Below are 48,796 nucleotides of genomic sequence, written 5' to 3' on the forward strand. Positions count from 1 at the left end.
CCAGCAACCTTCCCGATTTCCATCGGGACGCTCTAGCCAGCTGAGCTAAACCCCCGTTTCCTTCTCTTTTACAGGAGTGCAAATATAGAGCGCCGGGCCGTTCTGTCAAAATAAAAAACCAGACAGTAAACTGCCTGGTTGATACTTAAATAACCGCAATACATTTTTCTTCAATCACCCCAAATTTCTCCTTTCCCTTTCAACCAGTCTTTTACTAATGCAGTGGTAACAGATTTGGGGCGTTCTATCGGAAGACCCAAAGCCCTGTCCCAGCACAAATTGGCAAGCACGCCCAGGGAACGGCTTACCCCAAACAGCACGGTATAAAATTCGTATTCAACCAGCCCGTAGTGCACCAGCAGGGCGCCGCTGTGCGCGTCAACATTTGGCCAGGGGTTTTTTACTTTGCCCAGCGATTTTAATACGCCTGGTACCACTTCATATACCCGCCATACCGTATTAACCAGTGCATCGTTTGGCATATGTTTTTTGCCAAATTCCATTTGGGCCGAAAAGCGCGGATCCGTTTTACGCAATACGGCATGCCCGTAGCCGGGTACCACTTTCCCTTCTTTCAGCGTTTTCTTTACGTATTTTTCTATCTGGGCATTAGAAGGCAATTCAACACCCAGCTCTTCACGCATTTCATATATCCATTTAATCACTTCCTGGTTAGCCAGTCCGTGTAAGGGGCCGGCCAGCCCGTTCATACCTGCCGCCAGGCTCAGGTAGGGGTCGCTTAATGCCGAGCCTACCAGGTGCGTTGTGTGTGCCGATACATTACCTCCCTCATGATCGGCATGAATGGTCATGTATAAGCGCATCAGCTCTTTGAAGCTATCATCTTCAAAACCCAGCATATGAGCAAAGTTACCCGACCAGTCGAGCAACCCGTCGGGCTGTATGTGCTTTTCATCTTTATATTTACGCCGGTATATATATGCAGCTACCCTGGGCAAACGGGCGATCAGGTTCATGGCATCATCATAAACTGCATCCCAGTAATCCTTTTTGTTTAGTCCTTCACCATATTTACGTACAAAAGTGCTTTCGGTTTGAAGAGCCATAATAGCCACTACAAACTGCGTCATGGGGTGAGCCGATTTAGGCAGGGCCTCTATGGCATCAAAAACATGATTGGGCACATGTGAACGGCGCTGCCAGGCATTGGTAATGTCATTTACATCATTTTCTGTTGGCAACTCTCCCATCAGCATCAGGTAAAACAACCCCTCCGGAAGGGGTTCGTTGCCATTGGTTGCCTTGGGCAGCTTCTTTTGCAGCTCGGGAATAGTGAACCCCCTGAAACGGATACCTTCCTGCGCATCAAGCAACGACGTTTCACTTACCAGCCCGGTTATGCCCCGCATACCCTGGTAAATCTGCGAAAGCATTACTTCCCCTATTTTTTTATTGCCGTGTTCTTTAAGAATGTCTTTGATTTCCCCCGATAGCTCATCCGCTTTTGCTTTAAACCGTTCTTTTATTGTTGCCATATATAAAGTGTTTTGAATATTCCCCAATTACATAATAAGCAGGGCAGCAAGAGCGCTAAAGTTAGCTAAAACACGGTTATCACCCCACAAAAATCTGATGTTTCAAATAATTTATTTGACTTATTTGTACGGTATATTGCAAATTAAGACAGGATTATACCGGAAGCCTGCTGCATTTTTATTTGGGTGCTTTACGATAAAGATACCAGGTAAGTATTCCAAATAATACATTGGGGAGCCATGCCGCAATAAGGGGCGGAAGATTTCCTTTAACGCTGAAAATGGTAGAAAACCGGTCGAGCAGTATAAATAATGCGGCTATTGCAAAACCTGCGGCAAGGTGTATACCGCTGCCTCCCCTTATCCTGCGGGAAGCGAGTATAGCGCCTATTAAAGTAAGTATAATAACAGTTACAGGTGTAGCGTCTCTGCGGTACAGCTCCACTTCCAGGTCGTTAATGCCTTCTGATCCTCTTAATTTTTCCATATCTACCATATGCCGGAGCTCTTTGGTGGTAAGCCGGCTTTTTACATACTCATCACGCTTTAAATCGTCTGGCGTAAAATTAAAATCCATTCTTCGCACCGTATCCTGTTTAACATCTTCGCTCAGGTCGTTAATTTCTCTTTCTATTACGCCCGTCAGTTTCCATTTCTTCTGATCCGCGTCCCAGGCAATGGTGTTAGCCCTCAGGTTATATGCAACCTTTATTCCGTTTAACCTGTCCATAAAAAAACCGCTGCCGCTTTTCGCAGCAGTATCATAGTAACGGATACCACAATACGAAACCGAATCAATACGCATATATATGTTATTGCTGCTGCCGTATTGCCCGGGCGATTTAATATATTTTAATTCGAAGGCGGTGCGTATTTCGTTGGCTTTGGGAACAAGCGTACGGTTCCCAAACCAAAGCAGGGCCGCGAGTAAAATACCCCCCAGCATGTACGGTTTTAGCAAACGGTTAAAACTGGTACCGCTGGCCAAAATGGCTATAATTTCTGAACGATTAGCCAAACGGGAAGTAAAAAATATAACCGCAATAAAAGTAAAAAGCGGAAACAGGAAAGAAACGATGAACGGTACAAAACCTACGTAATAGTGTGTTGCCACGTATTTGGCGGAAAGGCTGGCTTTAGCGAAATCATCTGTTTTTTCGCTAATGTCTACCACTACCGAAATAGCCGTAAACAGCAGAATGCAATAAATGAAAGTGAAAATAAAATCTTTAAATATGTACCAGTCTATTTTTTTCATGCATGCGGCTCAGGTGAACGGTAAAACGTCTGTAATGAACAAAAGTAAACTAAAACTCTAACAAGAACTTTGTATCTTTCTGTTATGAAAAATATTCACAATAGTTTCAAACTTTTCCCTGTTTATTTACTGTTTATTAGCCTTCCCTGTTTAGTGAATGCTCAGGCGCCTGACCCTGATTTATTTGAACGGCAGCTTTTTTTACAGGGTAACGATACCCTGCCCTGCCGGATACTTTCCCCGCTTCATTTTTCCGCCGGAAAAAAATACCCCTTAATTGTTTTTTTACATGGCTCCGGCGAAAGAGGCAACGACAATGAAGCACAATTGAAATGGGGCGGCGACCTTTTTCTGGATTCAGCCAACAGGGAAAAATTTCCTGCAATAGTTGTTTTCCCGCAGTGTGCTGCCGATTCATCGTGGAGCGTGCGGGTAAGAAATAAATCCGCAGATTCAGCGGGCATATTCCAGTTTCCGATGCAGGTGCCTCCTACCCGGCCGCTGCAATTGGTTATGAGCTTTATTGATACCTTAATAAACAGCGGCATTGTTGATCCCAGGCGGGTTTATATTGGCGGACTTTCAATGGGGGCATTTGGAACATTTGAAATGCTATGGCGCAAACCCGGATTGTTCGCCGCTGCCATTCCTATTTGCGGAGGTGGTAACGCTGCCGGCGCAAAATTATATGGAAAGCATTTCCCCATATGGGTATTTCACGGCACAGATGATGATGTAGTGCCTGTAGCCAACTCAAGGAATATGGTTAACGCATTGAAAGAAGCAGGAGCTAAAGTAAAATACACCGAATACCCCGGCGTTAAACATGATAGCTGGATAAATGCTTTTGCCGAACCTACCCTGCTGCCCTGGCTGTTTGAGCAAAAGCGGAATTAATGGATGGGTTTATTCTGTCGGCGATCAGCAATACAAATCACAAGAACCAAATAGCAAGAACCAAATAATATACAGATGCTTCGTTCCTTATAATGACAGGCAAAATTCAAATCCAAAGCCGGAAACACTAAATCTGGGAGAAATACAAAGCACCACGAACCCAATAACAATAATAATAAAATAGAAATATTAAATTCGAAGGAAGAAACCCGAAATCCAAAGGAGAATGCAACAATAAACTACAAACCAAAAATCATAAATAAACTCCCACCGCTACGCCTTCCTTCTAAACCGTATGGTTCCGCTTGATTTTTCCGTTGAGGTAATATACACTTCATAGCGTTTGCCGCCCACCGTTACTATCATTAAGGCAGTATTAGGCGGAATGGCGCCAAGGTTATCGGCATACATCACCAGCTCATTTTCTTCACGGGTAGTATCAAGTTTTATTTTTAAAGAAAGCGGTTTATCTGTTAACCGCTGGCGCGATAACAGTAATTTATTATTATAAAAAACAGAGATCGTATCACCGTCAATTTCCCCGTTATCATAAAAATCTACCTTAAACTCTTCATCCGTTGGGATATCTATGACCTTCAGTATATTTTTACTTCTTTTGGCATACCCCGGAAGAACGGGCGTGCTGATGTCGGGTAAACCCGATCTGGTTGCGTCTTCTACCTTTTGCGGCTTATGGGGCACAGGTGTTACAGGTTGCGGCTTTGCAGGTTGTTTTTTAACAACCGGGGGATTTTTTTGAGGAGTCGTTTTTTGAGTTGAAGGAGAGCCGGTTTTAGGTTTTTGGGTAAGGCTTTGCTGCGGTACGGTTTTACTTTTTGTAGTTGGCGGAGTCGTTTTTTTTGCCGTTGGTGCTGAAGATTTTGGCGATGTGACCCTGGTCAGGGTCTTTCTTTCCAGTTCAGTACTGCCTGTGCCGCAGCCGCTCGGCCGGTATCCTCTCCACCTGCCTACTAATTTTTCGGTACTTCCCTGCTTTAAAAAGGTAAGAATATGGGTTTGTAAGCAGTCGCCCCAGGTAGGTGGCGTATTGCCTTTGATCCTTTCTTCTTCATTTACGATTACCGATTTACTGTCGGGGTCATAATTGCCTTCCAGCCTGCATATCACATAATAACGTTTCTCCGGGTAATTAAAATACGAATACGAATAGCCGGTAACCTTTTCTCCTTTAATATACAGTTCCAGTACATATTCCGTGTCTCCTTCCCCGGCAACAATATTGTTGTTGGCCGAATTGAATGTACCCCGCCATTGCCCGTTGAGATCCTGACCCATACCGTGATAGCCCATCAATACAAAAATCAGCAGAAACCACTCTTTCATTGCATATAAAACTTTATTGAGCAAAAATACCCCCAATACTAAGGAAATACCCCTACGAAATGAAATGATACGCCAATAGTTCGTTAAATTTGCACTCTTTTTCAGGAACAGGAGAATAAAATATGATAAAAATTACTTTTCCGGACGGCGCGGTACGTGAATATCAGCCAGGCACAACTGCTTTGGATATTGCAAAGTCTATCAGTGAGGGATTGGCAAAGAAAGTGCTGGCCGCCAGGGTTAACGGGCAGGTATGGGATGCCGTGCGCCCTATTTACACCGACAGTACCCTGCAATTGCTGACCTGGAATGATACGGAAGGCAAGTCTACTTTCTGGCATTCCTCCGCACACTTATTAGCCGAAGCCGTGGAATCACAATTTCCCGGTGTGAAGTTTTGGGTGGGTCCGCCGGTTGAAAATGGCTTTTATTATGATATGGATCTGGGCGACAGAAAAGTAAGTGAAGAGGATCTGGCTGCCATCGAAAAAAAGATGACGGAGCTGGCAAAGCAGGGCAATCCGTATATCCGTAAGGAAATTTCAAAAGCAGACGCTGTACAATATTTCGAAGATAAGGGTGATGAATACAAGCTCGACCTGCTGCAAAACCTTGAAGACGGCAACATCACTTTTTACAGCCAGGGCGTGTTTACCGATCTGTGCCGCGGGCCGCATATTCCTCAAACCGGTTTAATAAAAGCCATTAAGCTTACCAATATTGCCGGCGCATACTGGAAAGGCGATGAAAAAAACAAGCAGCTAACCCGCATATACGGCATCACTTTTCCCAATCAAAAAGACCTGGATGAATACCTGCACATGCTGGAAGAAGCAAAAAAGCGGGATCATCGCAAGCTGGGAAAAGAGTTAGGCATCTTTGCTTTCGATGATGATATCGGACCCGGGTTGCCGTTGTGGCTGCCCAATGGCGCTATTGTTATTGAGGCGCTTGAAAAGCTGGCTAAAGACACGGAGGAACGAGCAGGTTATAAAAGAGTGGTTACGCCGCATATTGCCAAAGAAAGCCTGTATCTTACGAGCGGACATTTACCCTATTACCAGGATAGCATGTATCCGCCTATGGAGCTGGACGGCACCAAATACTACCTGAAGGCGATGAATTGCCCGCATCATCATAAAATATTTTCAGCGGAACCTAAAAGTTATAAAGACCTTCCCTATCGTTTGGCAGAATATGGAACCTGCTACCGCTATGAGCAAAGCGGCGAATTGTTTGGATTGATGAGAGTACGCTGCCTGCATATGAATGATGCGCATATTTATTGCACCAAGGAGCAGTTTTACGATGAGTTTAAGGCGGTAAATGAAATGTACCTGAAATATTTTAAGATTTTTGGTATAGACAAATATGTCATGCGCCTCAGCCTGCACGATCCTTCCAAGCTGGGTAAAAAATATGTGGATGAAGCGGAACTATGGAAAGAAACAGAAGCTTTGGTAAGAGATGTGCTGGTGCGTACCAATACGCCCTTTGTGGAAGTGCAGGACGAAGCTGCTTTTTACGGCCCTAAAATTGATGTGCAGATATGGAGCACCATCGGCCGCGAATTTACTTTGGCAACCAACCAGGTAGATTTTGCACAGGGCAGGCGGTTCAAGCTTGAATTTACCAATAAGGATAATGCACCTGAAATACCCCTGATCATTCACCGGGCGCCGCTGGGTACCCATGAACGCTTTATCGGGTTTTTGCTGGAACATTATGCGGGCAAATTTCCGGTGTGGCTGGCGCCGTTACAGGTAAAGATTTTACCCATCAGCGACAAGTTCATGGAATATGCACAAAATGTTTTGGAATCATTGAAAAATGCAGATATTCGTGCGGAAATTGACGACAGGCCCGAAAAAATAGGGAGAAAAATTAGAGATACCGAACTGGCTAAAGTACCTTACATGCTGGTAGTGGGAGAAAAGGAAGTAAATGAAAAGAAAGTAGCGGTAAGAAGGCATGGCAAAGGCGATACGGGCACAAAGCCGGTGGAAGAATTTATCAAAGAAACTGTTATCGAAATAAAGAACAGGGTATCGGAATGAAAGATGTGAAAGGTGAGATATGAAAAGACGAAATAAGGGCACATCTGATATCAGTTAAACAGGTTATTTCAAATTTTAACAATAACAATTAAAACCTCCCTGAAAAGGAGTATCACTTTAAAAATCGTAAATGGCATTTCCACCACGACCGCAATTTACCAGGGGTAATTTCAACCCCCGTTTCAGAAAAGAACAACAGCAGGAACATCGCACTAACCACATGATCAGGGTGCCCCAGGTAAGGCTGGTGGGTGATAATGTGGAGGTAGGCGTGTTTTCCATCCAGGATGCTTTAAAGCTTGCCAATGAGCAGGGACTGGATCTTGTAGAAATTTCCCCCAATGCGGATCCTCCCGTATGCAGGATCATTGATTATAATAAGTTCCTCTACGAAAAGAAGAAAAAGGAGAAGGAGATGAAAGCCAACTCCAAAGTTTCTGAAGTAAAGGAAATCCGGTTTACGCCCAATACAGATGAGCACGACTTTAATTTTAAAGCCAAGCATGCCGAGGATTTTTTGAAAGATGGTAATAAAGTTAAAGCTTACGTGCAGTTTAAAGGCCGTGCTATTATGTTTAAGGAAAGAGGAGAGCTGCTGTTGCTGAAGTTTGCGGAAAGGCTTGCAGATACCGGAGCTCCGGAAGGATTGCCTAAATTAGAAGGTAAGCGCATGATGATCATTTTTGCTCCGAAAAGCCAGAAAAAGAAAAAATAATAAACCTTATTGTAAAGAGCAAAGTACGCCACGAAGACACGAATGGACACGAAGATATGTAGTGTAAATTCGTGTCTTCGTGGCTATCTCTTTCTAAGATGGTATGATAGTAATAATTTGTTGTACAGTATGCACCAACCAATAGATACCAAGGTACCAGTGCAAATTCGTGTCTTTATGGCTAACAGAACGCTGCGGTCTGCATTAACATTTTCTTCTGTACTGCGGAATAATTTTTGAATAGCTTCGTTATCATTTCTTATATATAATAATGATAAACCGAATAGCTATATTGTTCTGCATCTGCCTGTTTTGCAGCGCGTCTTTCGCCCAGCAGTACAATACCCAAAAAATAAATAAAAGAGCGGTTAACTTCTATAACCTTGCGCTCGACAAGGCACAGAATGGCGATTATAAGGAAGCCATACAATTTATAAACCGCGCACTCGAAACCGACAACCGGTTTGTGGATGCCTGGCTCACAAAAGCAGGCATATACGGAGAGATGAAATTGTACGACAGTTGTATCGCGTCTTACGAACAGGCCTTTGCAACGGATATGGAATATACAAAGGATTATAAATTACCCTATGCCATTAACCTCGCTGGAGCAGGACGTTTTGAAAATGCCCTTGATGCGGTTAACGAATTTATGACCATTCCCGATCTTAATGAATCCAGCCGCAGGGCGGGTGCCTACCGGAAGCGTTCATTTGAATTTGCTGTGCAATACGAAAAGGAGCACAATACTAAAAACTATGTTTTTGCTCCAAGTAATGTTGGCGACAGCATCAACAGCGCCGACCTCGAATATTACCCTTCTGTTACCATAGATGATAAAACCCTGGTATTTACCAGGCGGGTAAAGGGACGTAATGAAGATTTTTTCGTTAGCGACAGGAAAGGCGATGAGTGGTCAAAAGCTAAAGGAATTGACGGAGATATCAACAGCAACTTTAATGAAGGAGCACAAAATATTTCGCAGGATGGGGAGTGGCTGGTTTTTACAGGCTGTAATTTTCCTGAAGGTTTGGGAAGCTGCGACCTGTTTTTTTCATCACTTACCAAAAAAGGATGGAGTACCCCGGAAAATATAGGCGAACCGGTAAACACGGAGTTCTGGGAATCTTCACCCTGCCTGTCACCCGATAAACGGGAGCTGTATTTTTCCAGCAACCGGCCGGGTGGGTACGGCGGTAAAGATATTTACGTTTCCAAACGTATGCCCAACGGACGATGGGGTGAACCCCAGAATATGGGCTCCAAAATAAATACCGCAGGCGATGAAAGCTGCCCTTTTATTCATGCCGATAATCAAACCATGTATTTTACTTCTAACGGGTTAACGGGATATGGCGGCGATGATTTGTTTCTTGCACGAAAGCAAAGTGATGGTACCTGGAATAATATTGAAAACCTGGGTTACCCTATTAATACTACCGAAAATGAAGGCAGCCTGGTAGTGGCGGCAGATGGTAAAACAGCATATTATGCCAGCGACAGGGCGGATACCCGCGGAGGACTGGATATTTATACATTTGAAATGCGGGAAGATATACGCCCCAACAAAACATTATGGGTGCAGGGAAAAGTATTTGACAGTACAACCAAAGAAGGACTGCCTTCCGCGGTAGAATTAATTGATATCGGTTCAGGACAAACCTTGGTAAAAGTGCAAACCAATGAAAGCGGCGATTATCTTATTACCCTGCCATTGGGCAAAGATTACGCGTTCAATGTAAACCGGAAAGGCTATTTATTTTATTCTAAAAATTTTCCATTCAGCCAAAAAGCACCCGACGCTACCTATACAATTGATATTGGACTACAGCCTATAGAAGCGAATGCATCTGTTGTGCTCAACAATATCTTCTTTGATGTTAACCGGTTTGAGCTGGAGCAGCAATCTATTGCCGAGCTGGATCGTGTAGTGGAATTGCTCAATGATAATCCCGGCATTACCATACTGATCGGCGGGCATACCGATAATACGGGTAAAGCAGCCGATAATCTTACACTCTCCAATAACCGGGCAAAGGCGGTAGTAGATTACCTGATCAGCAAAAACATAGATGCTTCACGCCTGCAGTATAAAGGTTTCGGTGCTGCCAGGCCGGTAAGCGATAATGCTACGGAAGAAGGAAAAGCGGCAAACCGGAGAACGGAACTGACTATTTTGTCGAAGTAGGGGACGATTTGAAATTTGAGATCTAAAATTTGAGATGGCGGACAGGGTGCAGTTATCAGCAGTCAGAGCTATCGGTTGAGTATTACTAACGATAAGATGAATGTTCCTTCTCTATACTGTTCAAAGCTAATTGCTGACAGCCCTCCTTCTCCGTTTCGGATTTCCAACTTTTTGCTTCAGGTTTGAGATTTATTTGGTTCTTGTTATTTGGTTCTTGATGCTTTGTATTTCCCTTCGGATTTCAGATTTATTGCTTCGGATTTGAAATTTGAATTTTATCCGCCCCGGCGGACAGGTTTGGTTCTTGCTTTTTGGTTCTTGGTGCTTTGTATTCCATCGAATTTCGAGCTTTAGGCTTCGGATTTGGCTTTTATTTGGTTCTTTGTCTTAATTTGTCGCTCTATATGAAAATAGCATTCCACGGCGCCGCCCGTACCGTAACCGGCTCAAAGCACCTGATCACTTTAAAAAGCGGCAAAAAAATATTGCTGGATTGCGGGATGTTCCAGGGATTAGGTAAAGAAACCGATGTGTTAAACAGGGGCTGGGGTTTTAATCCGCCCGAAGTGGATTACTTGATATTGTCGCATGCGCACATTGATCATAGCGGGCTGATACCTAAATTAGTAAAGGATGGTTTTGTGGGGAAAATATTTTGCACGCCGGCTACCCGCGAGCTAACGGAAGTGCTGCTGGAGGATTCGGCCGGTATACAGGAAGATGAAGTGAAATATATCAATAAACGGAGAGCCGCTGCAGGACAGGGATATTTGCAACCCTTATACAATACGGAAGATGCAAAAAAGACTAATGGATTTTTCGCTACAGTTGAATATGGCAACTGGTTCACGATAGAAGAAGGAATTGAGCTGCTGTATACCGATGTGGGACATATCATTGGCAGCGCCGCGGTGCATTTAAAAATAACAGAGAACGGCAAGATCACACGCATCAGCTTTAGCGGCGATGTAGGACGCTACAGGGATGTTATTTTGCGTTCGCCCCAGATATTTCCACAGGCAGATTATATTTTACTGGAATCTACATACGGCAACAGCCTGCACGACCAGCATACTACCACTCCCGACCAGATACTGCAATGGATTGAAAAAGCCTGCCTGCAGAAAAAAGGAAAACTGGTGATACCTGCGTTTAGCGTAGGGCGAACGCAGGAAATTTTATTTGCGCTCAACCAGTTGGAATTAGAAAGGAGACTGCCCGACCTGGATTATTTTGTAGACAGCCCGCTGAGCGTAAAGTCTACGGAGATTGTAAAGAAATATCCTCAATACTTTAACAACACCATTCAGAAAATATTACAGTCAGACCAGGATCCTTTTGGATTTAAAGGTTTGAAATTCATTAAAACGGTTGAAGAATCAAAGCTGCTCAACTTTAGAAATGAGCCTTGTGTAATTATTTCCGCCAGTGGTATGGCCGAAGGCGGCCGGGTGAAGCACCATATCAGCAATACAATTGAAAACAGCCGCAATACCATTTTGTTTACCGGGTATTGCGAACCGCATTCTCTGGGCGGCAGGTTAATAGCAGGTGCAAAGGAGGTAACTATTTTTGGCGTATATCACCAGGTGAACGCCGAAATTGGCTCCATCCGCAGCATGAGCGCCCATGGTGATTATGAAGACCTTTCCCAGTTCCTTGCCTGTCAGAATCCGCGGGAAATAAAAACATTATTCCTTGTTCATGGCGAGTATGATGTTCAGCAGGATTTCAAAAACCGCCTGATAAAAAAAGGCTTTTTTGATGTGCAGATACCGGAAAGGCATTTTGAGCTCGGGTTAGGATAGGAATTTATAGTTTGGGAGTTTATGGTTTGGAAGTTGGAGCTACAGGTTACAGGTCACATGTTGCAAGGTGGAAAAGTCCTGTTAATGCACCTATGACCTGGAGCAGGCAGCAAGTTGTGAAGAATCGGGCTCAGATATCAGCAGGAAACCTGAGGTATTCAACTGGCAACCACAAACTATAAACTATAAACTTCTCAACCTTCTGTTAACAGGATCCAAATTTCTTCGCCTCTTTCTTAGTTTTCTTACCTTTGCTCTCCTTCTGCCAATATGACTGCCTGTAAAAGCAGCATTATATTTGTCAGGAAAAAAGGATAACTCGTGTTAAGTTAATCATATGCAATGTATTGTATCGTGAAAAGTGAGAAGAAAAAAGTGAAAGAAAAAGAAATGGAATGAATAAGCAATGCCCCCATCCGACTGGTATCGTCCGGGCGGGGCTGAACATCGTTCAGACAGAGGCAATAGTGAAAGGTGAATGAATCACTATTCACCATTCACCTCTCACAACAATCCGGCATATTACAATTAGCTCAGCATTATATCATAAATACATTTTATTAATACACGCTCAATATGTTGCAATTTATCTCTAAAATATTTGGGGGAAACAAGTCCGAGAAAGATATTAAGAATATTTCACATTATGTGGAAGAGATCAACGGGTATTTTACTTCCTATGCATCGCTTTCCAATGATGAGCTCAGAAACAAAACCAATGAATTTAAATCCCGGATCAAACAACATATCTCAACTGTTGAAAATGAAATAACCGAACTTAAGCAAAAGGCGGAAGAGCTGGCATTTTCCGAAATAATGCAAAAGGATGAAATATACCAGCAGATAGATAAGCTGGGCAAACAGCGCAATGAAAAAATTGAAGAAGTGCTTAATGAGATCCTGCCCGAAGCTTTTGCAGTGGTAAAGGAAACAGCACGCCGTTTTACAAATAATACGGAACTGGTGGCAACGGCTACAGAGCTCGACAGGGAGCTGAGTGTTAAAAAGGCGCATATTACCATTGACGGTGATAAGGTAACCTATAAAAATAGCTGGCTGGCAGGCGGTAATCTTGTTACCTGGAACATGGTACATTATGATGTGCAGCTGCTGGGCGGTGTGGTATTACACCAGGGAAAAATAGCAGAGATGGCTACCGGTGAGGGTAAAACGCTGGTATCTACCCTGCCTGCTTACCTCAACGCGCTTGCCGACCAGGGAGTGCATATTGTTACCGTAAACGATTATCTTGCCAAACGCGACTCGGAATGGAATGGCACTTTATATGAATTTCTTGGATTAACGGTGGATTGTATTGACCGGCATTACCCCAACAGCGCTGACCGGCGCAAGGCATACCAGGCCAGTATAACCTACGGTACCAATAACGAATTTGGTTTCGACTACCTGCGTGATAACATGGTGCATAACCCCGATGAAATGGTACAGCGTAAGCATCATTACGGTATGGTGGATGAAGTAGACAGCGTATTGATTGATGATGCCCGTACGCCGCTGATCATTTCAGGTCCTATATCAAAAGGCGGCGATGATCAGCAATATATTCATTTAAAACCCCGTGTGCACCAGCTGGTGGAAGCTCAGAAGCAGGTGGTGAATAAAGCGTTGATTGATGCCAAAAAATTAATAGCGGAAGGTAAAGATGATATTCGCGAGGGAGGGCTTGCGCTGCTGCGCGCTTACCGCGGGCTACCCAAGAATACAGCATTAATTAAATACCTGAGTGAACCCGGTATCCGTGTGAAACTACAGAAGGTGGAAAACTTTTACCTGGCCGACCAGGGAAAAAACATGCATGTTGTGGATGAGGAATTGTTTTTTCATATTGACGAAAAGAATAACCAGGTAGAGCTTACGGATAAAGGCTTGCAATACATTACAAAGGGAGGCGAAGATCCTAACTTTTTTGTGCTACCCGATCTGAGCACGCAATTGTCGGATATTGAAAAAGGAGTCGATGCCGTGGAAGCTAAACTGCAGCGCAAGGAAGAAGTGTTAAGTGAATATTCGCAAAAAGCTGAACGTATACATACGGTGCAGCAGTTGCTGAAAGCATATACTTTATTTGAAAAGGATATAGAATATATTGTAATAGAAGGGCAGGTAAAAATTGTTGATGAGCAAACCGGGCGTATCATGGAAGGTCGCCGCTATAGTGATGGCCTTCACCAGGCCATTGAGGCAAAGGAAAACGTGAAGGTAGAGGCCGCTACACAAACCTATGCTACCGTTACGTTGCAGAATTTCTTCCGCATGTATCATAAGCTCGCGGGTATGACAGGTACCGCGGAAACGGAAGCAGGCGAATTCTGGAGCATCTACAAATTAGATGTGGTTGCTGTTCCTACCAATATACCTGTTACGCGTAAAGATGAGCAGGACCTGGTGTATAAAACCAAACGCGAAAAATTTAAAGCGGTAATTGAAGAAATTGAAAAGTTACGTAACAGCGGGCGCCCTACATTGGTGGGTACCACTTCGGTTGAAGTAAGTGAGTTGCTGAGCAAAATGCTGCACGCCAGGAAAATACCGCATAATGTGCTGAATGCAAAACAACATGCCCGTGAAGCGCAGGTAGTATTGGAAGCGGGTTTGAGCGGAGCCGTTACCATAGCTACCAACATGGCCGGCCGCGGAACGGATATAAAATTAGGCCCCGGTGTTAAGGAAGCAGGCGGGCTGGCTATTATTGGTACCGAAAGACACGAATCGCGCCGTGTAGACAGACAGTTGCGCGGTCGTGCCGGACGCCAGGGCGATCCCGGTACTTCACAGTTTTATGTATCGCTGGAAGATGACCTGATGCGTATGTTTGGCAGTGAGCGTATAGCTTCTTTGATGGACAGGATGGGATACAAGGAAGGAGAAGTGATCCAGCATAGTATGATCACTAAAAGTATTGAAAGAGCGCAGAAAAAGGTGGAGGAAAACAACTTCGGCATCCGTAAGCGCCTGCTGGAATATGACGATGTAATGAACAAGCAGCGCAATGTGGTATATACCAAGCGGGAACACGCCTTGTTTGGCGACCGCCTGGCACTTGACCTGGACAATGCGTTTTATAGTGTTTCGGAAGGGTTGATCAATTCTTTCCGCGAGCAGGAAGATTATGAAGGCTTTAAGCTGGCTGCCATCATTCATTTTGGTATTGATACTACCATTAGCCATGACGAGTTTATGAAAGGGGATGTCAATAAGATAGCAGATCATTTGTATAATGAAGCATCTGTTCATTACCAGGAACGCAAGCAAAACTTAACGAAACAGTCTATGCCTGTTTTTCAGAATATTAAACTCATGCAGGGCAATCATATTGAAAATGTGGTGGTACCTTTTTCGGATGGAAAGAAGAGTATACAGGTATTGGCGAATATGAAAAAAACATTGGAATCGAAAGGAACGGAATTGGCGAATGCGCTGGAAAGAACCATTACCCTTGCGGTAATTGACGATGCCTGGAAAGAGCACCTGCGGGCAATGGACGATTTGAAACACAGTGTGCAAACGGCGGTATATGAACAAAAAGATCCTTTGGTTATATATAAAACATCCGCTTTTGAAATGTTCCGTAACATGGATGGGGAGGTAAACAGGGATATTGTTGCTTTCCTTAGTCACGCCGCTATACCTGTTGAGCAAAATGCTGGGCAGATAAGAGAAGGCAGGGAGCAAAAAACAGACATGAGCAAGATGAGGGCCAATAAAGACGAGATTGATGCGCGTGGTGATGATTACGCAGCAAATGAAAATGATTATTTTGATCCTTCCGGCGCGGCAGTAAAACAGGAACCGGTTAAAGTTGGGCCAAAAATTGGGCGCAATGATCCGTGCCCCTGCGGCAGCGGTAAAAAATATAAGCAGTGTCATGGAAAGGAAGCTTGAAGCTGACAACAGTGAGCCGGTTTTTGAAAGGGGTGAGAGAGCAGGGTATAGGGAGTAAGGTATAGGGTGTAAGGTTTTAAGGTTCTCAAATTTCAAATCTCAAATCTCAAATTTGGACATCGCCGCTTATATTGATCACACCGTTTTAAAACCGGATACAACACTTACGGATATTGAGCGGCTTTGCGGCGAAGCGCTTACATACCGTTTTGCAGCGGTATGCGTTCCTCCTTTATATGTAAAAAAAGCAACAGAGCTGCTTGCAGGGTCGGCAGTAAAAACGGCTACTGTAATTGGATTCCCGTTTGGGTATTCGGCCATTGAAGCCAAGCTGGCCGAAGTGGTATTAGCTATCGTAGACGGTGCGGATGAGCTGGATATGGTAATGAATATTGCGGCTGTAAAAAATAACGACTGGCAGTTTATTGCGAGCGAAATGAATGCTATACTGCCTGTTATCAGAAATAAGAACCGGGTATTAAAGGTTATTATTGAAACCGGGATGCTCACAACTGATGAGATCATCAAATGCTGTACATTATATGGCGCCGCCGGGGTAGATTTTTTAAAAACATCTACGGGATATGGCGGAAAAGGAGCTACTGTTGAAGCTGTCCGGCTTATGAGACAACATTTGCCGCCGCATGTTCAAATAAAGGCATCTGGAGGCATACGCAGCTTTGCATTTGCCGCTGAGCTCCTTGCTGCCGGCGCAAGCCGTATCGGGTGCAGCGGCAGCATTGATATTGTACATGCGTCCGGGCAAAAACCGGTATGATTTTTATGTTTAACATTATATAAAGCTAAAGTGTATTTTCACTATGCTCTGGGTATGTAAAAGAGCATGTATATTAGCGTATCGCACATGTATTACTAAATATTCCGGTATGAAAAAAACAGGCATCTCCGTTATCCTATTTTTATTTACGGCTGGCGTAATGGCCCAGGATACAGCAAACGATACGCTGCACAATGTTTCCGTCAATAAAGATCCCCGGCTGAATGCACTTGTTAAAAAGAACAGGGAGGTTAACGAAGACGTGTATTTAAAAACGCTCCGGAATATACAGGGATTCCGCCTGCAGGTTATTAATACCAATGACCGCAATACCGCGCTTTCCGTTAAAACGCGCATGTTAAGCGACTTTCCGGAAGAAAAAACCTATTTCATTTACCACTCTCCTTACTTCAAAATTCAGATGGGTAATTTCAGAACAAGGGAGGATGCCGAACAACTGATGCAGCAGGTTAAGAAAATTTACCCTTCCGGTGTATTTATTGTGCCGGCAAAGATAGAAATAAAACCATCCAAAGATGGGGAGCTGATATTAGATGTAATAAGTGATAAGCCGTAAACAGGAAAGCAGAACAGCCCGTTGATTATCGTGCACACTGAACAATCAACTATCAACCAGCTACCCAGCAGATAGAAATACCAAAGAGATAACAGCAGCTATAACATGGTAAATGATTCCAGGAATTTAGTGGTGAAATTTCCTTTTCTGAAATCTTCATTTCGCATAAGCTGCTGGTGAAAAGGAATCGTTGTTTTTACGCCTTCAATTACATATTCGCTTAACGCGCGGCTCATGGTATTAATGGCTTCCTCCCTGGTACGGGCAATAGCAATGATTTTACCGATCATGGAATCATAATAAGGAGGAATAACATAGCCGGCGTAAATATGCGAATCAATACGTACACCATGTCCGCCCGGTTGGTGCAATACCGTTATTTTTCCCGGTGAAGGTCTGAAATCGTTATATGGATCTTCGGCATTGACCCGGCATTCTATGGCGTGCATTTCCGGGTAATAATTCCTGCCGGAAATAGATTCGCCGGATGCGATCTTTATTTGTTCCTTTACCAGGTCAAAATTGGTTACTTCTTCTGTAACGCAATGCTCCACCTGTATGCGGGTATTCATCTCCATAAAGTAAAAATTCCTGTGCTTGTCCACAAGAAATTCTATCGTTCCCACACTTTCGTAATTAATAGCGGAAGCGGCTTTTACCGCTGCCTCGCCCATTTTTTCACGCAGGTCATTGGTCATGAAAGGAGAAGGCGATTCTTCCACAAGCTTCTGGTGGCGGCGCTGAATAGAGCAATCCCTTTCGCTCATATGGCAAACTTTACCATAGCGGTCGCCGGCTATTTGAATTTCTATATGACGGGGTTCTTCTACAAATTTTTCCATGTATATCCCGTCATTCTTGAAGGAGGCACCGGCCTCGGCCTTCGCGTTGTTGTATGCTTTCTCCAATTCAGCCTCTTCCCAAACCACCCGCATTCCCTTTCCTCCGCCACCGGCTGTTGCTTTTAAAATTACAGGATAACCGATCTCTTTCGCCAGTCCTTTTGCCTCAACCACACTTTCTAAAAGCCCTTTACCCCCGGGCACCACGGGAACGCCGGCCTTAATCATGGTTTCCTTGGCCGTGATCTTATCACCCATAGCGGTGATCATGCCGGGAGTGGGTCCTATAAATTTTATACCATGCTCACAGCAAATCTGGGCAAACCGGGCATTTTCGGCTAAGAAACCATATCCCGGGTGAATGGCATCTGCATTGGTAATTTCTACCGCTGCCATAAGGTGGGGAATATTAAGATAAGAGTCCGCACTTTGCGGGCGGCCGAGGCATACCGCTTCATCGGCAAATTTTACATGCAGGCTGTCTTTATCTGCAGTAGAATATACCGCCACTGTTTTGATACCCATTTCCCTGCAGGTACGAATGATCCGCAATGCAATTTCGCCGCGGTTGGCAATAAGTATTTTTTTGAACATAGAATAATTAATGTGATAAAATGTGGGAAATGTGAAAGTGTGGAAATATTATAAATAGCTGTAAAAACACTCATTTGTCACACCTGCCTGCCGGCAGACAGGTTTTCATATTTTCACTTTTCCACATTCTCTAATTGGGTTCCACCAAAAACAGCGGCTGGTCGTATTCTACAGGACTGGCGTCATCGGCCAGTATCTTTACGATCTTACCGCTCACTTCACTTTCAATTTCGTTAAACAGCTTCATGGCTTCAATAATACAAACCACTTTTCCCGGGCTAACCTCATCTCCCACCTCAACAAATAAAGGTTTATCGGGCGATGCACGGCGGTAAAAAGTACCTATCATAGGACTTTTAATAGTAAGCAGGTTATCGGCCTTTGGTTCGGCGGCAACTTTGGGTTTTTCCTGTACCGCATTATTGGCCTGAGGTGAACCGGCAAAAGATTGAGCAGGGTGAGGGGCAGACGATACAACCTGTGTAATGTGCTCTTCTTTTTGCTTTATTGTAATTTTAAAATCCTGGTCTTCGATGCTAATTTCTCCTATATTGGACTTGTTGATGATCTTTATCAGCTCCTGAATTTGCTTAAAATCCATGTGGGTAAATTTATTTTTATTAAAACCGCCAATTGTTTCGAAACTGGCGACTAAGATATAGGAATTCAGGGTAAATATACCCAAAAATCAGTTTTTTACCCTTTCAACATATTCTCCGTTCTTGGTATTGATCCTGATTAATTCCCCTTCTTCTACAAAAAGCGGCACCATTACGGTAGCCCCGGTTTCAATAGTAGCGGCTTTTAGCGTGCGTGTGGCCGTGTCGCCTCTGATACCCGGTTCGCTGTAGGTAACCAGCACAATAATTTTATCGGGCAGCTCCACGCTCATAGGCAACTCGGTTTCCGTATTGATTAGCACGGAAACTTCCTGGGCTTCTTTTAAAAACTGCGGCGCGTCTATGAGCGATTCCTGTACTACGATTTGCTCAAAGGTTTCGTTATCCATAAAATTATACCCCGAATCGTCTTTATATAAATACTGGTAGTTCTTTCTTTCCACTCTAACCGGGTAAATGCTATCGCCCGAGTTCCATGTTTTTTCGATACTGCGGTTATTCTCTACCCCTTTGAGCTTGGCCCATACCTTTGCAGCTGCCCTGGCGGTTTTATTTTCGCCAAACTCTATTATCGTATATAAACTGTCGTCTAATTTCAGGATCATGCCCCTGCTGATGTCTGCTGTGGTTGCCATATTAAAATTTTAAAGTGGCGCAAAGATAAGAGGTTTTTGCATTATACAGCCAGTAACTGAAGCTAATACACCATTTTTCCCCGCAGGGAATTATGCCGTCTATTTAAATAATTTTCGGGTATTTTTGCGCTTATGGAGCACATTATTCCCAACGATATTCTGTCCGAAGAAAAACTTTCTTTTGATCGCTTCCGTGAAGAAGTGCTTAACGATTACCGGCTTGCCTGTGAAAGCAGGGAAGCCAGTTTGCTGGGTCGCAAGGAGGTGCTTACAGGGAAGGCCAAGTTCGGCATCTTCGGCGATGGTAAGGAAGTACCGCAGATTGCCTTATCTAAATTTTTTCAGCCCGGCGATTTTTACGCGGGATATTACCGTGATCAAACCATTGCCTTCGCTACTGAAACAGCTACCATAGAAGATTTTTTTGCACAATTGTATGCCAACCCCGATGAAAAGGACGAGCCCCACAGTGCAGGAAGACAAATGAATGCACATTTTGCCTCATCTTTTGTAGATGAACACGGCGAATTTCTTGATCTGATTAACCATAAAAATATAACCAGCGGCATTGCTCCCACTGCCGGGCAAATGCCCAGGGCGCTGGGACTGGCTTTTGCTTCAAAAGTATTTCGTGAGGTGGAACAATTGCGCCGGTATACCAGCCTGTCTGATAATGGAAATGAAGTTTGCTTTTGTACCATTGGCGATGCCTCTACTTCCGAAGGACATTTTTGGGAAACGGTAAATGCCGCCGCAGTGCTGGAAGTACCACTGGCAATTTTTATATGGGATGACGGCTACGGTATTTCTGTTCCCTCCGGCAACCAGATCGTAAAAGGTTCTATTTCGGATGCCTTAAAAGGATTTCAGAAAAAAGGCAACAGTACGGGGATAGATATTTATAAGGTGAAATGCTGGGATTATGCAGGACTTTGCGAAATATTTGAACAGGGCATTCAAAAAGTGCGTGACACGCATATTCCCGCCGTTTTTCATGTGGAAGAAGTAACCCAGCCGCAGGGACATTCTACTTCAGGTAGCCATGAGCGTTATAAAACAGCGGATCGCCTGGAATGGGAAAGAGAATGGGACTGTATCAAAAAAATGAAAGAATGGATCATTGCAAACGCCCTGGCGGAAGAAGAGGAGCTGAACGCAATTGAGATCAATGCCAAATCAACAATAAAAACAGGCCGCCAGTTAGCGTGGGATAAATATACTTCGCCCATTAAGGCCATGCTAACGCAAACGATTTCCGTTTTACAGCATGTTATCAGTGCAGGAAAAGACCATACCGGGCGCATACAGGTTGCCGTTAAAAGCCTGCAGGCGAACCGTGAACCAGACAGGAGAGATATTTTAAAAGCTTTGGCAACCGGCGTTAATTTTAGCGGAGATACCGTTGTGCAGCAGTATTACAACAGGCTGCTTTCCGAACAAAATGCATTGTATCATTCGCATTTGTATAATGAGGGAACAAAAAGCCTGCAGCATGTTCAGCCCACGGCTTTGCAATACAATGAAAACGCGCCGCTTTTAAATGGTTACCAGATACTAAACCGGTATTTTGATGAGCTGTTCGCAAACAATCCTAAAGTGCTGGCTTTTGGTGAAGACCTGGGATTAATTGGCGATGTTAACCAGGGTTTTGCAGGTTTGCAGCAAAAACATGGCGATAAAAGAATTTTTGATACCGGTATCCGTGAGCTCACCATTATGGGACAGGGTATTGGTTTGGCCATGAGGGGCTTGCGGCCCATAGCAGAAATTCAGTATGTTGACTATATGCTCTACGGTCTGCAGCCTTTAAGCGATGATGCGGCCTCTTTACATTACCGTACCAAAGGCAAACAAAGTTGCCCCATTATTGTGCGCACCCGGGGGCACAGACTGGAGGGGATATGGCATAGCGGTTCACCGATGGGCATGCTTATTAATGCGCTCCGAGGATTTCATGTGTGCGTACCGCGTAACATGGTGCAGGCCGCGGGTATGTATAATACCTTATTAGAAGTGAACGACCCGGCAATAATGATAGAATGCCTGAATGCTTACCGCCTCAAAGAAAAATTACCCTCCGATCTTTTAAACTACAGGGTAGCGCTGGGTGTTCCTGAAATTATAAAAGAGGGAAGCGATATTACCATCGTTTCCTATGGCGCTACTTTACGTATTGCGCATGAGGCGGCAATACTGCTCGATGAAATGGGGGCATCCTGTGAAGTTATTGATGTGCAAACCCTTCTGCCTTTCGATATTAACAACAGCATTCTGGATTCTCTTAAAAAAACCAGCCGTATTATTTTTGCCGATGAAGATCTGCCCGGTGGTGCGGCGGCCTATATGTTTAATATGGTTATGGAAATGCAGGGAGGATACCGCTGGTTAGATGTTGCTCCCCGAACCATTACCGCACAGCCGCACCGCCCGGCATACGGAACAGACGGCGACTATTTCAGCAAGCCAAACGTAGAAGATTTTATCAGGGTGGTAAAGGAAATGATGAGTGAGTAAGGGGAAGCAAGTTTCAGGGTACAGGGTGTGCAAGTTACAAGGTGCAGGGTACAGGGTGCAGGTTGCACGGCTGATACCTTTTACCTGGCATGGCGTTTCAAATTTCAAATTTCAAATCATAAATTGGTTTCATTGTGAGCAAGCCCATAACAAAGGAAGATATCCGTTTCACGGAACTATGGAGGGAACAAAGAAAGGGATCAAAAATGGGTTATTATCTCCTTTACACTTTCAGTTGGGGATTGGCTATTATCTTTATTTCCTTTTTTGTACTGATGTTTATGGGCGGTATAAGTATTATACCCATAGCCCAGGATAATAATAAAATAGCTCTGATTGTGGTTATTGGATTTATTCTTGGATTTGTTACAACCCTGATCGTTAGGGCAGGGAATGAAAAAAGGTATCAGAAAATATTAGACAAAGTAAGGAAAGAATCAGTCTAAAAACTTTGCGCTTAGCTCGGCAGATGGTATCATACAGCATTCTTTTTTGCCAAACCATTTGTACCTGTTTTTTGCTATCAGCCTGTACACCGCATCTCTTATAAAACGTGGTATAATTATGCACCCGTATGCAAGGCTCCATGGTAGGCCCAACTTTTTTAAAACCCGCAATGCAGCAGTACTTTGTGAGTATACCTGATCTCCTTCTGCCAATACAAAAGAATCATAGTGAGCGGGGGGCAGGTTAAATTTTTGTAACAGGAACTGCCCGGTTTGACCCTGGAGCGAAGTGAAATTAAAATGGTTTTTTTTATCTTTCCTTATTATAAACTGTACACTGCTGTTGCAAAGATTGCATACACCGTCGAAAAGTATAACAGGATTGGTTGTATTGTTCACGGTGCAAAGATAACGCATTGCCAGGGGGTATTTGCAACCGGGTATTTTCACTATGAAGAGATTACATTATGGTTTTTCGCTGTTCATTATTTTGTTTTTTCAGACGACAGTTTAGATTAACCTGCGTTTTGGATGTGCCATGTGTTTCCTGTGTTTGTTATCTTCAATACATAGGCACAGTATAAACACAGGCACACCATAGAAAGAATAAAAAAACAATGTGTATCTATGCACCAGTCAGGCGGCTTATCTTCGCATGTCAAATTATCAGGGTAAGGATTCTGACGCATGGGTTCATAAAATAAAGCATCGTATACTGCAATATGAAAATTTTACAAACTGCGGAAAGGGTATCACAAAAAGACCATTCGGATAACTATGTATTCCAGCGCTCCCTGCTTGCTTATATAGAAGCGGCAAAGCTTATTTCGGGTAAGGTGCTGGAAATTGGTACCGGAAGCGGCTATGGCGTTAACATTATAGCCCCGCATACAGATGAATTTGTTACTATTGATAAATACCAGGCCGATGTTTCGGATGAAGCGCCTGCCGGCAAAAGCAATGTAACATTCATACAAATGAATGTACCCCCTTTGCATGGTATTCCTTCCGGCAGCTTCGATTTTGTGATCACTTTCCAGGTAATTGAACATATACAAAAAGATAACATTTTTTTGCAGGAAATAAGCCGGGTGCTAAAAAGCGGCGGAAAACTGATCGTTACCACGCCCAATAAAAAAATGTCGCTTACCCGTAATCCCTGGCATGTAAGGGAATATACCGTGCAGGAACTGGAGCAACTATTGCTCACCAGTTTTCAAAAAGTGCAGCCGCTGGGTGTGTTTGGAAACGAAGCCATCATGGATTATTATGCCAGGAATAAGGCTGCCGTGGAAAGAATAACCCGTTTTGATGTTTTGAATTTGCAATACCGGCTGCCCCGCAGGCTGCTTCAAATACCATACGACATCCTGAACCGGCTGAACAGGAAGAAGCTGCTGAACAGCAATAAGGAACTCGTTACAGGGATTACTTACGAAGACTATACTATCCGTGCGGCTGATGATGATTGCTTTGATCTTTTCTTCATTGCAGAAAAAGCGTAACGGAGGTTTTTTACCAGAAAAAAAACCATTCCGGTTTGCCGGAACGGTTTCTTCAATTTAACACGGGTATGAACCTGATCGGCATTTACCGTCCAAAATATTTGTTTACTGCTTCAACGCGATTGTTGACATGCAGTTTTTCATAAATATGATATACATGTTTGCGCACGGTTTCCTGTGCAATGCCCAGCCTTGTTGAAATTTCCTTATACAGCATTCCTTTGGCAAGCAGCTCAAGGATTTCATGCTCCCGGTTGGATAAATTATCCAAAAGACCGGAAGCCGCATTTTTTTCCTGGAAAGCCATTACCACTTTTCTGGCGATCTGGCTGCTCATTGGCGCTCCGCCTTCTGCCAGCTCCCGTATAGATTCGAGCAGCTTACCGGGAGCGGTTTTTTTCAGGATATACCCGTTGGCGCCGGCGGCCAGAGCCTCGAAAATCTTTTCATCCTCTTCATACACGGTGCACATCATGAATAATATATCGGGGTGTTTCGGCTTTAACTCCCTTACGCAATCAATGCCGCTCATGCCGCCTAAATTGATGTCCATCAACACTACGTTGGGTTTCAGCTTGGGAATACCGGCAATAGCGCTCTCTGCGCTGATAAAAGATCCCCTGAACTGGTATCCCTCAGCCATCATAATGATTTGCTCCAATGCCTGGCGTATATCATTATTATCTTCTACAATGCAAACAGAGATCATATCCATGTAACATAAGTGATCTGCAAAACTAAAGTTTAATTCCTGAAATAGCTGTACCCTTAAGCGGGTACTATACCAAAGGTATCTTTAATATGATAGAAGTTCCGCCATTGTTTGAAATGCTGCAGGAGCCGCCTATGATTGAAAGCCGCTCTTTTATGTTTTGGAGCCCGTTATTATAACTTTGGGTAAGTGAAGGGTCGAAACCTATACCGTTGTCTGATATGGAAATGGAAAAATACGCTCCGGTGGTAAAATGGATATTCACTTCTGTTGCCTGTGAATGCTTAACAATATTGTGTAATGCTTCTTTTACGGAAAGCAGGATATTGCGGCGTATTTTTCCGCTCACCGGTATTTCACTGATATTTTCAGGCGTTACGATGTGCAATTGGGTGGGCAGCGGTTCAAAGTACTCCACCACCAGATGGCGCAGGTAGGCAATGAGGTTGGGGAGTGTATCGTTCCTTGAATTTAATGTCCATATAATCTCATTCATTTTATCAATCAATACATTGGCTGTTCCCGAAATCTTTTCGAGCTCCCTGGCCGTATCCTTGTGTGCGTTTTTGGTTTTGGCAATTTCACTCAGCAAGCGTATGGAAGTAAGTCCTGATCCTATATCATCATGAATTTCCTGCGATATGCGGTTTCTTTCTTTATCCCTGGCATCAATGACCGCCTTGTATTTTTCAAGCTCTTTCCTGTCGTTCTCGAGCTGTAGCTTTTCTACCGCCCTGATATGCTGCGCCTGCTGCATTCTTTCCCTGTAAGACAGCAGTTGCATAAAGAAAATCATTTGGAACAATATGCCCAGTGTGAAAATTAAAACAGCAATGCCCGCATGGCCGAAGAAGTAATGTTCATATTCGCCCCAATTGTCGGTGTAGAGGGCTATACCAGACAGCAGGATAGCAACAAATGAACCTATCCCCAGGTACCTTACCTCTTTGTTTCTTTTGCGGATTACCAATAATGCAATAAGGCCGGCTGAATAGAGCAGCGCGATCACTCTTACGATATCAAAGGCAATATTTCCGATATGGTTATACCGGTTAGTATAGGTAAGGGGCAGATTGATGGCTAAAAAGATGAGCTGAATGAATATAAGGATATTAAAGTGTTTATAGAGATCAGGAAAAGTTTTCTTTAATGTAAAGAAAGACGATATGAAAGCAATCACAAAAATGTTACCCATGAGTTGCAGCATCTGGTATCTCAGATCATAAAAGAAATAATACAGCTCACTGAACATAAACAGGTTGAGCAACCGGAGCAAAAAGTAAACTATAAAAACGAGCATCGCCAGCGCATAATACAGGTATTCATTTTTAAGGGTTTGCAAAAAAATGGTGAAGGTGTACACCAGCATGCTGAACATAATACCGAGCAGCGCTATGGTAATAAAAGTATATAGCCTGTTGGGGCGGAGGAAATGATCAAAAGTAAAAGCTGTTTGTTCCTGCGGCAGCAATATTACCGGATCAAAGAGATGCCAGTTGTAAAAACCGATATCCGCTTCAATATAAAAATTTCTATATGTTCCTTTCTTTACAATAAAAAAAGCATAGGGAACACTATTGAACACCGTATATGAAAACGAATGAAACTGATTGTTCAGCGCCTGCATTGTGGCGGTGCTGCTGTCATACGCATACATGATATACCGCTGCGATCTGCCGGGGTATAGCCAGAATGTATCCTGTAAGCTGCTGTTGGTAACCGATAATTTTATAAAGTAACGGGCATCAAGCCTTGTTTTATCAAAAGGGAACTTTTCACCCGGGTAATGAAACGTTGCCTGCGCAACGTCCTCAATGGTTAATTTTTTGCTGTAATCAGTAAAATAAGACAGCCGCTTTAACACCGTATCATATTCCGTGATCTTTCCTATATCAATAAAATCAGCAGTTTGTGCTATGATAAAGCTCCAGCACAAAAGGGAGGCAACGGTTATAGCAAACCTTTTTAGCAACAAGCGGATTAATTTAATAATAAATTAGCTGTGTTGTAATTTAAATGATTTATTTCACATTCGGTACACTGCAGGCCGGAATATAAAGCAGGTATTTCTCCGCAAAAAATGGTTCTTTGAACAAGGCGGATATTTCCCACATTGCAGGGTTAAGCTTACTTTCCTGTATTTCCTGTGTAAGATCACCGCCTTTCATACAGATCAGCCCGTTTTTAAAGGCTTCCATTTTCCTTTTATTATTTAACAGCGGTTCGCTCCATTGCCAGAGGCTTTTTAACGGGGCAACAGCACGGCTCACCGCAAAATCAAATTGCCTGTTCCTGATCTCTTCCGCACGTATATGCTGTGTAGATACGTTTTTTAATTGTAATGCATCTGCCACCCCGTTCACTACTTTTATTTTTTTGCCAATGGAATCTACCAAGTGAAAACGGACGTCTGGAAAAAATATAGCAAGAGGTATACCCGGGAAGCCTCCTCCCGTTCCAATATCAATTACTTCAATGCCTCCGGCAAATTTAAAAACGGCTGCAATGGCAAGCGAATGCAATACATGCTTTTCGTAAAGCGAATCAATATCCCTGCGGGAAATAACATTGATCTTCTCATTCCATGCTGTATATACCGGGCCAAGCGCGGAGAACTGGTTTATTTGCCTGTTAGATAAGTTGGTGAAATACCGGGTGATCACTTCCAGTTTACCCGTGGCTTCTTCCATAACGCAGGTGTAAAAATGAGGTAATAAAAAAACATAAAGATATCAAAGGCCCAGAACCACTTCCAGAGATCCTTTTCATCTAATTTTTCCATGGCATTATACCAAATGATGCCCTGTATGATAAAGCGCAGTAAAAATACACCTGCAGCCAGTTCCCAGCGAAAAAGGATGAGAGCGGCTACAAATGCCGGGTAAAATAAAAAATGTGTGAGTGCGTATAAGCCAAGCAGGAACCGGTGTTTGGCTTTATATAGCCGGGCAGTAGTAAAATGTCTTTGCTTTTGTTTCCGCCAGTCTTTCCATGATCTTTTAGGCTCCGAAAGCGTAAAGGCTGCTTTGTCTGTCACCACTTTTGTATTCCGGCCATTGGCTGTAGCATTGATGAACAAATCATCATCGCCACCGGGTAAATGGTTATGCGCTGAAAAGCCTTTATTGCGAAAAAATACATCTTTTTTATAGGCAAGATTCCTTCCGGTTCCCATATAGGGTAGTCCTGCCAGTGCGTAGGAAAGATACTGCACGCCTGTATGGAAAGTTTCAAACCGGATGATCTTATTGAGGAGCCCCTTCCGTTTATAATAGGCGCCGTAGCCTAATACAATTTCGGTTTCCTGCTCAAACGGGGAGATCATTTTATGCATCCAGAACTCACTTGCAGGAACGCAGTCGGCATCGGTGAGCAGCACCACATCATGCTTTGCCGTTTTAATACCTATGGATAGCGGGAACTTTTTACCGGGAATAAACTGGGCCTCCTGTTTCAGCTCAATAATATGCAACTGGGGGAAATCTTTCTGTAAAGCCTCCAGCAGGTATTTAGACTCATCTAACGAGTTATCGTTAACTAAAAGGAGCTCATGTATGCCGGCAAATTCCTGCACCAGCAAACCGGGAAGATTTTTAGCTAAATTTGCGGCTTCGTCGCGGGCGCAAACGATAACGGAAACAGGTGGCTGATGATATGATATGGAGGAATCGCTGCGGCGGAAAGCCAGCCTTCTGAAAAAATAAAGATAATAAATGATCTGGATGAAAGTAATGCAGCAAAATGCTCCAAAAACGATAATAGGCCAATCAGGTCTTTCCATCATGGCGGCGAAGGTAAGAATATAGAAGGATTTGTTATTGCGGATTTATTGTAATGTGAAAATATGTTGAAAAAATTATGGCTGCATTAAAATTTGAATTACAGCAGAAGGATGCGTTATCGGCGGCAAGAACAGGTAATATCATTACCGGCCATGGCAGCATACCCACGCCCATGTTTATGCCCGTGGGCACCGGGGGAAGCGTAAAGGCGCTTACCCAAAGCCAGTTGAATACGGAAGTAAAGGCAAAGATCATCCTGGGTAATACCTATCATTTGTACCTGCGGCCGGGCATAGAAGTGCTGGAAGAAGCAGGGGGATTGCACCGGTTTATGAACTGGCAGCAACCACTTTTAACTGACAGTGGCGGGTACCAGGTTTTTTCACTGGCAGGCACACGCAAAATAAATGAAGAAGGTGTAATGTTTCAAAGTCATATTGATGGTAGTAAGCATTTATTTACACCCGAAAAGGTAATGGATATACAGCGGAGCATTGGCGCCGATATTATGATGGCTTTTGATGAATGTCCGCCTTACCCCAGCGAATATGCTTATGCACAGCAATCTATGGAGCTTACCCATCGGTGGCTGAACAGATGCTTTCAGCAGGTAGAAAAAACAACGGGGAAATATGGATATTCCCAAAATCTCTTCCCGATTGTGCAGGGCGGAACCTATACTGATCTTAGAAAAGCATCGTGCAGTTACATCAGCTCCAAAAATGCGGCGGGTAACGCTATTGGCGGTTTAAGTGTTGGGGAGCCCGAAAATATGATGTACGATTTATGCGGCTTATGCTGCGCTAACCTGCCTGCCGACAAACCCCGTTACCTGATGGGCGTGGGCACTCCGTGGAATATACTGGAATGCATTGCCCTGGGGGTAGACATGTTCGATTGTGTTATGCCTACCCGCAACGGACGCAATGCCATGCTGTTTACATCAAAAGGCATCATTAATATTGATAATAAAAAATGGGAGAAGGATTATTCCCCAATTGATGACGGTATTGCCTGCGAAACCAGTAATTATTATAGCAAGGCCTACCTGCGGCATCTTATAAAATCGAAGGAAATACTCGGACTTACCATTGCCAGCATACACAATCTCGCTTTTTATCTTCATGTAGTTACGGAGGCCCGCAGGCACATTGAAGCAGGCGATTTTACAAGCTGGATGAAAAGCAGTATTGAGCAGTTTAAGGTGAGGAGGTGAGGGAGGAATGAAAGGTGAATAGTAAGTGGTGAGAAGTGAGATAAAGAATTATCGGCTCATCGTTAGCATGATTAAGCCGAAAGCCGCCTTCGAATTTTGGATTTCAGATTTTGCAGTTTACAGTTTATCATTTATAGTTTATGGTTGCATTTGTCTTCGGATTTCGGATTTCTGTCTTCGGATTTGACTTTTTCCTATCATGCTGAGGCACGAACCATCTGTATTTTATTGGGTTCTTGTGATTTGGTTTCTTGATGCTTTTACTCCGAATTTCGAAATTCCGGCTTCGGATTTCCCGCTTCGGAACATTTCACGCCAAGTGGGCAATACATGCAAAGACGCAAAGGAATTTGAAATTTGTGATTTGAATTTTATTTGGGTCTTGTGATTTGGTTTCTTGATGCTTTTACTCCGAATTTCGAAATTCCGGCTTCGGATTTCCCGCTTCGGAACATTTCACGCCAAGTGCGCAACGCATGCAAAGACGCAAAGGAATTTGAAATTTGTGATTTGAATTTTATTTGGTTCTTTGTGATTTGGTTTCTTGATGCTTTTACTCCGAATTTCGAGATTCCTGCTTCGAATTTTGCATTTGAATTTTACTCCATTCTTTCCAACGCCTCTTTTGCGGCTGCAAAATCCTTATCCAGCCCCAGTGTTTTTTGATAGTACAGTGTTGCTTCGGCTTTATTGCCCAGCGCTTCCTGGCACCTGCCACACTGGTAATAGGCTTCTGCAAAAGTATTGCTCACCTGTATGGCGCGCTCAAATACCTGTAATGCTTCGGCATAGCGCTGCTGGTCGTACAGCAGCAGGCCCTTCTCAATATAAGCCTCTAAAAAAGTGTAATCATTTTTAATGCATTCATCAAATGCTTCAAGGGCTTTTACCTTGTCATTGATATTAGAATAATAGAGTCCTTTAATGAACCTTGCCTGCGAAGCCACACGGGGCTCTTCCGCCAGGCTAATGATCCTGTTGGCAATGGTAAGCGCTTCCGGCTTAAGCTGGTTGGCATATATTGCCGACAATTGCAATAAAGGCTCCGCGAACATAGGCGCTCTTTCCACAGACTTTTCCAATGCAGCAATGGCGTTAACCGTATCCCCGCCTTGCAAAAAAATGGCTCCCCGCCTGTACCACAGCCCGGCATTTGAACTGTCAATACCCAGCAGGGTATCATTTTGCGTAAGCGCTTCTTTAAACCGGTTGTCTTTCAACAGCTCATCCATTAAAAGATACCGGAGCCCGGCAGAGTCGGGCTTTACACTTACTGCCTGCTGCAGTTTCGCTATGGTTACCGATGGGGTTTCCTCCTTAGCACTATTGTTATTTCCAGGAGAAGTATTGCATGCAGAGCATACAGCTATCAGCACTACAACAGGTATATTAAACCGCCTGGTCTTCATATTGCATATACTTTTCAATAGCTGTATCGTATTTTTCCTTCCATAATGATATTTCACCCCAGCTCTTCCCATCTATCACGATATCACTTTGCGTAACTACACCCAGTTTTTCAAATGGAATACCAGTGGCTTTTAGTTTTGCTTCCAGCGAAGGGACCTGCGCTATACTAACGGAAACCACTACCCTGTTTTGCGCTTCTCCAAACCAGAAAGCGTCTGGTCTGAACCCGTTATTGGTTTGAACATCATAGCCCAGTTCGCGGTTAAACCCGCTTTCGCAAAGCGTTACAAAAAGTCCGCCTTCACTGATGTCGTGTGCCGACAGGATTAAGCTGTCTTTTATTAAGCCGCTAACGGCCTGTTGTAAGCGATATTCTTCTTCCAAATCGAAATGTGGTGCAGGTGAATATTCCACGCCATGCAGCTTATGTATATATTCGGAAGAATTGATGTCGTTGCGGCTTTGTCCTACTAAGTAAATCAAATCACCGGGTTGCTTAAAGTCGAGCGTCATTTTATCGCCGATGTCATCCAGCAATCCCACCATGCCAATGGTGGGCGTGGGATATACTGCGCCTTCCGGGCTTTGATTGTAAAAGCTTACGTTACCGCCGGTTACCGGCGTATCAAATTTTTTGCAGGCTTCGCTCATACCTTTAACAGCATATACAAACTGGTAATACACTTCGGGATCGTAAGGATTACCGAAGTTAAGGCAGTTGGTAACGCCTAAGGGGGTACCGCCGCTGCATACAATATTTCGTGCCGCTTCGCTTACCGCTATCATACAACCCACAAACGGATCGGCAAAAACATAGCGGCTGTTGCAGTCTGTTGTAACCGCCAGGCCTTTGGTGGTTCCTTTTACTTTCACTACCGGCGCATCGCTGGGCGCGTTGGTAGAGGTATTGCCCGTGCCCACCATGCTGTCGTACTGTGTATATATCCAGCGCTTGGAAGCGATATTGGGAATGGTGATTATTTTTTCCGCCACGGCTTTCAAATCGGCAGGAACCGGTATGGCAGCAGCATCAAAAGCTTTTACCTTGCTAAAATAAGCCGGCTCGCGGTACTCCCTTTCATATACCGGGGCGCCGCCGCCCAGCACCAGGCTTTCGGCAGGCAGTTCAGCTTCCAGGTGGTCATGCATATAAAAACGGAGCATACCATCGGTAGTTACTTCTCCGATCTGCGAACAGGGCAGATCCCATTTATCAAAAATCGACAGCACCTCTTCTTCTCTTCCTTTTGTAACGATCAGCAGCATCCGCTCCTGGCTTTCGCTCAGCAGCAGTTCCCAGGCTTTCATGCCATGCTGACGCGTAGGCACATTATCCAGGTTAATGCGCATACCCACGCCGCCTTTGGCGCTGGTTTCGGCGGTAGAACAAATGATGCCCGCCGCGCCCATATCCTGCATACCCACTAAGGCGCCGGTTGGAATAAGCTCCAGGCAGGCTTCTAACAGTTTTTTTTCCTGGAAAGGATCACCCACCTGCACGGCGGGGAGGTCTTCCACGCTGCTTTCTGTAATATCGGCCGAAGCGAAAGCTGCTCCGCCCATGCCGTCTTTCCCCGTTGCCGAACCTACAATAAATACAGGATTGCCTTCTCCTTCGGCTGTGGCGCTTACGGTTTGTCCGGCCCTTACCACGCCCACACTCATCGCGTTTACCAGCGGGTTGGTATGATAGCAATCTTCAAAATATATTTCGCCGCCCACGGTAGGCACACCAAAACAATTGCCATAATGGCCAATGCCGTGCACTACGCCATTTAATAAGTGCTGCGTTTTTTCTTCCTCAATATTGCCAAAGCGGAGTGAATTGAGCGCCGCGATAGGCCTTGCGCCCATGGTAAAAATGTCGCGGTGGATACCCCCAACGCCGGTAGCCGCGCCCTGGAAAGGTTCAATAGCCGACGGGTGGTTATGACTTTCAATTTTAAACACCACGCCCCAGCCATCGCCGATATCTGCCAAACCGGCATTTTCCTCGCCGGCTTTTACCAGCAGCTTAGCGCCCTCGCGTGGCAGGGTTTTCAGCCATTTAATTGAATTTTTATAGCTGCAGTGCTCGCTCCACATCACGGAGTAAGCGCTTAATTCGGTGAAGTTGGGAGTGCGCCCCAGTATCTTTTTGATCATCTCAAATTCTTCCGGGCGAAGTCCTAATTTTTCGGCTGTTTCAACTGTTATTTCCATGTAAAGTATGTATCAAAGTAAAGGAAGCCACGAAATTACGAAATGGCAGCGGATTTATGACCGGGATTGCGGGATGTTGGTATTACCGGGATAAATGTGGAGAAGAGGAGGTTTTTGGGGGGCGAGCTGGGTGCTACTATGGAGCAGCGGTTGTGTCACTCACTTGTACGTTCGGGGCGCTATTGGGCATGGGAGAAAACGTTTGAGATACTTAACTTAATAATGAATATGAGCATTTAGATTTCTTCCAAGAAGATTAATCGCTCTTATGCGAGGGAGAAATCTGCCGGGCCTTTGTACTAATGCTCAACATCTGCGCTATTGCTCAACGGATTTCTTACCCGCCATAATATACATTTAATCCAAAACAGCCTGCCGGCGGGTTCGAAATGACGTTTGCGGTTTTTGCCATAACCAAGCCAATACGAACACTATAGTTTAATACAACTTTGGTTCTCCGCAATATCTCCTGGTGCAAAGCCTTGTGTGCAAGCAAAGAACGTTGCTGGGGAAATTCATCGCCTATTTTTTTTCAAGTTTACACTAACTGCATGTAACTTTTATAACTCCATATCCTTAAATAAAATTTCTTAAATTTACAGTATCAAAAAAGTAAAAAATGGCAACGGTTTATGATATACGCAGGGGTTTGATAGACAAAATTCTTGCTATCCAAAACAAAGAATTTTTGCAGGCTCTTGACCAATTAATTGTTTCAAGTAATTCGGGGGCAGACATAGTGGAAACAACACCTGAACAAAAGCTGATGCTGGAAATGAGCGAAGATGACATCAAAAACGGAAGGCTGATTTCGCAAGAAGCAATGAACAAAAGAAATCTCGAATGGCTAAACGAAATGTAGTTTGGACAAAAACAGCCGATATTCAATTCGCGGGGATTTTGGAGTATTGGGTCAAACGAAACAAATCAAATGCTTATTCTAAGAAGCTCGTTCGTTTAGTTTCGGAAAGAACCGAACAAATTGCAAATAATCCCTACATCTGCAAGCCATCAGATTTTGCAGATACGAGGATTGCCTCGTTAAAAAATTTCAGTATTTATTATAAAGTTACAGACATTCAAATAATTATCTCTGCATTCTGGGACAATCGGCAAGACCCTAAAAGGCTTTTAGAGATTTTACAAAATTAGGCAGACTTCAATTCTCCGCAGAGTCTCTACTCCATGCCATGTGTGCAAGCAGGACGCTGCGTTAGGCGGGGAATAAGTTAAAATGGCTTCAACACCATCAGTACAATGATAATTAAGAAAATCATATTCTCTATTCGTTCAAAAAAGAACAATTTTCCAGCCAATGAATAATATTCTTCGGGGATTTTATCGTCAGGATGGCTTTTCAATAATATTTTAATGGGCTTCGATCTTGGTGATAAAATAACCGGCCCGAATGCCAGTGCAATGATGAAGAGCACCAAACTGGTAACATACCATCCCATCTGAAATAAATACGGACGAATTACACCCATCGTTACGCCGGAAAGCAGCAGCAGTGTTCCGCCAATCATCACGAAATTGTGTAACCGGTTCCGGATGAGGTAAGCATGTTTTAATTCTGCCATTGTTTTCGCCTTTGTTACAATATAAATCATAACAAAGCCCGGTCCCATACCCAAAATGGCCGAAAAAACATGGATCAATAAAAGAAAACTATAAAACGTCATGATCTAAACTTGCAGCTTTACAATATTACCCGGCTTTACAAACATATCCTAATGATGATGGGAAAGGTTGGTAATACAGTGAGCATTTTTTAGCAAATTTATTACAGATTTAGATCAACAACGGTATAAAGAGAGATAATGTGATACTTTTGCCATTATGCCATTTCGGTTTTATAATCCGCTCGAAAATTTACAGCTCCACTCCCCCACCTGCTTTCTCACGGGTGCCGATCTAAAAAACCCGGATGATAACATCACCGTTTTTCCTGCCTGGATACTTGATCGCTTTCTGCTGAGAGATCAAAAATTTAAAATGATAGATCAGGTAACTTCTGTTTTGTATGGAGAGCTGAAGCTGCCATGTTCCGTTGAAGCAGCAAAGGCTTTTAACGATCTGGAATTCAAAATTCAGGAAGCTGTAAATAAAGGCTATGAAGGCGTAACGTCACTATCATCGCAAGCATTGTTTTTATGGATGGGTAAAATAGTATACGGCGTATTGTACCATGATTTGCTACTCGAAAAGGCAAGACTGCAAAAGCAGGATAAAGCATTCAGCCTTTCACCCCGTTTAAAAGAACGGCTGGGTTTGTTTCATCTGATGCTCCAGTCATTGGTATCGCCTGTTACATTTAAAGGGTTACAGCCCTGGAGCATTTCTGTTGTAAGACTAAAATATTCAAAAGACATTTTTAATTACCGCGATGATCCGGTCAACCTTATCTTCTCGCTTGGCATGAATGGGTTCGGACTCATAGCCTGTCTCCGGGACAGCGGCCTGGTAAAGCAAACGCAAAAAGATATTCTTGATAAGATAAACAACGCCGTATTGCATCCTGTTCAATTTGAGGAGCTATGCGCAAGGTTCTTCTATTCCAATTATCTTTTGCATTATCAACCCAAATACAACATTGAGCAGAATGATGCAGGCATTACCATTGAAACATTACCTGTAGCGGCAGACGCCGGCAAACCGTTGTTCGGCAAATGGGATGATGCTATGTTTGCACAGGTTTTGGCAGCGCATTGGAGGCCCTGGGGCTTTACAAAAAAAGACATTATTACAGTTCCCAATGATCCGATCAGTTTTTTGAAAAATGATTATACGCAGGAGTTTATAGCGCCGGATTCAATCCATTTGCCGTACTAAAAAGAGGACATGTTGTGCCGTACGAAGTGTCTTTTACCCGCGCTGGTCTTTTAGCAATAAACCATCACCAGCCAGACCAGTGCCTGGCATCACTTGTTTAAAAACAATGAGATAAATAAATCTTCGGCACAGGTTTGCCTGCACACTAATGGAAAAATGTATTTCATAAAAAGTCTCTCAGTGCAGGGGTCTCACAGCCGCTCACAATGGCTCTTTGTGAAGACCCCGGCACGACTCATGGGATAAGCTGTGGAGAAGAAGGGGAATTTTTGAACCCGGCGTTCGGTATATACCGCTTCTTTGCGTCGCACTCTTGTACGTTCGGGGCAGTGGGCGGCGGGGGGCTATCTTGTCATAAAACCTATATAGTTGCTGATTAGAGTTTTCAATTTGGCAATATTTTTTGATTGAAAGCTAATTTATTAATATTCGAATTTTCTCTATTTAATTGTTTGGTAAATTTTCTGCTATTTCCTTGTCTTGAGTTGTCCTAATGTTATGGGCAATATTGCTTTTGAAATAAGTATCATACCTTTTTTCTATCATTTTGTCAGCGATTTGTTTTGCAGTTAGAGGATCTTTTGGATCTGGAATGACAGGTGTAGCTAATAAAATATCAAATTTATTCATATCATCTTGCCATTTAATTGTCAACAGGCCATATTCATCAATTGGTGGTGTTAAGCTTTCTGCTCTTTTATATTCTTTTGCGTTGAATGTTTTGTTATAAGTATGATAGATATCTCGCCATTTTTTACTTATAAATTCAAACTTGCTAAAATCGTTCTTCTTTAATTGAGGATTAATTAATAATCCGACCGCGCCCCAGGTACTTATGATTCTTCTGTTTTCCGATTTGTAAATGCCTTCAGCGATTGCAAGTGCAATAGCTTGTTTTTCTAAATCTTCAAATGAACTAATTGGTTGTTGGAATTCAAGAATTAAACCTTGTCCTAACTCGTGGTCGTTATCAAAGACCATCGAATATGTTTCCTTTCGAGTAGATGATTTTCTGCCATATCTAATAGGTACAGGGACTAATGTTCGTTCAGCTTTAAGATTCTGATTTCTCCAATCTCTTCTAATGAAATTTTCTCCCTTTTTTTCTAATTCTATATGATCCTCCCAAATGAGGGAACCAATAATAATAACTCCACCTATCAATTTCATATAATAAAGTATTGTTGAGGTGTTTTGAAGTAAAAAATATAAATTGATTAAATTATTTTTAATAATGTCCAATTCAACAATTTGAATTAGTTCTTTTTATTTCATTTAAACTGGTTTTGAAATCTGTAAAATAATCTTTAGTCAAAGAATAATAAATTGCTAATCTCATAAATCCAAACCTACTATCTACAACAGATACTAGTTTAATTTGAAGATAATCTTTGATCCAGGTGAATTCATTTATCTTAGCATATTTATTCCAAAAATCTTCATCAGTATAGTTGTCAGGAGAAAACTTTTTTGATTCAAAAGAATCTCCGTATTTATCTATTAACATTTGTTTTAAGTATTTCTCAAACGATGGATTTATTGCACTATATTCAGGATTTTCATATAATAAGCAGTTCCTAATTTGATGATCAGGATTTTCAAGATCATCTTTATGTTTGTCATAACAACTTTCTGAACTTGGTAAGGCTCCTGTAAAATAGATATAAATGTCTGAAATCACACCTTCTCTACCTCTTCGGTCTATAATGGCTGCATATTCTTTGCCATCAAAATATTTTTATAATAAAAGATATGTGAATCTTTATTTTTTAATGCTGTAAAAGAAAATGCATTTAAACTATCCGGAACTGAAACTCTTTGACTCTTGGTAACTACTTCGCCTATTTTTAGTCCATTATACACATCATAAATAGGCATTTCCTTTCTACAGGATAAAAGAAAAGTTGGTATTATACATAGAAAAAGCAAACGTACTTTGAGCTTCATGCTAAATTATTTGATAAAAGAGTTTGTTTTGGGCTTCTAAGTGCACTTTTTATTTGTTTACCTTGTGCTATTATTACTTCTCAAAATATATGTATCACAAAATCAAATGTGATACATAAACTTATTGATTTCTGGTGAAACACCAAAATTCGTTTCTGAGTTTTACTCCCCCAACAAGCGCAAGCGTCTCGCTTGTGCCTTCCAGCAAATCATTCACTTAGCCGCAACGTCTCCCAATATTAAAAAATGGTAGCTATCCGGAAATATATCTTTCCTGTTTCCATAAATGACTTGCGGTGTTCCTCAAAATATTTTTCCGCAAATGAATATGTGAAATTCTGGTTCGTGAGACACGAACCGGGACCGATGCATTTAAGTGAAAGAAACGCTATTCGCCCGCTTTATGTAAAATAAGTAATTCCAGTTCCTCCGTAATCCTGAAGTTTGTTGTTTTAATTTTTGCCAGAATGGGTTTAACAGAGGGTATAATGCCTGCCAGTTTTGCATCCACGATAATTCCTATAGTACCGATAATTGATAAGCCGAGTTGCCGGGCAAACTTTCTTCCTTTACGATCATCTATAATTAACAGACTATTACCAGATTCCAACGCGAGTGCAATTGCACTGGCTTCTCCTTTGTCTACAAAAGATTCAATCAGCAATTGGTAATTTTTGTCTTTGGGCTGCTGGATTTGGAACCAGGAAGGAAGTGGTTGTCCGAATTCTTCTGCAACTTCTGAGGTTGTAATAATTATTCCAAATAGTTTCCTGAGAATGTCAAGCTCACCGATTTTATCAAGCAGGATGATACAACTTGTATCAGATATGATAGTTTTTGGCATCAGACAGGTCTTTTTCTAATTCTCCTTCTGTATAGTCAAAAACAGACACTTCATAGTCTGCTAATAATTCAATAAATGTTCGTTTGGAATAGCCTGCCAGTTCAGCCGCCTGCCCCAGCGACAGAGCGCCTTTTTCATACAATTTAGCAGCCAGCAATATTTTTGCATCCCGCTCATCCAGGCTGTCAGGTATTTGCAGCGTCAATGTTTTCATTAGCATATTATTTATTTGTCCGCCAAAGGCATGCAGTTCCAAAACTTCAGGACCGTTGGAGATAATCCGCCAAACAGGAAAGTTCAGCACCATATCCCGGCCCAATTCTCAAATCTACCAAAAATCTGAAAAGTTTCCAAACTATGTTGTTGTAAACAATGTACTTTGTATGGGCTGAGACTACGGGATTTGTGGGATAGGATGTGGTGCTTTGTGGTAACTTTTCTTGCATCGCATTGCCATACTAAGCCCTCCTTTACCATAACGAACTTTTTCGGGCTCAGGAAAACAAATGCTGGCTATTCATCGTAGGTTTGGATATCGCAGGTAAAATGTTGAAGCTGCTCTCTTATACCGCATTTATTATGGTTGCATTGGCATATGCATGCAAAAAAGATATCCGGCACCTAACGCCGCCGGTAAACAACAGCGACAACAATCATTACCGTTTTCTTGCATTGGGCGATTCCTATACCATTGGGCAGTCTGTGGCGGAAAAAGAAAGGTTCCCGGAACAAACCAAAGCAAGACTGACCGCATCCGGTAAGTACATTGATAAAGTGGTGTATATTGCCACTACCGGATGGACGACAACAGACCTGGAAAACGCCATTGATCAGCAAAACCCTCAGGGTCCGTTTGAAATTGTTACTTTGTTGATTGGAGTGAATGACCAAAACAAACAACGCGACACTACCGGCTATAGCGACAGGTTTACCAGGCTTTTACAAAAAGCGGTGCAACTGGCCGGTAACAAACGCGACCATGTGTTTGTTTTATCCATCCCGGACTACAGCGTAACCCCCTATGGTTCGATTGATGATACGATGTTTATCCGGAAACAAATTGATCTGTTCAACAGCATTAACCTCAGGATTTCAAATGCATACAACATCAGCTATACCAATATTACGCCCTTTTCAAGGGAAGCCTTAAACGATCCTTCCCTTATTGCCAGCGATGGTTTGCATCCCTCCGGAAAAATGTATGAGAAATGGGCTGTTTTACTGGAACCTGCAATAAAGAAGATATTGAAATGAGTTATTCATTTTATCTGCACCACACGCTCAGTAATATGCCTAAATTTTGAAAAGAGCTGATCGTCATGTCCCGGCAGGATAAAGTCAGTTTCGGATGCGAGTGTTTTCATTCTTTGCATGGCTGCCACATAGGCTTTTGCATCATAAGTGCCATAAGACGGAGGCGGTAACATGCGCTTCAGGTTATCATATACCCATACATTGTCTGATGCGATAAGGATCCTGTCTTTACCGGATTGCACCAGCACATATTGTGACTCGTAGGTATGTTTTGAACCGGTGTACACCGTAATGCCGGGTATAATTTCTTTGTTGTCGCCATTCACCAGCGTAACTTTCCCGGAAACATTCAGGTCTACAAGCGTAAGAATATCCCGCTTAACAAAGCCACCGCGGTTGGCGTCTTTCTGCCAGGCCTGCCCTGCGTAATAATTGTAGTCCTCTTTTTGTATCCAGATCTGTGCGTTGGGAAATAAATTGATGCCATTGATATGATCCCAATGCGGATGTGAAATAATGATATCTGTTACCGCTTCCGCTTTTACACCTGCCTGCAAAAGCACAGAATCGGGGCGCATAGCTGCAGTCAGTCCAAAATCTACAGCATTCGGAAGATCGGCTGAGCAACCGGCGTCCACGAGTATATTTTTACCATTGTTACCTTTTATCAGCCAGAACACAAATGCAATGTTGATGTTGTCGTTGGCCGGGCCGCCCTGCACCCAGTCAGCGATCGGTGTAAGCCTGTTCAAACTGGCATACTTTAAAGCATACACCTCGTATACAGGCTGTTGTTGTGCCATTGCGCAGAAGGTACTGAGCAAAGCGAGACATCCACTAAAAATGATTTTCTTCATAACGGAGCAAAGTATTTGAAGTTTGTTTTCGCGGGTAAAGATAGCTACGGTATGGAATAAGCATTGGGTTTTTCCGGCAGGCTAAGACCCCTGCCGACAGATGAATATATCAAAGAGTATAGGAAGCAGCGAAATTACGAAACGGGAAGCAATTAAGGTTTGGGATTATGGGATTTGGTATCACATAGCAAAAGCAATGGACAGACTGCCCAGTAAAAAGACTATACAACTTGCCTTGCGTAGGGGGAGACCTGGCTATTCGAAAGACAACGCTCAAACCTGCACCAGCAGGGAAACCTTCCGAATTGTTATACAGACTATAACTTCATAAAAACAATATAAATTAAAAAGCTCTTTTGTTTTTCGTAGTCACATTCAATTATCGGCAGTCTATTCATTTAACTTTACTGGAAGGCTGGTCGAGACACTGAAAATTCAGGCATTCTAGGAAGACCTAGTCTGAAGTACCAATTTGAAGAACTTATATCCTTAAAATAATAAAAAGTCAAAAGATCAAAATCTCTAATAATCTGGCACAATGTCATGGAAGATACACTGTAAGACAATCTAACTGAGCAATTGTTTATTATCATAAAAGGGTTATTCCAACTTGGATTAGAAAATAAAAACTGGTTATCAACGATTCTTATTTCTTTTATTTTTTTGCTTTCAAAAGCATCAGACATGGTTATTTCATTTAAGTCTCTCATCTTTTCGTCTGAAAATTCTTTTATTTCCGGTTGTTCGAGTGCCTCGAATGGAATCATTTCCTCTTGATCACCAGAAATAAAAAATCCTGAATTATACCCTTCTGGTTCCAAGCTATTTGCTTTTAATATTGGCCAACTAAATGACCTCCCAATACAATTTTCTAAATCAGAATCAGGCAAAATGCCGTACGTCAACTCTGTTGTCATAGGGAAATAAAAAATCTCTTTTTCAGTTTCTGCTACGATTGTACCATAAAAATAACCTAAAACATTCCTATGATACTCCTTCTTGAACATCACTTCAGTCCCCAATTCAGTTGCTATTTCTACAAGACGCTTGTTGTCCCACTGCTTAGAATAGATAATAGATCTATGTACATTTATTTCACCTTTCATTTTACCGCTTTTTATTTCCGCAGTAGTTTAGCTCTGGCGGATGTAATGAGCCTTTGTTTTCAATTCCCTGATACAATCAGGTTATATTTAGGGCTTAAGTGACCGGCAAATCCGAACATTGCCCCAGATAAGGAAATTAGGTTTAGCAAAGGCTATTGAGCTTTTAATACTTCAAACAATTTAGGACAATTTTTCTCACTAATGGATGGTGATCTCCAACTATTCAATGTAAAATAATTATAGGACTCTAATTCCGGTACTAACTGCAACCAATGTTTTTTCCCACGCGCTATTATGATAAAGGCTTTCCTTTCAATTGCTTTCCTTACTAAATAGGCATTATATTTTTGTGAAGGAATATCTTTCAATAATTTGAATTGGGTAGAATGATATGGCTGCAATTGGATCGTTGATACATTTTTGGAAACCTGCTCCTCGCTTTTATAAATTTTTTTTAATCCTTTCAATTTAGACGACCAATATTTTTTCCCAATAACGACATTCGGATCCAAAAAGAAAAATGGATACTCAACAGGTTCATGATTAAACACCTTTATCAATTTCTCTTTGTAATTTTCATTTTCCTTTATTTTATTTTCTGAACGATATCTAGGATTTAACATGAGAATTATAATCTCACTATCGAGAACATTACCAACAAACGGCACAGGCATTAATTCATCCATAAGTTTATAATTATCCTTTGCCTTTTGGTTATACCGTAATACTGCATCCATATCTTCTTCCAAGATATATGGACCTTCTTTGCGTAATTTTCTCCAAGGGTTCTGCATACGTCTACTTTATTTTTATTGATTTGTATTTTAAAGATAGCTTATAATTATAATTAATCACAATCCTATTCCTTGCATTTTTTTGCAACGAACATAAACGAATATAGGTTGCTTCGCCAAGCTGTGTAAGTCCCATAAAATCTCCCTCACTCGTGCTGGTTTGTATTAAAAGCACTATGTATTGGCTGACCAGTGCATACGCAGACGAAAGCGTCTCGCTTGTGTACTATAAGGAGTAAGCTGATGATAAACAATAGTACCAGCTTTATTTCCTCACCTACTTCCTCTCCATTAACTTTTCTAACCTTGCCATCATTTCATCCTTTTCTTTCAGCATACGCTCAAACGAAGCAATTTTTTCCTCGTGTAATTTTTTAATTTCTTCAATGGGATTAACATTGAACTCTTCTGGCGCTGGTCTTTGTAGTAACAGCCAATATGCCAACCCTGACCGGTGCCTTGATGTTACTTGTTTAAAGTAATAAGATAAGTAACGATGTCATATAGGTTTAGCTATGCAAAACAATGCTACCAAACCTATACCCGAGCTACATACTGGTAATGCAAAACGAAATTATCAAGGCTTGTTATTAAGCACAATAAAAAGAAGATAAGTTCGTATAACAAGGAAAACAAACCTTGTGCGTTATTTTATGATACTCTCAAAAGCCTTCATACTATTCTTTTTATTAGGAACCTTAACTCATTGTACTGATACATCGCATGAACGTTCTGAAAAAGAAGGAACAGAATCAGATGATAGTGAATGCAGGTTTGAAGACGGACCGCATTCTGCAACAGTGGACTATTACAACCCTGAAACAGGTTACAGCCAGGAATACACATTGGATGTTGAAGTAGAAAATTACGAGGTAGTTCAAATAAGCTTTCCAAATGGCGGCTGGCTTGATAATGACCACATAACACCTGAAGAACTTGATAAAGACGGCTTTTGTGTTATTGAAGGCGAAGATGGAAAGACTTATAAAATCCAAGTTGACAACTAATGGCAGACATTTAATATAGCGCCAAACTCAAAAACAATGGACCAGTCGAAACTTGAAATTAGCGGTAACACTACCATTAGTGAAGCGATAGAAATGCTAAAGCAACAAGCCGATACTATTGCCAATTCGGAAGAAGCAGCAAAATTTCATCAGGAAAATCCGAGTTGGTCAAAGTTATTCAGAAAATCATATAAACCATACCAGGATGCAGTGCAGCAATATGAAGAAACATTGAAAATTAACGAATGGCTTAATGGCAAAAACCCGGAAAACGAACATTTAACTATAAAGGAAATCTTTTTAAATATGTCTGACCAGGATCGGTTAAACTTATTTCATGAGCGTATTAATACAGGCATTCCCAGTATTTTTGATGGATACCTGCAGGTTTGGTGGATAAACAGATATTAACCCAATACAGGCGTAAGGCGTCTCGCTTGTGCTTCATAATAATAAATAAATGCATCCGGCAAAATCTCATAGATTCCTCCCTGCCTGCCGTAGGCAAGCTGCGTTGGAATGACAAGCAGAAGTAACTATGATGAACTGCAGTACCAATGCCGGGCATTACACCGCTGCCTGTCATACCGACAAAGGAGGCATCTGCCCTGACCATTTCTTTACCGCCTGCTGTGCGATGCCTCCCAAACTTCGTACATCGCATATTCTTCCGGCTATTCGAAAAGCAATGCTACCTAACCCGTGCCAGCCACGAAAATAAAAGCAATGACTACCGGATAAGCAGCACAGTCCCTTTTTCTGTTCCCGGCTCCGCTCCTTCGAGTTGGTAAGAACAGACCCATACAAACAGACCAGTGTTTTGGGATACTCCGCCTATTGTGCCATCCCATCCTTTTTCCGGGTCAGTAGTTTGAAATACAAGACTGCCCCAGCGATTATAAACCAACAGGTGATAATGCACCGTCTTCCCATAAACTATTGGTTTGAACTTATCATTTTTACCATTATTGTCAGGTGTAAATGCGGTGGGCACATATACACCAAACATACACTGCTTAGCGAAAACAATAGTTGTGTCAACTCCAATACACCGGTTAGCATCGGTTACTGTCAGCCAATAAGTGCCGGGGGTTTGCACCTGTATATTTTTAGTTGCCTGACCGGTAGACCATTGATAGCTTGTATAAGAACCGGAAGGTGCCAGCTCCAGGCTCTTATAACTACATACACTATCCGTTTTCCTCAAAAAGCCGGTTGGTGGCTCTATGATGTCCAACACCATAATTGTATCGGTAGCTTCGCAACTGAAGATATTGGTAACCCTTACCCAATATAAACCCGTACTGTTGATTGTAAGCGTAGCAGCATTGCTACTATCCTGCCAAAGATAACTTGTATAAGCTCCTGGTGTAAGTGTTAATTGGGTATTCCTGCATAAGTTCTTATCGGTTCCCAGGTTTAGAGAAGGCTTGGGATTCACTGTCAGATGGGTTGCTATAACCGAGTCGCAACCCAGTACAGTTCGTAAAGTATCATAATAAATTCCGCTTATGATTTGATTGGCACCCCCCGCAAAAAAGAACTCCCCATCGCAAATCGTTTTTGTTTGTTCCGTTAACTTTTTATTAATGGTAAGGTTAAGTGTAATCAGGGAATCACATCCCGAAACGTTTAAAATAGTTTGCAGATAGGTTCCCGTTGAATCGAAGGTTTGGTTGTTTAATGTATAACTGTTGCAGGTACTGATATTCAACGTAGAGCTGGTCGCATTCAAACAGGGCCCGAGTTTTAAAACAAAAGGACCACCAGTAAATGAAAAAACACCAGGTCCGGGATCGAAATCATTTACTCCGTACGCCGTTCCGGTAACATAAATATGATGGTCGGCATCCATTATCATTCGCCTGAATAAACTGGTGCCGTAACTGATGCTTTGAAAAGGTGCTGCATAAACAAATTCCCCACCAGATGATAATTTTATTAGGGCAGATAGTCCGTAGTGTGGGCTATTAATAAAATGCACGCCCGGGCCTGGATCAAAATCAACCGAGGTGCCAAAAGAACCAATAATATATACATTATTAGCAGCGTCTACAGCTACATCGCTCCCCATATCAGACTCGCTATTCCCAATTATTTTAGCCCATACAAAATTACCCTGTTGATCCAGCTTTAAAATATAGCAGTCATGAGGGTTACTGAAAAAGTTTTGCTCTCCGGCACCAGGATCGAAATCAAAGTCGCCAATAAAAAAACCAGTGGTAAGGATATTATTCATACCATCAATATCTATACCCGTGGGAGTAATGAAGTAGTTGTTATCTCCCCTCTTTTCTTGCAACGTTTTTACCCAAACAAAATTACTGCTGGCATCCAGTTTACAAATGAATCCATTACTACTGTTTCCCGCTACGCTTGTTACATTATATACTCCCGGGCCCGGATCAAAATCACAGGTCCTGGCAAAAGAACCGACAATAACAATATTTCCCTGAGCATCGCATTTTATATCTGTGATATTGCAGCCGCTATACACTTCGGGACCATTGCCGAATTGCTTTGCCCAGATAAGTTCTCCATCATTACTCAGTTTAACAATAAAAGCCTGGAAATGAGCGCTGGAAGTTAGGTTCAATGTACCGGGGCCCGGATCAAAATCAACCGTGTTGTTGAATGCACCACCAACAATTACATTATTATCCGGGTCAAGTTCTATCATATACGACTGGGGTCCGGTATCTCCTGGTCCCCCAAACTGTTTTGCCCATACAAAATTGCCGTCCGTATTCAATTTTACAACAAAAACATCTCTGAAACCTGTCGGCGTCATCATATGCACCCCCGGCCCCGGATCCATATCAGCAGCGCCTCTCGAATCTGAAGCAAGATAAACATTGCCTGTTCTGTCAACTTTAAGCTCTACCTGGCTAAACTCAAGGAGCGCCGGAATCTGCTTAGCCCAAACAAAATTTCCATTCGCATCTAATTTGGAAATATACACACCGGATTGAAACTGGCTTCCCCCTGTCATCATATAAACCCCAGATCCCGGATCAAAATCAACTGAATTCTCAAACCAACCCGCTGAATAAACATTTCCCTGTTCATCTATTCCTACTGTCCTGGCATTGCTATTGCCCGCATTGTATGCTTCAAAAGCTTTAACCCAGTTTAGCAGAGGCAATTGGGAAGATGCTGTCATCACTGATAAACATAAGATGGCTGATATAAATAATTTGGGCATAGGGGATACCAAGGGTTATTCGCCTTACAACAATTATAGACACAAATATATTGTATAAAAGATCCAAAATATAACGACTCAAGATGTAGAGCTTTAGTTTTTTGCTGAGTTGACCACAGGCTATTTTCCGCAAATAAACAGCGAACAGAGGATTGTTGACCTACACTTCATTCGTACGGGCTACAGCGATAGTAATGTTCATTTATTGCCCAGTTCCGTGCTGCACTTGTTTAATATACTGAATCTGACTGCTAAACACCACTTCCCGATATGCTTTAACAGATAAGTACCGGATGGAATAGAAATAAGTTTAGAGTAATTTTACCCGTCGTGGGTTGTGTCTTACGAACCATTATTCACTCTTCGCTATAATATTTCCAATAACAAAAGTTGAGCATTTGCACAAGGCGGGAACATTGAGTAACATCTCTCACCTGCGCTGGTCGTGGCAAAAGCAATGTGCATTGGCCGACCACTGGCGCTACTTAAAATTCTATCACAAAACAATCTGGTTATAGGTTATCCGGACAGGTGAAACAGAAGCCCGGGCATAAACCAAGCAAAATTTTCTATCAAATTATTTAAAATAATACAATTGTAACTTAATATTGCATTTAACCTAAACCCCCTTTTATGAAAAAAGCCATTTTCTTTATAGCGCTTATTATCTCTGTACACAGTGCGTCTTCGCAAAGCTTCCTGCATGGCGCCGGCATAGGTTTTTTTAGTTTCCGATCCTCCGTCTCCCTATGTAAAAGCAAAAGTATTTGCCACGCTTCATTATTATCCCCAGGTAGCCTTCGTTGAAACTGAATTCTTCTCCGTTTCAGCCGGCGTTCCACTTACAGTTGGATTGACCGGGACATACAATGCCAGTTATTCAAGCAGAGGAGACTCTTATGAAGAAAACACATTGTTAGGCCTGATTCAGATTCCTTTAATGGTAAATTTTAATGGAGGTGCAGGTTCTTCTAAACAAAATGAGCAAAGATTTGGTTATTTTATAGGTGGCGGCTTTGGCTATCACTCAACAGGGATAGACGAGTTACTTATGACAGACGCGCTCGGTAATGATATTGGCACAAAAAAGTATTATGCAAAAGGATTTGGCCCTGCTGCTAACGCGGGCATTCGTTTTGCCGTAGGCTCCCATCAAAAAAATATTGAAGTACGTTTTTCATACATGAAAGGACTTAAGGAATTCAAACCTTCTATGTTTGGCTTAAATGCCGCATTTAATTTCTAAAAGAACCTGGTATATTTATCTCCGTTCAAGAGGCTGTCTCAAAAGGCCGGTATAGAAGATATGCCACTAAGACACAAGGGCACAAAGCCCTGATTTTCAGGCATTAGTGTCCGGTAAAAATACTTGATTGATAAATTTAAAGGAGGCGGGAAGCCTCCTTTTTCGGTATTTTTAAGTTACCACACAAAAAAACAGCCGATGAGTA

General features: G+C 42.6%; 42 protein-coding genes. 19 read left to right on the forward strand and 23 right to left on the reverse strand.

Going from position 1 to position 48,796, the window contains the following annotated elements; genetic code table 11:
- Nucleotides 1–170: 170 nt before the first annotated feature.
- Together PLE34_RS08640 and PLE34_RS08645 are read right to left on the reverse strand one after the other, a co-directional pair.
- Nucleotides 171–1,496, reverse strand: a complete 1,326-nt coding sequence (locus PLE34_RS08640) for a citrate (Si)-synthase, eukaryotic (protein WP_324555909.1) — start codon at nucleotides 1,494–1,496, stop codon at nucleotides 171–173.
- Between the two features lie 178 nt (nucleotides 1,497–1,674).
- The gene (locus PLE34_RS08645; RefSeq protein WP_324555912.1) at nucleotides 1,675–2,754 is read right to left on the reverse strand and encodes an LptF/LptG family permease; all 1,080 of its coding nucleotides are present in this window, start codon (nucleotides 2,752–2,754) and stop codon (nucleotides 1,675–1,677) included.
- Nucleotides 2,755–2,838: 84 nt separating this feature from the next.
- Between PLE34_RS08645 and PLE34_RS08650 the strand changes: the two genes are divergently transcribed.
- Nucleotides 2,839–3,651 carry a carboxylesterase family protein gene (locus tag PLE34_RS08650; RefSeq protein ID WP_324555914.1) on the forward strand — a complete coding sequence of 271 codons (813 nt, stop codon included), beginning with the start codon at nucleotides 2,839–2,841 and terminating at the stop codon, nucleotides 3,649–3,651.
- A gap of 273 nt (nucleotides 3,652–3,924) precedes the next feature.
- Here the strand turns inward: PLE34_RS08650 and PLE34_RS08655 are convergent, their stop codons facing one another.
- Nucleotides 3,925–4,995, reverse strand: a complete 1,071-nt coding sequence (locus tag PLE34_RS08655) for a hypothetical protein (protein WP_324555916.1) — start codon at nucleotides 4,993–4,995, stop codon at nucleotides 3,925–3,927.
- A gap of 122 nt (nucleotides 4,996–5,117) precedes the next feature.
- Here PLE34_RS08655 and thrS point away from each other — a divergent pair, with 122 nt between their 5' ends.
- From thrS to PLE34_RS08690, 7 genes are all read left to right on the forward strand, one after another.
- Entirely contained in the window at nucleotides 5,118–7,052 is a 1,935-nt protein-coding gene (gene thrS, locus PLE34_RS08660; RefSeq protein WP_324555917.1) for a threonine--tRNA ligase, read from the forward strand.
- Nucleotides 7,053–7,182: 130 nt separating this feature from the next.
- On the forward strand, nucleotides 7,183–7,767 hold the full coding sequence (infC, locus tag PLE34_RS08665; protein WP_324555919.1) for a translation initiation factor IF-3: 585 nt from the start codon (nucleotides 7,183–7,185) through the stop codon (nucleotides 7,765–7,767).
- A gap of 271 nt (nucleotides 7,768–8,038) precedes the next feature.
- Nucleotides 8,039–9,955 carry an OmpA family protein gene (locus PLE34_RS08670; protein ID WP_324555921.1) on the forward strand — a complete coding sequence of 639 codons (1,917 nt, stop codon included), beginning with the start codon at nucleotides 8,039–8,041 and terminating at the stop codon, nucleotides 9,953–9,955.
- 404 nt (nucleotides 9,956–10,359) lie between these two features.
- Nucleotides 10,360–11,763: an MBL fold metallo-hydrolase RNA specificity domain-containing protein gene (locus PLE34_RS08675; RefSeq protein ID WP_324555922.1), complete on the forward strand. Its 1,404-nt coding sequence runs from the start codon at nucleotides 10,360–10,362 to the stop codon at nucleotides 11,761–11,763.
- A 576-nt stretch (nucleotides 11,764–12,339) separates the two neighbouring features.
- The gene (gene secA, locus PLE34_RS08680) at nucleotides 12,340–15,666 is read left to right on the forward strand and encodes a preprotein translocase subunit SecA (protein ID WP_324555924.1); all 3,327 of its coding nucleotides are present in this window, start codon (nucleotides 12,340–12,342) and stop codon (nucleotides 15,664–15,666) included.
- 112 nt (nucleotides 15,667–15,778) lie between these two features.
- A complete protein-coding gene (gene deoC / locus PLE34_RS08685) occupies nucleotides 15,779–16,444 on the forward strand; it encodes a deoxyribose-phosphate aldolase (protein WP_324555925.1) in 666 nt (221 codons plus the stop codon).
- A 109-nt stretch (nucleotides 16,445–16,553) separates the two neighbouring features.
- A complete protein-coding gene (locus PLE34_RS08690) occupies nucleotides 16,554–17,021 on the forward strand; it encodes an SPOR domain-containing protein (protein ID WP_324555926.1) in 468 nt (155 codons plus the stop codon).
- Nucleotides 17,022–17,119: 98 nt separating this feature from the next.
- On the opposite strand, the gene accC is transcribed toward PLE34_RS08690, so the two are convergent.
- The 3 genes from accC to efp all read right to left on the reverse strand — a co-directional run bounded on the left by accC (nucleotide 17,120) and on the right by efp (nucleotide 19,712).
- A complete protein-coding gene (accC, locus tag PLE34_RS08695; protein WP_324555928.1) occupies nucleotides 17,120–18,457 on the reverse strand; it encodes an acetyl-CoA carboxylase biotin carboxylase subunit in 1,338 nt (445 codons plus the stop codon).
- Nucleotides 18,458–18,587: 130 nt separating this feature from the next.
- Nucleotides 18,588–19,058, reverse strand: a complete 471-nt coding sequence (accB, locus tag PLE34_RS08700) for an acetyl-CoA carboxylase biotin carboxyl carrier protein (RefSeq protein ID WP_324555930.1) — start codon at nucleotides 19,056–19,058, stop codon at nucleotides 18,588–18,590.
- Between the two features lie 87 nt (nucleotides 19,059–19,145).
- A complete protein-coding gene (gene efp, locus PLE34_RS08705; protein WP_324555932.1) occupies nucleotides 19,146–19,712 on the reverse strand; it encodes an elongation factor P in 567 nt (188 codons plus the stop codon).
- 132 nt (nucleotides 19,713–19,844) lie between these two features.
- Here efp and PLE34_RS08710 point away from each other — a divergent pair, with 132 nt between their 5' ends.
- Nucleotides 19,845–22,226: an alpha-ketoacid dehydrogenase subunit alpha/beta gene (locus tag PLE34_RS08710; RefSeq protein ID WP_324555934.1), complete on the forward strand. Its 2,382-nt coding sequence runs from the start codon at nucleotides 19,845–19,847 to the stop codon at nucleotides 22,224–22,226.
- Between the two features lie 134 nt (nucleotides 22,227–22,360).
- Nucleotides 22,361–22,672 (forward strand): hypothetical protein, encoded by a 312-nt coding sequence (locus PLE34_RS08715; RefSeq protein WP_324555936.1) that lies wholly within the window; start codon nucleotides 22,361–22,363, stop codon nucleotides 22,670–22,672.
- Here PLE34_RS08715 and PLE34_RS08720 read toward each other — a convergent pair.
- Complete coding sequence (locus PLE34_RS08720) at nucleotides 22,664–23,089, reverse strand: thiol-disulfide oxidoreductase DCC family protein (protein WP_324555938.1); 426 nt, start codon at nucleotides 23,087–23,089, stop codon at nucleotides 22,664–22,666. The two genes, PLE34_RS08715 and PLE34_RS08720, sit on opposite strands and share 9 nt — an antisense overlap.
- Before the next feature lie 305 nt (nucleotides 23,090–23,394).
- On the opposite strand from PLE34_RS08720, the gene PLE34_RS08725 reads away from it, so the two are divergent.
- Nucleotides 23,395–24,177, forward strand: coding sequence for a class I SAM-dependent methyltransferase (locus PLE34_RS08725; RefSeq protein ID WP_324555940.1), 783 nt, complete (start codon nucleotides 23,395–23,397; stop codon nucleotides 24,175–24,177).
- 85 nt (nucleotides 24,178–24,262) lie between these two features.
- Here the strand turns inward: PLE34_RS08725 and PLE34_RS08730 are convergent, their stop codons facing one another.
- The 4 genes from PLE34_RS08730 to PLE34_RS08745 form a co-directional block, all read right to left on the reverse strand.
- Nucleotides 24,263–24,892: a response regulator gene (locus PLE34_RS08730; protein WP_324555941.1), complete on the reverse strand. Its 630-nt coding sequence runs from the start codon at nucleotides 24,890–24,892 to the stop codon at nucleotides 24,263–24,265.
- A gap of 64 nt (nucleotides 24,893–24,956) precedes the next feature.
- Nucleotides 24,957–26,864 carry a sensor histidine kinase gene (locus PLE34_RS08735; RefSeq protein ID WP_324555943.1) on the reverse strand — a complete coding sequence of 636 codons (1,908 nt, stop codon included), beginning with the start codon at nucleotides 26,862–26,864 and terminating at the stop codon, nucleotides 24,957–24,959.
- A 46-nt stretch (nucleotides 26,865–26,910) separates the two neighbouring features.
- Nucleotides 26,911–27,579 (reverse strand): 16S rRNA (guanine(527)-N(7))-methyltransferase RsmG, encoded by a 669-nt coding sequence (gene rsmG / locus PLE34_RS08740; protein ID WP_324555945.1) that lies wholly within the window; start codon nucleotides 27,577–27,579, stop codon nucleotides 26,911–26,913.
- Nucleotides 27,549–28,673 (reverse strand): glycosyltransferase, encoded by a 1,125-nt coding sequence (locus tag PLE34_RS08745; protein WP_324555947.1) that lies wholly within the window; start codon nucleotides 28,671–28,673, stop codon nucleotides 27,549–27,551. Before PLE34_RS08745 ends, rsmG begins: the two co-directional genes overlap by 31 nt.
- A gap of 74 nt (nucleotides 28,674–28,747) precedes the next feature.
- On the opposite strand from PLE34_RS08745, the gene tgt reads away from it, so the two are divergent.
- Complete coding sequence (gene tgt, locus PLE34_RS08750) at nucleotides 28,748–29,887, forward strand: tRNA guanosine(34) transglycosylase Tgt (RefSeq protein WP_324555948.1); 1,140 nt, start codon at nucleotides 28,748–28,750, stop codon at nucleotides 29,885–29,887.
- 599 nt (nucleotides 29,888–30,486) lie between these two features.
- On the opposite strand, the gene PLE34_RS08755 is transcribed toward tgt, so the two are convergent.
- Both PLE34_RS08755 and purL read right to left on the reverse strand, forming a co-directional pair.
- On the reverse strand, nucleotides 30,487–31,296 hold the full coding sequence (locus PLE34_RS08755) for a tetratricopeptide repeat protein (RefSeq protein WP_324555951.1): 810 nt from the start codon (nucleotides 31,294–31,296) through the stop codon (nucleotides 30,487–30,489).
- A complete protein-coding gene (purL, locus tag PLE34_RS08760; protein ID WP_324555953.1) occupies nucleotides 31,277–33,499 on the reverse strand; it encodes a phosphoribosylformylglycinamidine synthase subunit PurL in 2,223 nt (740 codons plus the stop codon). The genes PLE34_RS08755 and purL overlap by 20 nt, the downstream gene beginning before the upstream one ends.
- Nucleotides 33,500–34,118: 619 nt before the next feature.
- Between purL and PLE34_RS08765 the strand changes: the two genes are divergently transcribed.
- Together PLE34_RS08765 and PLE34_RS08770 are read left to right on the forward strand one after the other, a co-directional pair.
- Nucleotides 34,119–34,361 carry a hypothetical protein gene (locus PLE34_RS08765; protein ID WP_324555955.1) on the forward strand — a complete coding sequence of 81 codons (243 nt, stop codon included), beginning with the start codon at nucleotides 34,119–34,121 and terminating at the stop codon, nucleotides 34,359–34,361.
- Nucleotides 34,343–34,651, forward strand: a complete 309-nt coding sequence (locus tag PLE34_RS08770) for a type II toxin-antitoxin system RelE/ParE family toxin (RefSeq protein WP_324555957.1) — start codon at nucleotides 34,343–34,345, stop codon at nucleotides 34,649–34,651. The genes PLE34_RS08765 and PLE34_RS08770 overlap by 19 nt, the downstream gene beginning before the upstream one ends.
- Before the next feature lie 77 nt (nucleotides 34,652–34,728).
- On the opposite strand, the gene PLE34_RS08775 is transcribed toward PLE34_RS08770, so the two are convergent.
- On the reverse strand, nucleotides 34,729–35,181 hold the full coding sequence (locus tag PLE34_RS08775) for a DUF2269 family protein (RefSeq protein ID WP_324555959.1): 453 nt from the start codon (nucleotides 35,179–35,181) through the stop codon (nucleotides 34,729–34,731).
- Between the two features lie 313 nt (nucleotides 35,182–35,494).
- Here PLE34_RS08775 and PLE34_RS08780 point away from each other — a divergent pair, with 313 nt between their 5' ends.
- On the forward strand, nucleotides 35,495–36,331 hold the full coding sequence (locus PLE34_RS08780) for a hypothetical protein (RefSeq protein WP_324555961.1): 837 nt from the start codon (nucleotides 35,495–35,497) through the stop codon (nucleotides 36,329–36,331).
- A gap of 444 nt (nucleotides 36,332–36,775) precedes the next feature.
- On the opposite strand, the gene PLE34_RS08785 is transcribed toward PLE34_RS08780, so the two are convergent.
- The 5 genes from PLE34_RS08785 to PLE34_RS08805 form a co-directional block, all read right to left on the reverse strand.
- Entirely contained in the window at nucleotides 36,776–37,501 is a 726-nt protein-coding gene (locus PLE34_RS08785; protein WP_324555963.1) for a hypothetical protein, read from the reverse strand.
- A 73-nt stretch (nucleotides 37,502–37,574) separates the two neighbouring features.
- Nucleotides 37,575–38,012: a hypothetical protein gene (locus PLE34_RS08790; protein WP_324555965.1), complete on the reverse strand. Its 438-nt coding sequence runs from the start codon at nucleotides 38,010–38,012 to the stop codon at nucleotides 37,575–37,577.
- Nucleotides 38,013–38,032: 20 nt separating this feature from the next.
- Complete coding sequence (locus PLE34_RS08795) at nucleotides 38,033–38,278, reverse strand: hypothetical protein (protein ID WP_324555967.1); 246 nt, start codon at nucleotides 38,276–38,278, stop codon at nucleotides 38,033–38,035.
- A 388-nt stretch (nucleotides 38,279–38,666) separates the two neighbouring features.
- The gene (locus PLE34_RS08800) at nucleotides 38,667–39,122 is read right to left on the reverse strand and encodes a PIN domain-containing protein (protein ID WP_324555969.1); all 456 of its coding nucleotides are present in this window, start codon (nucleotides 39,120–39,122) and stop codon (nucleotides 38,667–38,669) included.
- On the reverse strand, nucleotides 39,100–39,336 hold the full coding sequence (locus PLE34_RS08805; RefSeq protein ID WP_324555971.1) for a UPF0175 family protein: 237 nt from the start codon (nucleotides 39,334–39,336) through the stop codon (nucleotides 39,100–39,102). Before PLE34_RS08805 ends, PLE34_RS08800 begins: the two co-directional genes overlap by 23 nt.
- Nucleotides 39,337–39,668: 332 nt before the next feature.
- Here PLE34_RS08805 and PLE34_RS08810 point away from each other — a divergent pair, with 332 nt between their 5' ends.
- The gene (locus tag PLE34_RS08810; protein ID WP_324555974.1) at nucleotides 39,669–40,376 is read left to right on the forward strand and encodes an SGNH/GDSL hydrolase family protein; all 708 of its coding nucleotides are present in this window, start codon (nucleotides 39,669–39,671) and stop codon (nucleotides 40,374–40,376) included.
- A 5-nt stretch (nucleotides 40,377–40,381) separates the two neighbouring features.
- Here the strand turns inward: PLE34_RS08810 and PLE34_RS08815 are convergent, their stop codons facing one another.
- The 3 genes from PLE34_RS08815 to PLE34_RS08825 all read right to left on the reverse strand — a co-directional run bounded on the left by PLE34_RS08815 (nucleotide 40,382) and on the right by PLE34_RS08825 (nucleotide 43,133).
- Nucleotides 40,382–41,233 carry an N-acyl homoserine lactonase family protein gene (locus PLE34_RS08815; RefSeq protein ID WP_324555976.1) on the reverse strand — a complete coding sequence of 284 codons (852 nt, stop codon included), beginning with the start codon at nucleotides 41,231–41,233 and terminating at the stop codon, nucleotides 40,382–40,384.
- Nucleotides 41,234–41,637: 404 nt separating this feature from the next.
- The gene (locus PLE34_RS08820; protein ID WP_324555978.1) at nucleotides 41,638–42,339 is read right to left on the reverse strand and encodes a hypothetical protein; all 702 of its coding nucleotides are present in this window, start codon (nucleotides 42,337–42,339) and stop codon (nucleotides 41,638–41,640) included.
- A 152-nt stretch (nucleotides 42,340–42,491) separates the two neighbouring features.
- Nucleotides 42,492–43,133, reverse strand: a complete 642-nt coding sequence (locus PLE34_RS08825; protein ID WP_324555979.1) for a hypothetical protein — start codon at nucleotides 43,131–43,133, stop codon at nucleotides 42,492–42,494.
- A gap of 653 nt (nucleotides 43,134–43,786) precedes the next feature.
- On the opposite strand from PLE34_RS08825, the gene PLE34_RS08830 reads away from it, so the two are divergent.
- Entirely contained in the window at nucleotides 43,787–44,140 is a 354-nt protein-coding gene (locus PLE34_RS08830; protein WP_324555981.1) for a hypothetical protein, read from the forward strand.
- Between the two features lie 36 nt (nucleotides 44,141–44,176).
- Nucleotides 44,177–44,551, forward strand: coding sequence for a hypothetical protein (locus PLE34_RS08835; RefSeq protein WP_324555983.1), 375 nt, complete (start codon nucleotides 44,177–44,179; stop codon nucleotides 44,549–44,551).
- Nucleotides 44,552–44,870: 319 nt separating this feature from the next.
- Here PLE34_RS08835 and PLE34_RS08840 read toward each other — a convergent pair whose 3' ends face one another.
- Nucleotides 44,871–47,303, reverse strand: coding sequence for a T9SS type B sorting domain-containing protein (locus tag PLE34_RS08840; RefSeq protein WP_324555984.1), 2,433 nt, complete (start codon nucleotides 47,301–47,303; stop codon nucleotides 44,871–44,873).
- A 982-nt stretch (nucleotides 47,304–48,285) separates the two neighbouring features.
- On the opposite strand from PLE34_RS08840, the gene PLE34_RS08845 reads away from it, so the two are divergent.
- Complete coding sequence (locus PLE34_RS08845; protein WP_324555986.1) at nucleotides 48,286–48,591, forward strand: hypothetical protein; 306 nt, start codon at nucleotides 48,286–48,288, stop codon at nucleotides 48,589–48,591.
- The last annotated feature ends 205 nt before the right edge of the window (nucleotides 48,592–48,796 follow it).

This window comes from Agriterribacter sp., assembly GCF_035445465.1.
GTDB lineage: Bacteria > Bacteroidota > Bacteroidia > Chitinophagales > Chitinophagaceae > Agriterribacter.

Bases quoted from the DNA above. Each gene is read 5' to 3' on its own strand.
- secA (WP_324555924.1), top strand. From the start codon at position 12,340: ATGTTGCAATTTATCTCTAAAATATTTGGGGGAAACAAGTCCGAGAAA.
- PLE34_RS08815 (WP_324555976.1), bottom strand. From the start codon at position 41,233: ATGAAGAAAATCATTTTTAGTGGATGTCTCGCTTTGCTCAGTACCTTC.
- infC (WP_324555919.1), top strand. From the start codon at position 7,183: ATGGCATTTCCACCACGACCGCAATTTACCAGGGGTAATTTCAACCCC.
- PLE34_RS08825 (WP_324555979.1), bottom strand. From the start codon at position 43,133: ATGCAGAACCCTTGGAGAAAATTACGCAAAGAAGGTCCATATATCTTG.
- PLE34_RS08650 (WP_324555914.1), top strand. From the start codon at position 2,839: ATGAAAAATATTCACAATAGTTTCAAACTTTTCCCTGTTTATTTACTG.
- PLE34_RS08655 (WP_324555916.1), bottom strand. From the start codon at position 4,995: ATGAAAGAGTGGTTTCTGCTGATTTTTGTATTGATGGGCTATCACGGT.
- PLE34_RS08720 (WP_324555938.1), bottom strand. From the start codon at position 23,089: ATGCGTTATCTTTGCACCGTGAACAATACAACCAATCCTGTTATACTT.
- PLE34_RS08845 (WP_324555986.1), top strand. From the start codon at position 48,286: ATGGTAAATTTTAATGGAGGTGCAGGTTCTTCTAAACAAAATGAGCAA.
- PLE34_RS08710 (WP_324555934.1), top strand. From the start codon at position 19,845: ATGGAGCACATTATTCCCAACGATATTCTGTCCGAAGAAAAACTTTCT.
- PLE34_RS08785 (WP_324555963.1), bottom strand. From the start codon at position 37,501: ATGAAATTGATAGGTGGAGTTATTATTATTGGTTCCCTCATTTGGGAG.
- PLE34_RS08770 (WP_324555957.1), top strand. From the start codon at position 34,343: ATGGCTAAACGAAATGTAGTTTGGACAAAAACAGCCGATATTCAATTC.
- accB (WP_324555930.1), bottom strand. From the start codon at position 19,058: ATGGATTTTAAGCAAATTCAGGAGCTGATAAAGATCATCAACAAGTCC.
- rsmG (WP_324555945.1), bottom strand. From the start codon at position 27,579: ATGGAAGAAGCCACGGGTAAACTGGAAGTGATCACCCGGTATTTCACC.
- PLE34_RS08840 (WP_324555984.1), bottom strand. From the start codon at position 47,303: ATGACAGCATCTTCCCAATTGCCTCTGCTAAACTGGGTTAAAGCTTTT.
- PLE34_RS08675 (WP_324555922.1), top strand. From the start codon at position 10,360: ATGAAAATAGCATTCCACGGCGCCGCCCGTACCGTAACCGGCTCAAAG.
- accC (WP_324555928.1), bottom strand. From the start codon at position 18,457: ATGTTCAAAAAAATACTTATTGCCAACCGCGGCGAAATTGCATTGCGG.
- PLE34_RS08690 (WP_324555926.1), top strand. From the start codon at position 16,554: ATGAAAAAAACAGGCATCTCCGTTATCCTATTTTTATTTACGGCTGGC.
- PLE34_RS08645 (WP_324555912.1), bottom strand. From the start codon at position 2,754: ATGAAAAAAATAGACTGGTACATATTTAAAGATTTTATTTTCACTTTC.
- tgt (WP_324555948.1), top strand. From the start codon at position 28,748: ATGGCTGCATTAAAATTTGAATTACAGCAGAAGGATGCGTTATCGGCG.
- PLE34_RS08835 (WP_324555983.1), top strand. From the start codon at position 44,177: ATGGACCAGTCGAAACTTGAAATTAGCGGTAACACTACCATTAGTGAA.
- PLE34_RS08830 (WP_324555981.1), top strand. From the start codon at position 43,787: ATGATACTCTCAAAAGCCTTCATACTATTCTTTTTATTAGGAACCTTA.
- PLE34_RS08820 (WP_324555978.1), bottom strand. From the start codon at position 42,339: ATGAAAGGTGAAATAAATGTACATAGATCTATTATCTATTCTAAGCAG.
- PLE34_RS08810 (WP_324555974.1), top strand. From the start codon at position 39,669: ATGTTGAAGCTGCTCTCTTATACCGCATTTATTATGGTTGCATTGGCA.
- PLE34_RS08780 (WP_324555961.1), top strand. From the start codon at position 35,495: ATGATAGATCAGGTAACTTCTGTTTTGTATGGAGAGCTGAAGCTGCCA.
- PLE34_RS08725 (WP_324555940.1), top strand. From the start codon at position 23,395: ATGAAAATTTTACAAACTGCGGAAAGGGTATCACAAAAAGACCATTCG.
- PLE34_RS08670 (WP_324555921.1), top strand. From the start codon at position 8,039: ATGATAAACCGAATAGCTATATTGTTCTGCATCTGCCTGTTTTGCAGC.
- PLE34_RS08805 (WP_324555971.1), bottom strand. From the start codon at position 39,336: ATGAAAACATTGACGCTGCAAATACCTGACAGCCTGGATGAGCGGGAT.
- purL (WP_324555953.1), bottom strand. From the start codon at position 33,499: ATGGAAATAACAGTTGAAACAGCCGAAAAATTAGGACTTCGCCCGGAA.
- PLE34_RS08745 (WP_324555947.1), bottom strand. From the start codon at position 28,673: ATGATGGAAAGACCTGATTGGCCTATTATCGTTTTTGGAGCATTTTGC.
- PLE34_RS08800 (WP_324555969.1), bottom strand. From the start codon at position 39,122: ATGCCAAAAACTATCATATCTGATACAAGTTGTATCATCCTGCTTGAT.
- thrS (WP_324555917.1), top strand. From the start codon at position 5,118: ATGATAAAAATTACTTTTCCGGACGGCGCGGTACGTGAATATCAGCCA.
- PLE34_RS08730 (WP_324555941.1), bottom strand. From the start codon at position 24,892: ATGGATATGATCTCTGTTTGCATTGTAGAAGATAATAATGATATACGC.
- PLE34_RS08795 (WP_324555967.1), bottom strand. From the start codon at position 38,278: ATGAAGCTCAAAGTACGTTTGCTTTTTCTATGTATAATACCAACTTTT.
- efp (WP_324555932.1), bottom strand. From the start codon at position 19,712: ATGGCAACCACAGCAGACATCAGCAGGGGCATGATCCTGAAATTAGAC.
- PLE34_RS08755 (WP_324555951.1), bottom strand. From the start codon at position 31,296: ATGAAGACCAGGCGGTTTAATATACCTGTTGTAGTGCTGATAGCTGTA.
- PLE34_RS08775 (WP_324555959.1), bottom strand. From the start codon at position 35,181: ATGACGTTTTATAGTTTTCTTTTATTGATCCATGTTTTTTCGGCCATT.
- PLE34_RS08765 (WP_324555955.1), top strand. From the start codon at position 34,119: ATGGCAACGGTTTATGATATACGCAGGGGTTTGATAGACAAAATTCTT.
- PLE34_RS08640 (WP_324555909.1), bottom strand. From the start codon at position 1,496: ATGGCAACAATAAAAGAACGGTTTAAAGCAAAAGCGGATGAGCTATCG.